The organism is Streptomyces bicolor, assembly GCF_000719285.1.
Classification (GTDB): domain Bacteria; phylum Actinomycetota; class Actinomycetes; order Streptomycetales; family Streptomycetaceae; genus Streptomyces; species Streptomyces bicolor.
In genome coordinates this window covers 1-46478 of sequence record NZ_JOFS01000050.1, presented here as the reverse complement: position 1 = coordinate 46478, position 46478 = coordinate 1, and the positions used below count along the sequence as shown (strand labels likewise).

Sequence of the window (46478 nt, the reverse complement as noted above, 5' to 3'; positions counted from 1 at the left end):
TGTGGTGGTTCACTGGTGTTCCCGGGGGCGGGGCCAGATGGTGATGGTGTCGCCGTCGAGGGTGATGTGGCGGTGGGGGAGCTGGCGGCGTACGAGGTTGAGGTCGTCGGGGTCGTAGTCGCTGCCGGCGTTGAGGACGAGGGCGTCGTCGAGGTGTGTCACGGACAGTGTGGCGGCGGGCCAGGCAACGGCTAAGGCGGTTTCGTCTTTGCGAATGATGTGGGTTGTGGGTGTCACCTTGCATCCTCATGTTTGTTGATGACGTCGTGTTTTGATGTGCGAGTCTGCTGGTGTGAGGGAAACCTACTGCTTCGCGTAAGCAAATCTCAAGGGGGGTTTGGTCAGTGTTGCAGGGCTGCGACATTCGGCCGTGACCTTCTGATGCCGTGTCACAGTTCGGTCCATGGGCGGGGTGGGCCGCCGGTCAGTGGTGTCCACACGTCCGTGGTGGGGCCGTGCTGTTCGAGGTCGTCCAACAAGGCCGCTGCGAGCGGCACGTTGCGGGCGAGGGCGGTCACGAGTGGGTGGTGGGCGGTCATGGCTTTGAGGTCGCTGATGCGGTTGTTCATCGCCTGATGCCTGGCGCCGGTCAGCACGAAGAGGATCCGGGGGAACACCGGGTACCAGCGCAGCCATCCGGGCTGGGTCGTTTGCCGGTGTCGGCCGGCGGTCTGTGGCTGGTACGCCCACAATCTCGCGTATTCGATCAGCTTGGCGGCCAGGCGTTCGCTGCTCATGGTGGCGCGGTCGACCTCGATGAACGCCCGCAGCTTCCGCCGGTGTTGGCCGTCTGTGAGGGTGTAGTGCATGACCGCGTCGGCCACGACCTTCTCTCCGTCGCCGATCGAGTGGACCACCTCAGGCGTCCAGTCCAGGTGACCGTGTTCGTCGCCGCGCCGGCGGGCATCGGCGACGAACACGAGGTGGGTGCGCAGGACGGTGAGGGTGTGCGGGGTTTTCAGCGAGGCGGCCGTGGCCGAGGTGATCGGATACGGCGGGCGGCCGCGCAGGGCGGGCCAGTCCCGTGTGAGGCGGGCGCCCTTCGGCGTGAGGTACCAGACCCGGGTGCGATGGGACTGGGGCAGGACGACGAAGTCGGCGAGGCGCTGGCCGCGCAGTTCGTTCAGCCGCTGTGAGACGGACTGGCGGGAGCGGTCGGGCCGCAGCAGGACGTGCAGTTGGTGGGTGGAGGCCATGCGGTGCTGGGCGAGGGTGGCCAGGAGCTGATGCTTGAGGGGCTCGGCAGGGCTGGGTGTGAAGCCTGCTGCAGCACGGTCCTTGGGCTGGGTAGCGGTCAGTTCCATTCGTTGTCCTTCGACAGACGGACGGCAGCACCGCCGGCAGGGGCGTGTGCGGCGAGGAATGCGGTGACGCGGCCCAGTTGTTTCGCGGCGCGGTCGGTGAGCTGGTCCAGCGGGCGTGCCTGGGCGTTCGCGCGCGCGGCCCGCTCCAGGGCGGGGACGTCCTTGGGGCGGGCCAGGTGGGCGAAGACGTCGTCGAGATGAGGTCCGCGCAGCTGGACGGGCCCGATACGGCGGCCGTACACGTTCATGGAGACGTAGTGCTCGAACCGGTTCATGGTGGCGACCCGGTCGGGGCTGGGGTTGTCCCCCCATTCGGCGGTAATCGGCGCGATCGCAGACTTGGAACCGGCGGTGGTGGCCAGCGTGGAGGCGTTCTGCACCAAGGACAGCCGTACCGGGGTGGGGAGGCGGGACAGCAGCTGGGTCATGCCGTGGACGTGGCACTTGTACTTGCGTAAGTCCTCGAACATCGCGGCGATGGTCTCCGGGGCCGCGCCGGTCAGCGTGATCAGCTCGTCAAAGTACGGGCGGAACGGCACCCGCTTGGCTTCGGGTGTGTCACGCCGCGAGCGAGCGGCCCGCAGCAGATCGCGGGCGAGCAGCGCGCTAAGGAGGCGGTCGGTGGGTCCGTTGCCGCCCGGGCACACCCACACGATCATCCCCGTGTCCATGGCTGCGCGGATGTGGTAGACGCCGGCCGGCTGGCCGAGGAAGGCGCGGGTTACCGGGTTGGCGGCCAGGCGGGCGATCGGGTTGAGGACGACGGCGAACGCGTCGGGCGGCAGGGTCGGGAACACCGTCTGCCACCAGGAGCGGGTCTCTGCATCCAGCCGGTCCGCTACGGCGGCGAGCGCAGCGGTGCGGAAGGCAGCATCGGTGAGCAGGGACCGAACGTGGAAGATGGTGGCCTGGTCGCCTGGCCGACCGGCCTGGCAGGTGGCCTCGTTGACTGCGACCAGGACGGCGAGTGCGGCGGTGAGGATGGTCAGCGCGCGGGGGGCTGTCGCGTCGTCCCAGGCCAGTGCAGCAGCGTAGGCGTCGGCGATCGCCTCGACGACCTCGTGGGCGGCCTGCCCGTGGTGCATGCCGAGCGGATTCCACGAACTCACGCGCGGGTTGGGGCCGAGACCTGCGAGGTCGATCAGTGCGATCCGCGGCATCAGGTGATCGTGTGCGAGGAACGGCAGGGCGCGCGGCCAGGAGTCGCGGTGCGGGTCGACGAAGACCAGTCCGCCGCCCGCGTGCGCCCAGCCGATCGCCTGTGCCAGGGCGCGTTCCGTCTTGCCGCCGCCCGCCTTGCCGACTCCGACCTCGAACAGGGTCTCCTCGGCGTAGGTGGCCACCAGCCGCTCGCGGCCGTCGGGTCCCTGGTAGATGCCCTGCAGCAGCAGCTCAGGATCCCCGAACTCGAACGTCGGCAGATCACCGGCCAGCAGCGGAAGCCGGCAGTGGACGGTGGGCGGCTTGAGCAGCCCGATCAGCTCATCCAGCCGCGCCCAGTTCGGGCGGGGCGGCTGGCAGTGCCCCAGATTCCAGCGGCGTTCGAAGCCGCGTCGGGTGGGCCAGTGGTCGGCGCCGATCCGCCACGGTCCGATCCGCCAGCCGCGCATGGCCCACCGGGAGCGGCCGCCGAACACATCGAGTGCGGCCTGGAGTTGGGCGAGCCTCGCCTGGGCGCGGCCCTCGGTGTTCGAGGCGCACATCACCAGCAGCTGTACCCGCACCAGGTGGTCGTCCTCGGCGAGTTTGCCCAACGCCTCGGTCGGCTCCACCCGGCGGGGCACCGGCGGCATCACCAGCCGCCGCCCGGATCCCAGGCCGGGTTTGTCACTGAGCAGCTGCTGCAGCTGCCAGGTAAGGGAGTCCTCGATGCCGCTGGCGTCCTGCCGCAGCCAGCGTCCGGCCCGCTGGGCCTCCCGGCGTTCGGTCTGGCGCGCGGCGCTCATCAGCTGCAGGCGCCGGGCCCTGAGCGCCCACTTGGGGGCGCGTTGGATGTCGAGGCGGATCTCGGCGAGGTCGCCGAGTTCGGGGCGCAGGTCGGCCACGGCGTCGACGAGCGGCTGGAGCGGGTCGGGGGTGAGCGGCACCTCCCGCAGCGGAGAAGTGGGCTTGCCTCGCAGGATGAACTCGGCGCGCACGGTGTGTGTGCGCGGCTTGTCGATCATCGGCCGGGCCCGGTTGACGGTGACGTCCGGCCCGAACGGGGTGATGGACAACAGCCGCTCACCACCGGCCGGTCCTTCGATGCGGTAGCGCAGCGGCGCACTGCCGTCCGCGCGCAGCCGGATCTGCACGGCCTTCGCCCGGCGGGGCGCCCACCAGGGCATGGCTGTGGAGGCGCGGGCGAGCTGGACACCTCGGCGGAAGATCTCCTCCAGGCTCGGGTCGAAGTGCCGGGTGGAGACGAGCTCCAGGGCCATCCGCTCGGCCGACGCCGTGGCCGCGAGCCGGCGCACCACCAGCCCGCCCGCGCCCCAGCACGCGGCGATGGCCAGGGCGAGCAGATACCAGTGGTCGTAGAGCCAGGCGGCGGCGCCAGCCAGGCCGGTGAACAGGCCGAGTACCTGACCATACGCCGTGCTGTCGGCTCGCTCCGTCAGGTACGGGGCTGCGGCGTCCACGTCGCTGCTCCCTTCTTCGAAGTGGTGCGGGTGAAGAACCAGTCGGTGATGCGCAGGTCGGTGAAGGTGCCGCCGCGGTCCATGCCGGCCCACACCAGATGGACCACCGCCTTGTTCGGGCCGTGATCGCTCTGGCGGGCGATCGCGGCCTGGATGCGGAAGCGGGCGGTGGCGAATGCCGGGGCCACCACCGGACCCGAGTCGCCGAAGACATCCGGCCACCTCGCGCGGCCGATCCCGGTGGCGTCCGCGCGCAGCACCGCGCGGCCGGCGGTGAGCAGCTCCCGCTTGTCGGCGGCGGGGAGGTCGGCGGGCCACGCCGCCTCCAGCGACCGCTGGATGGCTAGGTCGCCCGCCATGCCATCGCCGGGCGGTGGCAGAGCGGAGGCGAGGGCCGAGGGGGCCGTTGCGGCAGGCGTAGTGGAGGGAGCCATCGCGCCCGCGGGCTTGCCGTCGGGCGCCAGGGCCGCAGTTGACGGATCCGTGGTCGGGTGCGCGGTCGCCGACGTCGCCGGGGCCGGTGGCTTCTGGGCGGGCGGCTCGCCCAGCAGGGCGGCGCCGGCGACGGCGAGGATGAGGGTGCTCAGCATCAGCAGACGCGGTGAGCGTGGGGTGGTGGTCACAGCAGCCGTGCTCCTCCCGCATAGCCGGACATCGCGTTGACCGCGTCCAGGCGCACCACGGTGCCCGGGCGGGGAGCGTTGACCATCTGGCCATGGCCGACGTAGATACCGACGTGATAGATCGTGGAGTCGCGGCCGGGGATGCCGGCGTAGAAGACGAGGTCCCCGGGCTTGAGCGCGCTGGTGCCGAGGCTGGCGGGGATCCGCTGGCCGACACCGGCCTGGGTGGACGCGACGCGCGGCAGGGTGACGCCGGCCTGCGCGAAGGCGTACACCGTCAGCCCCGAGCAGTCGAAGCCCTTGATGCTCGTGCCGCTCTTCCCGCCGGGCGAGCAACAGATGCCGTACGACTTGCCGCTGGCGTTGCCGCCGCCCCACGAGTACGGGACACCTCGCTGGGAGAGCGCGGCCTCGATGACGGTGCGGACCTTCCCCGTGACGTCCTTCAGGTCCGGGCCCTTGGCGACGGCCGTGTACTGGTCGATCCAGCCGAGCACGTTGGCGACGTACTCGTTCGAGTGGTTGTACTGCAAGAGCGCGGCCTTGAGCTGGTCCCTCTTGGTCAGGTCCCGCCCGTTGCCGCACAGGTAGATTGCGGCGCCGAGCGCGGCGTCATCGGCGTTGTGCGGATCGGCGATCTTGTCACCGCCTGCGTCCTCGCCGACTCCCTCCCACGTGGAGGGCAGGAACTGGAAGGGGCCGACGGCACGCTCTGCGTTCGCGGTGCCGTCCCACTTGCCGCCGTCGGTGTCCGGGAAGACGGTGGTGTTGCCGCCGGCACCGGAGCCGTTGAGGAGCACCCCGTAGATCTTGGGGCGGATGTCGCCGTTGTCGGTGATGTTGCGGCCGGTGGCGTGGTGGGATTCGACCTTGGCAATCCCGGCGAGGATCGGCCAGCGCATGCCCCGGCACTTCGGCACATGCTTGCCGACCTGCTGGATGGCCTTCTTGTACGCGGTCAGCATCCGCGGCGGGATGCCGGCAGCCGTCCCGCCTTCGGCGATCCCCCCGCCGTTCTGCGCACCTGTTTTTAACGCGACGTACGCGGTGATCGCGATGCCTGCCGGCGCGGCACAGCACACGGCGGCGAACAGCAACGCCGCCACCACACACCCCCACCACGCCCAACGGCGCCGGGCGGGCCTCACTGGTCCTCACCGTCCTCGGCCTGCCGCCGGGCACGCTCCTGACGCAGCCGCTCGGCCTCGGGCTCGGTCCTGCGCATCAACTCCTGGAACCGGGCCCGCGCCTGGGCACGTGTACCCTCACCGGTCGATTCGGGCTGAACGGACGGCTGGCGCGAAGACGACCGGGCACGGCCCTGCATGGCGCGCGCCAGATCCGGGTCCACGCGGCGGACGTTCGCGATGGTCTGGCGGCGCAGTTCCGCCGGGTCGTCCAGCAGCCGCTGCAGCGCGCCGGGGCCCGGCGCAGACGAGCTCCGGGGCCGCGCACCGCTGGCAGAGGGCACCGCTCCGGAGACGCGGGCGGAGGCTGCCTGCCCCGAACCGGCCCCGGTGCCGACGGGCAGGCGACGCGATGCCAAGGGCCCCGGGCCGCCGCGGTCGCCGGCCCTCTCCCGCATGACGCGGGAGACATGCCGTCCCGTGTCTGCCCAGGCACGGCCGTCCTCACGCCACGTGTTGCCCCACACCTGTACCTGCTGGCGGGCGTCGTGGGTGTACCGCGAGCCACCCTGCCGGGCCCGGCGGACGTTCGCCGGCAGTCCGACCGTCGCCCCGTACGCGGTCCGGCCCCCGCGGTTGAGGATGCGGTACCCACGGAAGCGGACCAGCCGGTTGTGGGCGCGAGTGCAGAGCAAGGTGCGGTCGGTGTTCTGGTCGTGCAGCACCTGGCCGGAGTTGCGGTCGACGACCTGGCCCTGTTCGTTGCGGTAACGGTCGGGCGGGCCTGAGGGCCGACGCGGACCCGTGCCGCCTGAAACGTCGCCCCCGTCCGACGGGCTACCGCCCGTGTTCGGGTCGCCGTCGGCCGTGGGCTTGCGCCACTTGGCCAACTGCTCCTTGTCCGGCCGCTTGCCGATCAGCAGCCAGTGCGCGCCCTTCGCACCGAGCCGTGCGCCCAGCCCGCCCACGGCGGCGGCCGCGGTGAGCGGGGCCAGACCCCGCCCGGCTTCAGCAGTGGCGTCAGCGAGGATGCCGCCGGTGTCCACCGGCATGCCCGCGCCGTCAACCAGCGAGGAGAGCGCGCCCATCAACCTTTGGCGGGTGCCGAGCATCCCGTACCGGCCGCCACCACCGCCGGTGAAGGCGCGCAGCCCGCCGCCGTAACCGCCCATCGCGGCCGGGGAGTTCATCGCGAGCGCGGCGCCGAGTTCGGAGGTGTCGCCGGGCAGGTGGGTGCCGCCGACCTTGGCGTAGCGCATCCGCATCGCCAGGCGACGGCCGAAGGACGTGATGCCCACCAGCAGACGGCGGTGCCCGGCCGCGCCGGTGATGGCGAGGACGTCGATCAGCAGGATCCGCTCCACCATCAGGTCGGGCCCATCTGTGATGGTGGCGTCCACGGCGATGCCAAAGAACGGCACGAAGGCGCTGATCCCGACGACGGCCAGGACTCCGATGCCCCACAGGGACAGCCACTTCCACACCGACTGACGCGCAGGCCCGGGCAGCATGCCGGCCACGAACGTGACCCCGCCCGCAGCCGCGGCCGCCGCGCAGATGCCCTGGGTGCCGAGCAGCACGATCGCGCTCGACAGGAGCATGCCGCAGATGAAGAACGCCGCGATCAGCAGGAGGAGGGCGCCGCCGACCCGCCACCAGGTGGGCTTCTCGGCGTACGCGGCACACGCCTTGCCGACGTCGCCGGCCTTCTTCATATCGGCGAGGAACGCGGCGAACTCCTGATCTTCCTCGCTGACCAGCGGGGAGGCGGTGTCCAGCAGCTCGCCGCCCGGGGTGAGGGAGGGCAGGTCGTCACTGTCCCGAGGCGTGTCGTCGTTGTCACGCAAGCAGTACTTCTTGGCCGGCCCGTAGATCAGACTGCAGGCATCCTTGCGCTCTTCCGACGGCTCGGCATCGGCCTTGTAGCCGCCGATGACCCACTTCAGGTGGACCGCGTACGCCTTGCGGTCGGATGCCTTGGCCGGGTCGAGGATGCGCCCGTACTGCAGCATCATGTACGGCTTCACGACCAACGCGTTGCTGACCGAGTCCTGGATCGGGCGGGCCACGTCGGTCGAGGAGACGGGCGCTTCTTCTTCCCGCTCCAGGCACTTGATCTCGGCGTTGCCAGCCATGCCGTCACACGGGCCCTTGCTGGCGAGTTTGCCGCCCCAGTTATAGGAGTTGACGCTCTGCTGGGCGACCTCGGCGGCCACTTGCTGGGACTGTCCCAGCGGGCCGTCCTGTGCGAGCAGGGTGTCCGGGTGGATGAGAGCCGAGGCGGCGATTGCCCCGATCAGCAGGGTGAGGAAGATTTCGCCCAGACCGCGACCCACGCGGCCACGCACAATCATGAATCCGGCGAACACGAACGCCCAGGCCAGCAAGAGACCCTTCAACCCCAAGGAGTTGACGACCACCTCGTTGTAGGTGTCGGAGACCTTCTGCGCCGGCCGGGTGAGGATCTTCAGCAGCGGGAACCGGAAGGCCACCTCGACCCCCCACCCCGACAAGCCGACCAGCATCCGGATCAGGGTGAACAGGCCCGACAGGGCAAAGGCGAGGGACTGGGTCTTGAAGCTGACGATGGAGCCGCCCTCGGCGTTCAGTTCGTACCCGTTGATCGGCACGCCCTCGGAGGAGGTGATGTTCAGCGGGGCGAGCAGGTCCCCGGTCTCACTGTTGCCGCTTGCCGCGTACACCACCTGGCTGTTCACCATGAGGAACACGCCGGTGAGCAGCACGACGAAGCCGGCCGAGCGGAGGGTCGCGCGGTCTGGACGGAACACTTCAGTGCCGCCTTCGCCCAGCAGCGCTCCGCAGCCGCCACACCACGAGGGCGGCCACACCGGCACCGGCCGGCACCAGCCGCCACACAGCACCGGCAACACCCGGCTGCTCGGCGGAGGCGGTCGTCGTAGCGCCGCGCTCGCAGTAGTCCTTGGCCGGCCCCACGATCAGCGTGCACGGATCCTCATCCGCGGGGCGGGCGTCGGCTGCGAAGGCCTGCCCCGTGCGCGGCCACCACGCCTCCGGCACGCTCACCCCGCCGGCCAGCACGAGCACGCCGACCACGACAGTGATCACGGTGAGGACACTCGCGGCCGCGGCAAGACGCCGGGAGCGATCCCAGGTAGAAGAGGTCATCAGAGGTGTTCCTTCGGACGGGACCCTGCGGCCTCACCGGCGAGCGGCTCACCCGCGGACGGCGAAGCAGCGCTCGCGCGGCGTCCCGGTGTGGTCGTGATGGACGTGGTGATGCGCTCGATACGGGGGATGGAGACCTTGACCCGGCCGGTGTTCTGCCGCGGGCAGGTCAGCAGGAACTCGCCCTCCCGGCCCTTGCGGCCGACGGGGGACAAGCCGGTGGTCACCAGCCGCAGCAGCTCGCCGTCGTTCGGGTCGAGGCCCACGAACTCCAGACCGCGGCGGGCCCGCTCGCGGTCGGCGGTGCGGGCGAGCGCGCGGTAGGCCATCAGGCCGCGGTCCGGGCCGAGTTCCTCAGCGTCGTGGGAGGCGGCGAGGAGACCGGCACCGTGCTTGCGGCCATCGTGGAGGATCTCGTGGACCAGCGCGGTGCCCTCAGCCGACGAGGTGAGCCAGTACAGCTCGTCGGCGACCACGGCGGTGAACCGTTCGGGGTCCTCGAATGCGGTCTGCCGGGCGATCGCTGCGATCAGGTAGAGCACCGCGCGGCCGATCAGGGCCTCGAGCGGCTGCTGGTGCAGGACTTCGGGATTGTCGAAGGCCGCCTTGGGCGGCAGCTTCAGCCCCGCCGTCGTGATCACGATCATGTCGGAGGTGCTGGACGCGTCCAGGTGCACCGGCGGCAGCGTGGGGTCGAACACCATCCGTGCCAGGGAGTTGGTGGCGACCACGCGGACGAGACCGGCGAGGGTGGCGGCCGCGTCCTGCCGCTTGCCCACCTTGTTTGTGGCCATGTCCTCGAGGACTTCCAGCACGCGGTGCATAGACGGGGCGTCGTGAGCGGCGGCCTGCTCGACTGCGTGGTGCAGGACCTCGCCGCCTGTGCTCATCGGGCCGATGCCGAGCTGCAGAGTGAGGTAGGACAGGGCGTAATGGCGGCCCTCGGGACCGTCGAACATCCGCAGCGGGTCGATGGACACCTCGGCGCGTGCGGCGTCGATGATCTGGACGCGCCCCTTGGCCGCGGTGCGGGCGAAGGTCGCCCACTCGCGTACGGGGGTGCGGTCGATGCAGATGGCGCAGCCGCCGCGCGCCCACACCGCTTCCGCGATCAGTTTCTGCAGCACGCTCTTACCCGCGCCGAGGTCCCCGACGATGCCCATGGACGCGGACGCGTCCACCTTCGGCGCATCGGCCACGTTGATCATGACCGGGCGGGTGGTGCCGCTGTCCAGGTCGATGCCGAGGAACATGCCGTTCGGGTCGCCGACCTCGGAGGCAGTGAAGGCCCCGCCCAACGCCCAGTCTTCGGAGATCTGGTGCTGAGTGAACTCCCGCAGCACACCCGGACGTACGGTGCCGGGCATGCCCAGCGTGAACAGGGCCTCTTGCAGACCAGCCGGACGGACCGCACGGTAGTCGGCGCCGCCCAGGAGCGCCGCCAGGGCGCGGGCCCGGGCGTCGCAGACGGCGGCGGTCGGCCCCCACACCGTCAGCACGGTGACGGACTGCACCTCGACCTCCACGCTGGTGCGGGAGAGGCGGGCGTCCAGCTCGCCCAGGTCACGGGCGGCCTCGGTCAGTGAGGCCGGCATGCCGGTGGGGCGGGCGTCGTACTGGTCGGCCTGGTCGATGAGTTCGTTGCGCTTGCGCCGCACCTGGTCGCGGGCCTTCTCTGCCGGGACGAGGGTGAGGTCGACGGTGTAGTCGACGGGGAAGTCGAGGGTTTCCAGCTGGGCGAACAGGTCGGCGGCGTCCTGGCTGACCGCGGGTGGGCACTCGGCCAAAGCGAGCTGTGCCTGGTAGCCGGTGCCGGCGTCGGACTCGATCTGCAGCCACCGCCTGCGCAGCGGCGAGGTTGTCTTCACCCGCCACCACGTCTTGCGTCCCGACCGGGTGAGCTGGTCGGCGCTCCCCAGCTCGTCGACGTCGTCGAGGTCCGGGTCGATGCCGCCCTCTTGGAGGCGGACCTGTCCGAGATTGGCGTAGCTGGGGGAGTGCAGCACTCCCTCGCGCACCCGCCCGCTGTACATTCCGCTGTTCTCGGCTTCGGCCAGCAGTGGCTCGTCCAGGCCGCGGTGCAGGGCGTGCTGGACCGTCCATACGATCTCCGCCGGGCGGGCGGGGCGGAATGCGATGCCGCCGGCGAGCGCGGCCTCCACCCGCGCTGCCTGCTCCTGGTATGCGCTCACCTCTCGCCGTGTCACGGGCGTCGGCCGCATGCCGAGCGTCGGGGCGATCTCCGCCCACATCGCGCCGAAGTGAGCGGTCATCTGCAGGCCGGCGCCCTCGGTCTGGAGCGGGACGGCCAGCCACAGGGTGCGGCGGTGCATCTCCTGCCCGTCCAGCAGGTCCAGTGTGGCCTCGACGTTCTCCACCCACGGGTGCGTCTGGTCCGGCGGGGGGTCGGAGGGTTCGATGCCCTCGATCATGCGCAGCGCGATTTCCCCCGGATCGACTCGGGCGCACAGGCCGAACAGCCGAGGTGCCCCGGTCAGGGATCGCACCAGGTGAGTGGTCTTGGCGAGCTGTTCTTCCTGTACGGCGGCCGGCACATAGGTGCCCTGCACGGTTTCCTCGTGGCGGCCTTGCTCGTCCGGACCTGGGTGGAGCCGGTAGACGGCCCACGCGCTGCCGTGCGTCGACCACACCAGGTGCCCGGCGATGTGACGGATCGGCACCCTCACCGCGCACCTCCCTGTTCGGCGAGCGCGAGCAGCTGCTGCACACCCGATACCGGCCGTACCGGCTGAGCGGCGACGGCCGCCGGGCGACCGCCCGACCGCGACCGTGCCGCCTCCCGGCGCGGCGTACGCTCGACGGCGCTTCGCGGACGCAGGGCCTCAGTGATCGGCGCGGCCGGGGTGGTGCCTTCGATGACGAAGCCACCGATCAGGGGGTGGGCGGCTTGGTCGCGGGCCGCGCGGCCGCCGATCCGGCCTCCGCGTGGCTGCCACAACAGCAGCAGCCAGCCCAGGGCAGCCGGGAGCGGAGCGCGTCCCTTGATCTTCGGACGGCGCACCGCCCATATGCCCAGCAGCCAGGCGGCCGGCGGGACGGGTCCCATCCACGACCACAACGGAATCGTCTTGACCAGAAGGAAGCCGCCGACGACGGCGAGGAGGATCTGCGCGGGCGTGAACGGGCCAAGCGGGATACGCCAGTCGGCGACCTTGCCCAGCACCCAGGGGTGGCGGCGGGCCGCAGTGTAGAAGCGGCCCATCCGCACGGAGGCGGTGGCGGCGCTCACAGCCAGCCTCCGACCCCTGCGGAGTGTTCACGGGCGGCCGGACGATCACCCTGCACGATGCCGGGAACGGCGGGCGCCGACGTCGACGGGTTCTTGACCTCGTCCTCGAACATGTCCGAGAGGTCGTTGCGCGAGTTGTACAGCCCGAGCGCGATCACCATCAGGATCAGTGCGCCGATCCCGGCCTTCAACGAGAACTTCTGGATCATGATGACGACGACGAGGACGGTGAGACCGGCCTGCAGGCCCTTGGTCGCCCAGTCCTCGAGCATCGTGATCCACGAGTCGCCAAGGTCGTCGAGCTTCCCGGCGAGCACCACACCGGTCATGACCGGGCACCTCCCGCCTGGGCGGTGCCGGACTCCAGCCCGGCCACTTCCCAGCGGCCCGAGCGTGATTTGAGCGTCAGCTCGTACGCCAGCGGCCACCGCCCAGCACTGTCACGGGCCTCCACCTGGGCCATCACCCGCACCCGGGTCCCGTCCGCCGGGACGGACTCGGCGGCCGCCTCCTGATCGGCGGCAAGCATCTGCTGGACCGTGACCGTCTGGTACGGGGGAGGGGAGACGGGCGACAGGCTGATCCCGGGAGCGAGGTAGCGGTCGACCTCACCGGCCCCCGCCAGATACGCGGCGAGGAACTCCCCAGCTGCGGACGACACATCACTGTCCGTCGGGACCGTCACCGTGTACGGCGACCGAGCCCCCTTCGCGCGGCCCGGCCCGGCCACCACGCCGGGGACCCCGGACACGGTGAACGAGGCGCCACCTGAGTCGGCGACGACCGGCACCGCGAAGTAGCGCACCGAGCCGTCGGCGTACTGCGCAGCCAGCGTCACCGACCACGCCGTGCTGGTCTGCTGCGCACTGCGCACCGCCACGACCGACTCCGGCGCGGGCTGCCCATCCGACGCCTGGGGCAGATCAACATCCGGGCCCATCGACTGCGCAAGCCGGGCCTGCGCAGTGCTCTCGGCGCCTGAGCGGCTGCGCAACCACGCGTCGAGGAACACCGTGGCGTACCCGGCCGGGTCGGCCGGCACGGTCGTCTTCACCGTGGTCGGCTTCGCCGCGGGAGCGGCACGGACCACGGTCGCGGGCGTGGCCACGGCGACGGCCAGCGCGATAGGGCCGGCCGCCACCGCGGCCCACGCGCCCAGGCGGCCCAGGCGGACCCGGCGCCGCATCTGCTGCAGCCGAGCCCCCGCAGCGGTCGGAGGAGCGGTGTGCTCCTCCGCTGCCTGCTTGGCAGGAGACATTCCGAACTCCCAGGTCAGAGCGAGTTGTTGCTTCTGACCCGAGGCAACCCGTCCACCCCGACCCGACCACCGACCACGAAGGCACGACCACGATCACGAAGGGGACACAAACCCGTGGTCGGGCCCATGGTCGCCCCGACCACAGGCCCGACCACGACATTTCGCACCCCACGCAGCCCCGCTCCGAGGCGGCGGATCACACGACGATCGGGGCGGTCGGCGCCCAGTGCGCACGCGGGATGAAGCCCGCGGGCGCGCAGTCCCCTGACTCCCGCGCCGCGGGAGTGCGCAGTGGCAGACGGATGTGCAACCGGATCCCGAGGCCCCTGGGCGGGGCTGCGCACACACACGCGCAAGTCGATTGCGCACGATCCACGACCCGGTGCGCAACGGCCCGCGCGCGGCTGCGCAGGCGGCCGTGCACACCGATTGCGCAACCGCGCGCGGGCCGTCGTTCAACACGGGCCCCGGGGCACAGTCACTGACTTTCAGGGCGTGATGTTGTGTTGGGCTGACAGGTGACGGTCTTCGCGGTACGTCCGAACCATGGGGTATCCGCAAGGTGGTGGGTTGACGGCCGCGCGGCGGGCGTTGCGGGAGAGCATCCGGATTGCAGACTGCGCGGGAGCGGCCACGATGTGAGTTGCCGGTCGATGGCATCGGGCCTGCGGCGCATGACCTGTTGGTCCGACGGCGGAGCAGCAAGTAGGGTGCGGGCTTTGCCGTTCGAAGACCAAAGGGATTCATGGGGTACCCGTTCGACCCGAAGGAACCGCTGCCCGTTCCGTTGTCCACGGGTGCGGCGGCGGCCGTGCTTGAAGGGCGCCGGGCGCTGCTGCCCGAATGGATTGACGCCAGTCGGGCCTTGGTCGTCCGGCTGGGCGAGCTGTCCCGATGGGAGCCGCCCGAGATGCTGCTGGAGTCGCCGAGCCATGGGCTCATACACATGAGCACGATCAGTTCCTGTGGAGACCTGACTCCGTTCGAGATGATCGGCTACAAGCCCTTCGACCTGTTTCTGACCGTGTACTGCGCCGAGTACATGTTCAGCGACGTCGGCGGCACCTGGGTGCTCGACGAGGACGCCGGGTCGCCGACCTTGGGCCGTTTTCTCATCGGCGGGTACGACGGCGATGCGACGGTGGACGTGTACGCCGCCGTGACCGCGTTCCTGAACGAGCCCGAGGGCCGTGACCTGAGCTCGCTCCTGGAATCCCTGCAAGAGGCCATGGGCGCACCAGTGGGCGTCCACGACACCTCGTACCCGTGAGTTGATCTCGCGGACGGTACCGGGGGAGCGGCTCCTGTCTGGCGACTCCCCCGGGCCCCACCGCGGTGCTTCCACCTGGGGCCACGTGTCCTTCACCCAGCCGGGCACCTTGTACTCGTCCCGCTTCAGCGCCTGCCGGGCCGGGACCTGGTGGCTGAACTCGTGGCGGTGCAGCATCTCGGCGATGGTCGAAAGTGAGAGCGTCTTGTGGAACCGGCGCCCGATCAGCGTCTTGATCCTGGTCAGGGTCCCAGGTCTGATCCGGCCCCCCGCGGGCGACCGGCCCTCAGACCAACTCCCGCTCCCAAGACCATGAACAGGGCCTCGCTCAGCTTCGGCCGAGCAGCCGACCCCCTGGAGCGCAGTGCCTGGGAGCGGTCGGCATGCCGGGCAGTTCACCACCGCTGCACCGGAGCTGCTTGGCCACCACCGCGTCAGTAATGGTTGGCCCGCCGAAGCGGGCAGCCTCATTCCGCTCCGGAACCCCCGAGGATGGCGTCGCGGATCGAGGCAGCCACGACGCGGAACGTTCCGGAGAACGCTCCCCCGATCGCGGCCAGGCCGGCCTTCTTCGCGAAGTCGTTCCGCTCCGAAGCCTTGACCCCGGCCTTCTGCACGGGCTGCGCCGGACCCCCATCGACCGCATCGCCGGTCGGATCCGGACCTGGGGGTTCCCTGCTCGTTGCTCACTGCTCCTCCAAGAGCTGTATCGGAAGGGTCTGGCCGTCCGGACGGGGACGGCGGTCAGGACGATGGAGAACTCAGGGGTTAGCCCCGCAACTCGACCTCGAGGAGCGCGTTCAGCAGATCCACGTCACGACGAGCGCGACGCTGGAACGCGAGCCCTCGAGCCCCACTCCTCCGTGCCGGCTTCCGTCGGCTCCGAGATCTCATCTGGTGGTCGACGGGCCGGGCACGGAAAAACCCCTGCCGAAGTGGCAGGGGTTGCGTCGACGCCAAAAGATCAGACCGGGACTGCCATTCAAGGGTGGCCGCACCACCTCCTACCGAGACGATGCAGAGGTGCACGCGCTCGAGGCGACGCCTACAACTTGGGGCGCGTGGCTCTGCACGCGAGAACGGACAGCACTTGTCCACCAGTTTGGGAGACAGCCAGCCTCCGTCAGCGAGTCGAAGATCCGCTGCGGTCAGCGGGTGCGGCGGGATCGGGTAAGAGCCGGCCCACTGATGCTCACGCCAGCCAGCGCCAGCAGCGCGGCCATGATGGCCAAGTCGCCCGGCGCTCATGGTGTAGACACTGACGGCGGTCGTCTGGTCCGGGGCGCGCGCTGTTGATCAGGACGGCCGGGTCTCGCCAACGACCTCGCGCCAGAAGTCCTCAACCCGTGCGTTGAACACGTCCGGGGACTCCTGGAACGGCTGGTGGGCCTCCTCCGCCATGACCTCGAAGCGGGCGCCCGGGATGGCGTCGGCCACGACCCGCCCGAGCTGCGGTGGCGCGGCGATGTCCCGTTCGCCGGCCAGGACGAGAGTTGGCGCGGTGATTCCGGACAGCCGGTCGAGCGTGTCGTGCCGCATGAACGGCTCCAGCTGACGCTGGAAAGCCTCGGCGGACTGCGGGTACGGGAAGGCGAGCGTTTCGTCGATGAACCGCTGCACCGTGCCGTCAGCGTGGGCGCGCGGCGTGTAGATCCACAGGTAGAACGCCTCCAGCATGGCGCGCTCGTCGGGCGCCCCCGTCGCTAGCCAGTGCCAAAAGCGGGCCATGGCGGTGAAGTAGGCGTCCGCCCGGGCCCAGGTACTCGTGAGAACGAGGCTGCGGACGGCCTCAGGGTGACGGAGGGCCAGCTCCTGAGCGATCACACTGCCACCCGAATAGCCGACGACATGCGCCCTGTCGACCCGGAGTACCCGGAGCAGTTCTGCGGCGTCGTCGGCCATCATGGCCACGGACATGAGCCCGTCGGGCAACGGCGTCCGCCCAGACCCCCGGTTGTCGAACGTGATGACCCGGTACCGGTCCGACAGCCCGTCGAGTTGCGCCTGCCACGCCTCGGCGGGGTCGCTCAGCCCCGCGATCAGCAGGATGTCGGGCCCTTGGCCACGGCTCTCGGTCCAGATCGTGGTTCCGTTGGCCTCGACGTACTCGCCCATGGAATACACCTCCCGCCCCATCATCGCCACTGCCGGCCGCTTGATCGACTAACGCCGCGCCGCACACACTCTGAACCCTCCAGACCTCCGCCCCAACACGATGGGCTGCCTGGCCTGCGCGGTGCCCGTGGAACTGCTGCCAGCCATCGAGGAATGGGATGGCGGCAGCGGCCGCCGCTGATAGCCGCTTGAGGAACGAAACCTCCTCCCCGCTGGAGCCTCCGGTAAGCCGTCGGACGCCTTGGGCGGGGTGCTGTCGTTTCTCGTGAACATCGAACACGGAGGAGTTCGGGTGCCTCCCAGAATGCTGAACAACCGCTGTCGTGACTCATGAAGAATGCCAGGGCGCGCGTACGTCACCTGCGATGAGGTACGCCCGGGAGAAGCGGAGCACGACGCCGGACATGGCCGATCTGAACCGCGCACAGCCCTGCCCGTCATGAGCACCACGAGCTGCCCGCCTGGCACTGCCGCGACGGCTGGTCGGGGCCGACCACGCCCCGACCATGGCAGCCCAGCGCGCATGTTGCTGGAGCGTGATCGATGGTCGGGGGTTGTGGCCGCCGTCCTGGTCGGCGTCGGCAGATGAGCTGCCTGGCATGGATCTCACGCCCGTTACCTCGCCTCTCGGCACCAACCGTCTCGCGTCCGCGAGCGGTTTGGGATGCCCCGGCTGCGGCACGCACAGCGCGCTTGCGGACGCGCGATGACCGGAGCACGGATCCGCCGCGGGGCCATGGCCGGCGACCAGTTCACCCAGATCGCCAACGGTCTGTTCCGCGACAACCGCCTCTCCTACAGGGCGAAAGGAATCTTCGGATACATCAGCACCCACCAGGACGGCTGGCAGGTGACCGTCGCCGGCCTCGTCCGCTCCGGTCCCGACGGACGGGATGCGGTACGCACCGGGCTGCAGGAACTGGAGACCCACGGCTACCTGATCCGGGAACGCCTGCGCCGTACGAAGGGCACCCTCGGCGAGATCGTCTACTCCATCACCGACCACCCCACCTTCGTTGACGCCCTCATGGCGGACGCCGCCACGAGGCTCCACGCGCCGATGGCATCCACGGACGATCGGGGCGACTGCGGCAGGGGCATCCGCCGCGGTGTGATGGCCGGTGACCAGTTCACCCAGATCGCCAACGGCCTGTTCCGAGACCACCGCATGTCCTTCAAGGCGAAGGGGCTGTTCGGACTGATCAGCACCCATCGCGAGGGCTGGCACATGACGGTCGCGGACTTGGCCCGGCGTGGTCGTGAGGGCGTGGATGCGGTGACGACCGGGCTGGAGGAGCTTGAGCGCTACGGCTTCCTGCAGCGGGACCGCGACCGCAACTCCGACGGCACGCTCGGCTCGGCAACGTACTTCATAACCGACCTGCCTGCCCTGCAAAACACCAGGTCACAACCAGAGTCGGGAAATCCAGGACTGGATAACCCTACGTTGGCTGACCGCCCCACAAAGAACACCATCAGTAAGAAGACCAACAAGCAGAACACCAGCTCCGTCCCTCCGTGCGCCCGCGGCGAGCGCACGAGCGGCCGCCCGGCTGCGCCTCCGAAGGGGACGGTCACGCCGGCGCCGCAGGATCTGGATCCGGGCACCCGGTTGCTGCTGTCGATCGGGTCGGCCCATCCCGAACTGCTGTTACAGGAGAAGGCCCTGTGCGACCAGGGCCGGGTCATGACCGCGATGCTGGACGCCGGCTGGAGCTCCGAGCAGCTGCGCCACGTCATCACCAGCCGCCCCCTGCCAAGCCGGATCCGCACCTCTGTCGACGCGATCGTTGCCGCCCGACTGCGCTCCGCCCAGCTCTACCCGCCGCCCGTTGCCAGTGTCGACGACACCGACCCGGACGAGGCCGCGCGGACTGCGCAGCCCTCCACGACCTCCGCCGCCGACCGCACGGTCGACCAGGCGCTCACCTACCGGGCGCTCGTCGAATGCGCGGGCTGCGGCCGGCCCGGCACCGCCCCCGGTGAAGACCTCTGCCCTGCCTGCCTCGACTGGCCGCTGTGCCGCACCTGTCCAGGTCTGACTCCCCGCCGCGCACACCCCGACGGCGACGGCCGCTGCGCCACCTGCACCTCTGCCCTGACCGACCCTCTGGAAGCGAGCACTTCATGACGGACACGCTCCGCACACCACCGCGGAGGGCACCCCAGCAGCCTCTCCGTCCCTTCGCCCGCGATCCGCGACGGTGGGAGGAAGAACGATCCCGCGCGCTGCTGACCGGACACGTCTGCCGCGACACCGCGTGCACCGGCACGCGCGAGCCCGTGCTCGTGTACGAGCGCACCGGGTCGGGCTGGCTGACCTGGACCGTGCCCGGCGACGGCACCCTGCCCAACCTCCCTCGACAGATCGGGGTGCTCACCCCGGGCGCGACGACGACACAGCGGCTGGCGGTGCGCTGGCTGACCAGGCGTCCCGCCCACCGCATCGCCCTGACCCATACAAGCCCCGCATCCCTGCGACTCTCCGCGGTTCTCGTGGCCGTCATCAGCCTCTTCGCTGCCCTGTTCGCCCTCAACCGTGGCATCCCTGCCGACCTCGTGCTGCCGGTGATGCTGCTCGCCCCGCTGCTCACCGAGCACCTGCCCGACCGGCTCGACGACCGGGCCCGCGAACACGTCCGCAGCGTCGAATCAGACGCCGCCTGCCAGAACCTGCAGCGCCTCGCCGCCCTGCACACCTGCATCGTCCAGGCCGCCGCTGGCAGCGACCGCTACGAACTGCGCCGCTCGGCCGAGATCGGCCAGAACCTTCTGTGGGTCGCCGCCGGCCTGCTCCACAACCAGGACACCCGCTCGGCCTCGACGCGCCTCATCGACCGGGAATGGCTGATGGTCCAGCTCGCCGATCAAGTCGCCCAGAGCCTGGAGCGCATCGCGCCGAGCCGGCCTCCGGCGAGGCCGACCAGCCCCGCGGTGGCGAAGGCCCGTTGGGCCTCCTCCCGCCCGGCTTCGAACCAGCGGCACGGCCAACACCTTCGTCCACAACCGGCACTTCACCGCTGAAGGGATACCGACCCATGGCTCAGCCCCAGGCCGACGACGCAGTCCGCACCACGAACGTGTATCTGCTCTTCGCACACGAGCCGTACTACCCCGGCGATGGCGCACAGGAGATCAACACCACCGTGGTCGCCGCCGCATCCCTGCTCCACCCCCAGGTGCAACAGCCCGACGGCGCCCGGATTCACGACCGCCTCACCCACGGACGCACGCCGGGCGAGATCATCCCGCTCTCCACCCTCACCCACGAACTGGACGGCGGTGCAGGCTGGCCGTGGGTCGGAGACTGGGAGAAGGTCACCACCGACCTCGTGCACCTCGTCCGCACCGGGGAGTGCGACGCCCTCAGCCTCGGATTGCCCGAGATCGGGCGCGCACTCATCTGCGCCGGCCCGAACAACCAGGTGCGCGCCTTCGACGCCGCCGCCAACGAGTTCATCACCTACGGGCCGAAGGAGCGTGCCGCCGTCCTGGCCGAGGTCGACATGTTCCTCGCCTGCCTCGTCGCCGAGCAGGATCTCTGGCCGGGCGATGGCCTGCTTCCCCCGCTCTTCCACCAGGCCTAAGGCCACCACCCCTTGGCGCGGTGACGGCCGGCGACCGCGAGGTCTGTTGTCAGAGCCGGTTCATAAGCTGGTCGCCGCCGTCCCACGCCATCGGCGTCCTCAAGGAGACGCTGTCCATGTTCCCCACCACCGGACCCGAGGCTTCCTTCACGGTCGTTCTCGTCGCCATTCCCGTGTTCAGCGCTTCACAGTTGCTGATCCCGATGTGCTTCGGTATGCGACTCGCACAGGAGGAACGGGACCGCCACATACGTGGGCTCGCCATCGTCTGGCCGGTCCTGCTGCTCGGCGCCTTGACGCTGCCCGCTCTGGCCCGGAAGGTGCGGGCCGAACTGGGTATGAGCGGCAGTTCCTCACCCTGGTTCTTGTGGATCGGTGCTGCCGTCGCGGGACTCTTCATCAGAGCAACAGCAGTGGAAGCGGCCCGGGCAGCACGCTCGGAGGTACGGCTTCGGGCCGTTGCCGCCGAACTTCTCCAGGACGCCCAGCCGCTGCGCACATCCAAGGCCGCCGATGCGCAAAGCGCTCAGAACTGGCTCGACGAGGTCCAAGAGGCCCTCGACGCTGGCCGCGGTCGGACGGCCGTGCGCTGGCTGCGCCACGCCCTTCGCCGCGCCGAGGACACTGCAGACCTTGATGCTGGACAGGGCGCAGACGCGATCGTCGTTCCACTCCACAGGCTCCGCCAACGCGTCGACGAGATCGACGAGACAACCGGGCCGTTCAGTGGAGATAGAGGGCCCCGGAGCTTGGTCCGGGGCCTTCGCCGTTTCTGCCTGGCTGCCACTTTTATCGGCACTGGGGCGTCAGCCTTCGGCGCCGTCCTGCAGGTGATGCAGCTGGGCGAATAGCCCGTCCTGTGCGAGCAGTTCCTTGTAGGTGCCGGATTCGGTGATGCGGCCGTCGGCCATGACGATGATGCGGTCTGCGATGCGTGCGTTGGCGAGCCGGTGTGTGATGACCAGGGCCGTGCGTCCGTTTGCGAGTTCGCGGAATTTGTCGAAGACCTGGCGTTCGGCGCGGGCGTCGAGAGCGGCGGTCGGTTCGTCGAGGATGTGTACGGCGGCGTCGGCGTGGAAGGAGCGTGCGAGCGCGATCCGCTGCCATTGCCCGCCTGAGAGGTCGTGTCCGCCCCACCAGGAGCGTGCGAGTGAGGTGTCTAGTCCGGCCGGGAGGCTGTTAAGGACGCGGTCTGCTCCGCTGGCGCGGGCGGCTTCCAGCACCGCGGCGTCACGCTGCTCGCTCGGGGTGCCGAGGGTGATGTTCTCGCGGGCGGTCAGGGGCCAGCGGGTGTACTCCTGTGGTGTCATCGCCACGTGTCGCCATACGTCGGCGGGTTGGGCCTCGGCGAGGTTCACCCCGTCCCAGGTGACTTCGCCGGCGTCGGGCAGGTACAGGCCGGTGAGCAGGTGGATGAGCGTGGTCTTGCCCGAGCCGTTCTCCCCGACGACGGCGACGATCTCACCGCGTTTGAGGTCGAGGTCGGCCTGGTCGACGGCGGGGCGGTCGCTGCCCGGGTAGGAGAAGGTGACGGCGCGTGCGCTGATGACGTTGGGGCCGTCGGCGGGCAGGGGGCGGGTGCCGCGGTGGGTGCGGTGGCGGTCAGCCTCGTCGAGGAACGCTGCCCAGTCGTCCAGGTAGAGGCCGGTGCGGAAGACCCGCGCCGCTGCCCGGGTCAGCGTCGTCAGAGCGGCGGTGGCGGTGCGCAGGGCGAACAGCGCGGTCCCGGCCGCTGCCGCCTCCAGGCGCCCGGAGACGACGAGTCCAGCCAGCGCCGCGAACGTTCCGCACAGCGTGATCGCCGATACCGCGTCGCCGGCAAGCTGGACGCGCAGGCCCCGCACCGCGGCCGCCAGTGCCTCGGCCTCGAGCCGGTCGGAGACTTGCCGGTACCGGGCGGAGAGGAAGGGGCCCATCAGGGCGGCGCGGATTTCCGCTGCGGTGTTGCGGTCGGTGCTGTAGCCGCGCAGGGTCGCGCGCAGGCGGGTGTCGGAGCGGGCTGCGGTCGCCGCCGCGTGCTCGAGGCGGGCGGCCCGCAGTGAGGCGTAGGCGCGGGGCGCGGCGGTCAGCAGGAGCAGGCCCATGAGGATGGAGTCGAGGGTGGCGACCACGGCGGTGACGGCGGCCAGCTGCGCGAGGACGGAGAGGGCGCTTTGGACGTCGAGGACGAGGTCGCGGGCCGACTCTGCGCCCTTGCCCGCTGCTTCGAGACGGTCCTCGAAGCCGGGATGTTCGTAGGCGACCAGTTCGACAGAGGCGGCTGCGTCCAGGACGCGCAGGTCGGCCTCCCGGAACACGGCGGGGCTGAGGCGAGCGGCGGCCGCGCGGGCTGCGGTGTCACACAGTGCGGCCCCGACGAGCGCGGCGGCCACCCACACGGCCGGCACAACGGCGCCGCGCAGGACGGGACCGACAGGCTCGTTACGGCCGTAGGCGGCGGTCGCGTCCAGGACCACAGCGATCAGCGTTGTGGTCGCGGTGAGGGCGAGCGCGGCCAGGACGGCGGCCGCCGCCTGCGCGGCGAGCATCGAGATCAGGGCACGGCGGTCGGCGTGCCAGGCCAGCCGCACGGTGCGGGCAAGGACGGCGGGCAGACGGCGGGCGGTTGCGGCCAGGCCCAGGGTGCCTTCGCGTTGGTCGTCGACGTACCGCATGACCGGCGCAGGGCCGATCGCGGGGGCGGGTTCTGCAGTCACCTGTCTGGTGTAGAGGTCCCGCCCGCCGCCGGGCACGCCGGTTTACGCGACCCCCTGCCGCAAAAAGGCAGGTGGGCCACCGGCGGCGTCAGTTCCGCAACTTCCCATTCACTCGAACGAGTGAATGGGGGGTGCGGCGGCGACGCCGACCCAGGGGCGTCGCGGGTCGTCGACGTCGCGTCCGGACAGGCCGAGGGCGCCGGCCGGTGTCCACACCCAGGCGTGCGCCTCGTTGGGTAGGCGTCGCGCCCCGAGCACCCAGTGCGCTCGCCGCCCCTGCAGCCCGATGGTGAGGACGGTGGCGAGCGAGACTTCCATACAGGCGATGCGGCCCGGCCAGCAGGCAGGCCGGACCAGCAGCACGGCGGCCGCCGCCGACGCGGCCACGGAAGGCGGCGCGGACGGCAGGAACCGCAGGCCGTTCAGCAGCCGCATCCGGGCGCTCATCGGCAGCCGCATCACAGCGAGGGCCAGGGCCAGCCCCACCCTGGCCATCATCCGCACCGTCCAACCGGGTCGGGAGCAGGGCGTGGCCACAGCGGTCACCGCGGGCATGGGCGGCGGCAGCACCGGCGAGCCAAGACCTGCGTCGGTGAGCAGCCCGCCCTGCTGCAGTTGCTCGATGGTGCCGGTGACGATCGCCTCGACGTCACCGGGAACCCCCTGCGCCCGCATCTGGTTCACCAGTTCGGGCACGGTGCCGGACAGCGCCGCCGACCAGATGCGCTCCGTGGCGGTATTCATCCACTGCCACTTGCCGGTGTCCACGCTCAGTACGGCCACGGCGTCGTCGCCGAGGTGGGCCCGGTGCACGCCGGGCGGCACGAGCATCACTGCGCACCTGCCACCGCGGTCCGGGCGGTGGCGCGGGCCAGCCACCACGACGTGATCAGGAAGGCCTCCAGCGCGGGCAGCGGTGGCCGACCGATGCCCGCCGTCGCCGCCTCCAGCGCCGTGTGCACGGCGGCAGGGTCGATCAGCCCGCAACTCACCAGCTCGCTGGCGTCGATCACCTGGTGCAGTTCCTGGCGGCGGGCGCGCAGCCCCTCGTACAGCAGCACGGTGAAGTGGCCCTTTGACTGGCGGCCGGTCAGCCAGCGCGGCAGATCGGGGCGGGCCAGGCCCAGCAGGGGCTTATACACGCCGGGGCGGCGCCGCTCGCCCGCACTGATCCGCAGGCACGCCCGTACAACGTCGTTGTCCAAGAACGGGCTGACCTGGAGCACGCCATGCTCAAGGAACAGGGGCCAGCTGTCGCGCATGCCGGCGCCGTTGTAACGCAGCGCGCTCCAGTCGTCCCACTCGCCGGCGTCGACGTCGCCCACCGCCCGGCCGGAGGCGTCGAGCATCCCGGCGACCGCCTGCCGCCCGTACGGGGTGAGCCAATGGGCGGCCTCACCGATCGGGCACCACGTCCACACCCCGAGCCCGTCACCAAGCAACTGCCCCTGCGCGACCGCCTCCGCTGCCCGGCAGAGCGCGTACGGCCGTCCCCGCGCCGCGTCCTTCACGGCCCGCCACAGCGGGCCGGGCGCAGTGTTGACCCGGCGGGCCTGCGCGGTCACGGCCGCCCGCGCCCGCCGCATCTGCCCCTGCTGCGCGAGCGCCGTCCAGGCGGCCGTCGATGACTCCAGCACGACGTCCCCGCCGTGCCCGGTCAGGTGAACAGGCGAGACGCCGCGTGCGGGCGGAAGGTAGTCGGCGTCCAGCGGATACGACGACACCGGCAGGACCGGCGAGTGGGGGACTGCTGAAGGCCAGCGGGAGAAGTGCGCGCTTGCCAGCCCTCCGGGGCTGACGTGGTGCTCGGCGCCCACGTACTCGGCGACCTGCCGCGCCAGATGCGTGTCCTCGCCGTCGGCGAGCGGACCGCCGTAGGTCACGGCCACGATCTGGCTCACGGCCGCGGCGGCGATGACGACGGTCGAGGAGTCCAGGCCGCCGGACAGGTCCGCGCTGACCCGCGGCCCCACCTCGTTGGCGTACGCCTGCGTTGCCTCCCACAGCGTCGCCCCGACCTCCACGGCGCCCGCCTCCAGGCTCCGCCCGTCCGGGCGGGGCCGGACGTCGACGGTGCGCGCGGTGCCGTCTTCCAGGACCAGGGCGTGCCCTCCGGGCACCCGCTCGATGCCCGACCACACCGACCGTCCGGGCCAGTGCTCCGCCGATCCCACCGTGATCCGGGCCGTCAGCAGCTCCAGGTCCGGTCCCCGGCCGAGCTGAGCCGCGAGCAGTGCGGCGTCCGTCGCCCACACCGGCCCCCGGTCGGTGGCCGCCGTGAACACGCCCCGGTTCTCGGCGAGATCACCCGCCACGACCGTGAGCCGCCGTTCGGTGTCGCGCACGACCATCCAGTACGAGCCGCCCATGGCGGTGATCTCCTCGATCCGCCCCTGAGCGACCGCTTCGGCCCCGTGTAAGACCTCAGCGTCGTCGCCCCGGCACATTCCGGCCACCACGGCGTGGACCGCTCCTGCCGTCACCACCCGCACGCTGGCATCTGGGGTGTGCCACACCCGAGCCGTGCGGACGGCGCCCGCCGGGGCGTCGAAGGCGCCACCGGCCAGCCATATCCCTTCCATCGCGTCCCGCTCCTCTCGCTGCTGCCGAAAAGGTGTTGGGGCGGCGCGGCTTCACGCCGCCCCGCCCCAGGTTTCGAAGGCGCTGGTCGGTCAGCCCTCGAAGTAGTTCGACTTGTCGGAGTCGTTGAAGGCCTGGCGGCCGAGGGTGACCTCGTCGACGTCGGCCGACGCCAGGACGGGCAGCTGCGCGGTGGCCACGGTGGCCGCGGTGTCCGGGGCGGTCTGGGTGATGGTGGCGTTCACGATGCGAGTTCCTTCCTGTCTGCTGTGACGGCCTGCGCCGGGCGGCGCGGCCGGTGGTGCAGTCGTGCTCAGGGGAGGGCGCTGGACGGAGCGGTCAGATGCGGACCCACTCCAGCGCGCCTTCGCGGTATCCCTCCATGTCGCGGCCGAGGGTCACCGCGTCGACGTCCTCCGTGTGCAGCACGGGGAGGCTGCTGGAGTGCTGTTCCTGCTGCATGGGTTCCTCCACCCCTCTCTCGCCGGGCTTTCCGGCGCACTCACAGCACACCGGTTCGAATGCCCGCGTGGGAGTCGGTGCCGGGCGGTGAAGGGCGGTGCTGCCAGATCGCCGCGCACCCGGTGCACCTCGGTGCGCGGCGGGCCACCAACCGGTGCTTTGCGGCGAATTACGCTGCTCTGTAGGCGAGTTACGGCCTGGCCCATACCCTGGAAGGCCCGCCATTTCCGATGGCAGCAGGAGGCGTACCGATGGGCCGGCCCCCGCTCGACAGGCAGCCGAACAGCTTATTGGCTCACTGGATGAACCGGTGCGGCCTGTCCCGCAACCGGCTGGCCCGCCTGGTCACCGAGCGAGGCGCGATACAGGGCATCACCGGGCTGGCGACCGATGAGAGCCGGGTACGGGCGTGGCTGAAGGGCTCCGTCCCACGCGACCCCGTGCCGCGCCTGATCGTTGAGGTCTTGAGCGCTGAGACCGGCATGGACCTCAGTTACGCCGACATCGGCCTGCCGGGAGAGGCGGGCCCGACCGGCATCCGCAGCCCGTGGAACCGCACAGGGGCGATAGCCGCACTCAGCCAGATCATCCGGAGCGAACTCATGCTGCCCGAGCTGCCCAACACACGAACTGGCCCCGACGCTGCCGACGTTCACACCGGCCGCGAGCTGCTGGACCCGTTGCAGAAGTGGGCCCTGTCCCGCCCGGACGAGACCGAGAAGTCGGAGTCGGGCGGCAGGCGGCGAGTGGGCATGTCCGACGTGGAGGGCATCCGGCAGCTGACCAGCACGTTCCGGGACCTGGACAACCGGCACGGCGGGGTCCTGTCGCGCGCAGCGGTCCTCGCCCAGACCGCCGCTGTCTTGTCGTGGCTGAAGACCTGCACCTACACCGAGGCCGTGGGCCGCGAGCTGTTCTCGGCGGCCGCCGACCTTGGCAGCGTTGCGGGCTGGATGACGTTCGACGCCGGACGGCACACTGCCGCGCAGCGCACGTTCGTGTCGGCCCTGCGCGCCGCCGCCGAGGGCGACGATCGGCGGATCGGCGCGCACATCCTGCAGTGCATGGCCCGCCAGATGTCGCACCTCGGGCACGTGGACGACGCCCTCGACCTGGTCGCGCTCGCCCAGTACGGGGCACGCCGGCACCTCACCCCGGCCGCGACGTCCATGCTCGCTGCGCTGGAGGCCCGGTTCCAAGCGATCCTCGGCCACACCGCGGACAGCGAGGCAGCCGCCGGGCGTGCCCTGGATGCGTACGAACGCGTGGAACCAGGCTCTGAGGAGTCGCACACGGCGTTCTTCGACCTGCCCGAGCTGCACGCCACACTGGGCATGGCGCACCAGATCGCCGCCAAGCACGAGGAAGGACAAGCCCGCACCCGCCATGTCCGGCGGTCGACGGACCTGGTGGTGGCGGCTCTGGCCGACCGCCCCGAGCACCGTCAGCGCAGCCGGGCCTTCGATCACCTCGGGCTCGCCCGTACGTACCTGGCCGGCGGCGAGGTTGAGGGTGCTGCCCAGGAGACCGAGCGCTGCCTGGAGATGCTCGGCACCGTCCACTCGCTGCGTGTCGCCGACCGGCTCGGCGAGCTATACCGGGAGGCCGAGCCGTACGCCACAACCGCAGCAGGCCGTGACCTGCGCGAACAGATCCACGCACAGCTGACCGCAGCCGGATGAACACCGGTCATGGGCGGCGGATCGGCGCAGGCCGTGACGGCTGGTCACGGACCGAACGGCGACATTCGGCCATGGAGGCGTCGTCGGGGTGTCAGAGCTCGGTCCACGAGCGGGGCTCGCCGCCAGCCAGCGGCGTCCACACGTCGTTGGTTGGGCCGTGTTCTTCGAGGTCCTCCAGAACGACGGCACCCATGGGCACTTCGCGGGCTAGGGCGGCCACGAGCGGATGCTGAGCGACCATGGCCTGGAGGTCGCTGATCCGGTTGTACAGGACGTAGTGGGAGGCCCCGGTCAGCACGAAGAGAATGCGAGGGAACACCGGATACCAGCGCAACCAGACCATGCCCGTGCCAGTTGGCTGCCGTGCGCGCTGGCGGCCGACGAGCTGCGGCTCGTACGACCACAGCCGCGCGTAATCGATCAACTTTGCCGCCAGCCGCTCGCTGCTCATGGTGGCACGGTCGACCTCCATGAACGTCCGCAGCTTCCTGCGGTGTCCGCCGTCGGTGACGGTGTAGTGCATGACGGCGTCGGCAACGAGCCGCTCACCCTCACCAATGGGGTGAGCCACCTCAGGAGTCCAGTCCCACGGGCCATGCTCGTGCCCGAGCCGGCGGGCGTCCGCCGCAAACGGCAGGTGGGACCGAACGACGGTCAACGTGTGCGCCGTCTTCAGCGACGCTGCGGTCGTCGAGGTGATGGGGTACGGCGGACGCCCCCGAAGGACAGGGAGATCGCGGGTCAGCCGTGATCCCTCAGGAGTGAGGTACCAGGCGTGCGTACGAGACCGGCCCGAGTCCGGCAGCGGGGTGAGATCGACGAAGCCCGTGGAACGCAGCTTGTTCAGCACACGGGAGATCAGTTGGCGGGAGCTGTCCGGACGCAGCATCTGGCGCAACTGGCCTGTCGTGGCCATGCGGTGAAGGGCGAGAGCGGTCAGGACCTGCAAGCGCAGCGGTTCAGCGGGACTGGGCGCCAGCTCGGCGGTCGCAGCACCTGATGTAGGACGGGGCATGGAGACGAGCCAACCCTCAGCCCCCGACCCAACCCCCGACCACGAGACCCCGACCAAGGTCACAGCGCAAGAACACGTTCGTGGTCGGGGCCATGGTCGGGGTTCCAGAGCCCGATCACGCGGATGCGCGAGAGTTCAGGAGTACGGGGGGCGAGCGAAGAAATGCTGGAAGACAAGCGATGGCCGGTCCGCAGCAGCAGGTGCTGCTGCGGGGCGTGGTGGCGAGCCACGCCATGCCGGCCATCGTGCGGCACCCGGCCCGCAAGGGACCAACTCCCAAAAACCGGGGGCCGCGTTCATGGGGCGGTGCGCGGGAGTCCGCTCACTGCCGGGTACTACTTCTTGGACCGTTGGGCGGCCTGATCGAGGATGCGCCGGCGTGTCCACCGGCGGCGGCCGTTCTGGCGCCCGGCATTCTCGGCGACCCCGTCCGTGGTCTTCAGGAGCGGAAGGTTGCCTTGGGACAGGCTACTGGAGAAGGAGCCGACGCTTTTGTACCCCAGCAGGGCGGCCGCCTGGCTTGCCCCCAGGAGTTCGTCGGGATCGCCGTCGACGGGAACGTCGGGCAGGGGCGGTGCCTCCTTGGCTCCGGCTCGTCTTCCGCGGCCGGGCCGGGTGGCCATCCAGTCCCGCAGGGTCTGCACCTTCCACAGCTGCCGGCGGTAGGGGTTCTCGGCCGTGCCCTTCTCTTCGACGACGTCCGGTTCGGGGAAATAGCCCGGGTGGTCGCGCACGAAGGTGGTGACCTGGTTGGTGTTCTTGTAGCCGAGATACCTCGAGGCGTCCGCCGCGTTCAGCAGCGTCTCCGGGGCGAGGGAGGGCGGTGCGTGTTCAGCGAGACGTGCCGGTGCACGGTGGGCGAACCACTTGGTGACCGCAGCGTGGTCCCACAGGCGAGCGCGGCCGCGCTTGTCGACAGGCTCGGGGAATGGCTCGCCTGCCGCGTTCGCCTCGCGCCCGGTGTAGAGGGCGGTGATCCGTGCGGGTGTCAGGCCCTGTTCGGCCGCGATCTCGGCAGCGTCGGCCAGGCGAGGCTCACGGCGCGAGGTCATGGCAGAACCGTCCGTCCTGTCAGCAGTGAGCCAGCCAGCCCGACTCACAAAGCAAATAATGGCAGGAGTTTCGGTTGGAGGTCCAGCCCGCGGCTCAAGGATTTTCCCCGACCGCCACGGACTACTCCTCGGGGATCAAGCAGACGCCGCGGCGCGCGGCGTCCTTGGCCATCTCCGCGTAGGCCATTGCGGCCGGCGTCATCTCCCACTCGGCCAGGGCCAGCAGCCCGATCACCTCGTCGCGGTTCTGCGACACATCGCAGGGCATACCGGCCGTTTCCGCAGCGAGCATCAGGTCTGCGGTGGCGAGTCCGCCGAGACGCGTCGCCACATCTCGGTGCAGGTCCTGAAGACCCTGTTGGTACAGCTGGTTCGCCTCGTGCATGAGCAGCAGCAGGTTCTCGCCGCGGCTGGCCGGTGCCGCCGCAGCGAGGTCGAGGATGCGCTGGGTTGTCGTCATCGTCATTGAGTATCCTCCCTGACGGGGGTGAGTGCCGGGTGGCGGTCAGCTGCAGCCGTCGCACATCGGGCGGCGGCCGCTGTCGCGGGCCAGCTCGGGTTTCTTGCGGGGATTCATCGTCAGTGCCGCGTCGGCGAGCCGCGGCCGGCGTACGGAGGAGAGCAGTAAGTCGGGGAGCGACGCGCAGCTGCACAGGAACAACGCGTGTTGCCCCGCCAGTCACCGGCACCGGGCGCGGAGTCGTACGACCAGCAGTACGGCACCATGGCCACCGCCGTGTTCCAGGAGACCGATGCGACTGAAACCCTAGAGAAGATCCGAACAGGATGATCGGTCTCCGGTGGCTTGGAGCCCCCGTCCGGGGCGGTCAGGCCGTACCCGCCAGCACGAGGCCTCTGGAGATACCGCCCCGGCCGCCGCCAGCAACGACCCGCCAACCTCCCTTCAAACCGCTAGAGTTGGAGCCGTTCCGGGGGCCAGTGCCCCCACCACGGGTGACTTTGCGAGCCTGGGCCCGACGTTCCAGGTGAGTGGTCCGCATTGCGGCTGCGCGTCGCTTCTTGCGCCTGCATAAAAGGGAGAACGGCTACCCTGCGGCTCTGGCCAGGCCAACCCCAATGAGCCCCAGACGTCGGTGGGCCTCAGCAAGACCACACGTGTGTCACGTGGTGGTCGGGCTGAGGTCTGACACCCGGTCCGATCGCCAGAAAGGTACTCGGACCCTTGAAACTGTCTCTCGGCGTCAAGCTGTTGATCTTCGTGATCTGCTTCCTGCTGTCCGTCATCGTCGGCATCGTGGCGGGCCTCATCAGCCACAGGCCAAGCACCCCGAAGGGCCCGGCGTTCCTGTACGGCGGTGGCGTGTTCGGCGGATCGCTGACGCTGTGCCTGGTGGTGCTCACGTCGCTCGGCGTGCTCTGACGCGCGGATGCCCGAGAGCATAGGGCTCCGGGGCGTCGGGGAGCTGATCAAGGATGCTAGGGCACGGCCGGAGGGATCTGATCCGCTCCTGCTGAAGCGCCTCCGAGGGGAGCAGGGGAGCAGGTTCGATGCGTACCCGGGTTTCGGGCCACTCGCTGCCGGTGGCCATGTAGAGGACGGCGGTGCGCTCCAGGTCGATCCCGTGGGCGGCGGGATCGGTGAGTACGCGCGCGATGTATGCGGTGGAGTCAGCCCTCAGGCCTCAGTTGATGACCGTGTCCAGGTCTTCATCGGCGGAGGAGAGGCCGGGCAGCGACGGCGTGTACGTCGTACGGGGCATGGCGGGCCGTTCACTCCTTGAGAGGCCGGTCGGGCCGCCGCTCGGCGGGGACGATGGGCAGGTGGTCGTCGGCGGGCCACGGGTCGCAGGCGTCCCAGGGATCGCCGTTGGAGAGCACCGCCACCTCGCCGGGCTCGGTGACGAGGCAGCACACGCCGCATTGGTATGACGGGTTGAAGGGCTCGGGGTGGGCGGTGTAGGGCGTGGTGAAGTAGTCGGCGCCGTGCTCCCCGATCGCGGCCAGGAGCAGGTCGCCGTCGGCGATGTCGCCGGGGCGGGCCTCGCGCGCGTGCGGCAGGGCGAGCGCGAGGTGGGGGTCCAGGCTGCTCAGGGCGAGCTGCTCGTCGAGCAGGCGGGCGTTGCCGCTGGAGCGGACGTCGCCGGTGGCGGGCGCGGCGAGCAGGGGGCGGTGGAGGTCGATGGCGGTCTCGGCCGTGTGCATCGCCTCGACGTGGTCCAGGGCCTCGATGAGGATCACTGCCTGGACGAGCGCGGCCAGCAGAACGGCGCTGGCTTTCAGCGTCGCGCCGCTGGCTGCGGTGCCGGGCCGGTAGAGGCTGACCGCCGCGCCGCCGCTGGCGAGGATGGCGTGGGCATGGGGGTGGGCGTCGTCCAGGCCTCGCGGCAGAGCGGCGAGTGTCGCTCGGCCCGCCTCGGTGGCGGCCTGGTGGGCGGTGGAGTCGACGCCTTAGGCGAGCGTGGCGGTGACGGTGTGATCGTTCTCGGCGAGGGCGGTGGCGAAGATGTGCGCGCGGGTGACGGCCTGCTCGGTGGGGGCCCGGTTGCCCGTCACGGCGACGGTGCTGTCGGTCAACTGCGGCAGTCGCTCGCGGCCGCGGACCCACAGGCTTAGCGGGCAGGCCGGACCCAGGTCCGCAAGGGCGGTGGGCCACTCTCCGTCCGAGGGGATGACGAACTGGCAGGTCAGCTCTGCTTGGGCGGGTTCCTCGTGCGGCCGGTAGTGGGCCAGGCGCCCGCTTCCGTCGTGGCGGACACGCCGGTCCCACACCTCGGACGGGGTGTACTCGTCGAGTTCGGTGGCGAGTTAGCTGGGGGTGAAGTGGGCGGCGAGCGCGGCGCGTGCGGCTCGTTCGGTCAGGGCGTGTGCGGGCATGACGGCCGGCCTTTCGGGCAGGGCGCGGCACCGGCAGGCGAACCGGTGCCGCGCCGGGGCGGGCGAAGGGGGAAGTGGTCAGCGGCCGACGGGAAGGGGAGTGCCGTCGGCCGCTGGTGTGGAGAGGCCGGGCTAGGACCAGTTGGAGGCCCGCTTCTGCTCCCACCAGGCAGGTGGGCTGCCCGGCCGCCCGGTGGCCGGGCGGGACGCGCTGGCGGGCTGAGGCGCCGGGGGTGCGGTGACCGGGCGGGCGGCGATCGGGCTGGGCAGGCTGGTCTCGGTGTAGGCGATGCGCCTGCGCAGGCTGATGCCGAGGTCGTCGACGCTCAGGTAGATGGAGTCGTCCTGGATCCGGGTGATGCGTCCCTTGACCAGGACGTTGACTCCGTCGACGAGCGATTCGGTGGCGTTCTTGGCCAGGTCCCGCCAGGCGGTGCAGATGTAGGGAATTGGCTCCAGGTCACGCCACTTCTGCGTGGCGGCGTCCCACTGCGTAGGGGTCTCGGTGAGGCGGAACCGGCAGACGGCGATGCCGTCTTGGGTGAAGCGGACTTCCACGTCACCGGCGACGGTGCCGGACACGTGCGTGACGGACGGGGCCATGCCCACACCTCCTATTGCAAATAATGGTGTTTCTCGGGGTTGGCGTCAACCCCCTGTCGGCGCTTGCTGCCGTCGGAGAGTGCGGTACGGCGGGCGAGCTGAAGGATGAAGGCCTTCCATCCGGTCGGCTCCGCGTGGGCCGGCGGCGGGGCGAGGTTGTCGAACACCGTGGTGTCCTCGATCTCCACTTGCATCGGGACTGTGCCGTCGGCCCTGACCAACTGCTCGTAGGTGGTGTCCAGATGAACGGAGACCCGTATGGCCCCGCGGTCGGCGTCGAGGTAGGCGAACACGAGGATGCCCGCGAGCTGGATGCAGGGCAGGCCTTCGTCGTCGGGGTTCTCCTGGGGGTGGAAGACCGCCGAGCTGTTCGCCTCCGCGCAGGCCTCGGCGTCCGAGAGGCTGAGGCTGAGGGGCGCGCGTATGTGACGGGAGATGTCGGCGGCGTACAGCGAGTAGCCCTGTTCCTCGTGGCTTCCCTCCGGGCCGTAGAAGAGGTCCACGGCCGTCTGGTGGTCGGCAGGCGGCCGGTGCGGTACACCGTCCATGCCTGCCACGTTGTCCCAGGACTTGCGCACATCGTGCGCCAGTGCGGCCCGGCCGGAGGCCTCGTCGGACCAGAGCGTGATGTCTTCGCCGTGCCGGTCCCACCGGCGCAGCACCCATGCCCGGCCGGTCGCCTGCTGGGGCAGGTCTCCTGAGATCTCGAAGCTGAAACGGCGCAGCCACCCTTCGAGGATGTCGACGGTGTCCGCACCCGGCCATTCGCCGGTGCGCTTCCGCAGGTCGTCCATCAGGTCGGCCAGGTCGATGATGGCCTCGCCTTCGGGCGTGGCCGGGTCCGGTTTGATGAACACGGCAGTCTCCTTACGTGAGATAGGGGGCGGTCAGACCTCGTCCATGCGGGCGTTGATCAGATCCATCACGTGTTGCTGGTCGGGGGTGAGGGGTGCGGTGCGCAGCACCCGTTTACGCAGGACGGGCACGTCGCGGCTGATGCCCGAGGGCACCTCGGGCAGCGAGACCAGCCGGTAGTTCCGCGTGTGGATCACCCAGGCCTCGTACCGGTCGGCTCGGCTGCCGCTGCGGGCGGCGTGACCCTTATCCGGTGTGCGCGACGGGCAGAGGCAGGACGGATTGGTGCAGGGCCGGCCGGCGGTGTGGCTGGCCAGGACCGGGCTGCGGCGGTAGTGAGTGGCGGTGCCGTTCAGCATCGGGCAGTGCGCGGCGGTGTACGGCAGGCACTCGGGGTGCAGGGCCGGTTCCGGGGAGCAGCCCTTGCGTACGTCGGCCGGGCGGGCGAGCAGGAAGCACCGCGCGTCCAGCGGGTGTTCGCAGATCTGGCACAGGCGCCGGCGGAAGGCAGTGATGGCCTTGTCGGCGTCGAGGACACCGAACGCCGCGTGGCCGTTGTGGATCAGGGTCGCGTACGGCACCACCAGCCCGCCCGCGGCCGGTGGGCACAGCGTTGGGGTATGGCGTGCATGGGGCAGTTCCTTCGGATCGCGGGAGTGCTCGGCGGGGTGCGACGGCGCTCGGGCTGCCGGGCGTCAGTTGCTGGCCGGTGGAGGGTCGGCCGGACCGCCGGCCAGGAGCGCTTCCCAGTGGGCGTAGCGGCAGTCGGTGGCGTCGTGCAGGCGCAGGTGCAGCCAGGCGAGGTTGTCTTGGGCCCGGATGACGGCCTCGGCGCCGATGGCGGCGGCGCGGGGGGAGATGGTGCCGTCGTCGGAGTCGACCAGTATGACGATCAGGCCGGGGTGGTGCGGTAGGTGGCGGAGCGTGAAGCCGGTGTAGCTGCGGTCATCCAGGAGCATGAGCGGGGTGCACTGGTACTCCTCGGCGCTGAACAGAGGTGACGGCAGGTGCAGGCATGGGACCTGGGGCGTCCGCAGGCCGACCGAATCGTCGTCGGTGCTGTCGCTGATGACCAGCACCGGGTCCTGCGGTCCTTTCCGGGGGGCTTGTGCTGGGGCGGACATGGCGGTGACACGTCGCTTTCGTGGGGACCGGGGCCAGACAGAGGCCCGGGCAAGAGGGAGTCGGCGGCCCGCGGGGCGGGGCGGCCGATGGGGCGTCGCCCCGCCCGCAGGTGTTCGCTCAGCCGAGCGGGTAGAGCGCCAGCGCGGCGACGGCCGTATCAGGGATGCTGTCCCCGTACAGCTCGCGCAGCTCTTGGTCCTCCTCCAGCTCTTCCGCCAACGGGAAGACGTCGCCGACGAGGTCGCTGTGCGTCGGCGCGCACCGGGAGAAGCTGTAGGTGGAGAACGGCGAGAAGAGCTCGCCCTCGGCGTCGCGGGCCAGGACGACAAGCGTGTCTGCGGGCAAGTCCTTCCAGTCCTCGCGGACCAGGTGGCGCAGTACGGTGAGGGTCAGGGCGGTCGGGGGCGTCGCCGTCCGGGTCGGGGGACGGGGCCTGCTGCTGGTCGGTCATGACTGCCTTTCACGTGCGGGCCGGGCTGGGGCGGGGGCCGGCCGGTTGATCGGGCGGCGGGCGCCGCCCGCTGCGGGGCGGCGCCGTCAGTCCCGGTTAGTCGTCCTCGATCAGCTCCAGGCAGGCGACGGGGATACCGCTGCCCGGGAGCCGGAAGCGCGGCACGTCCTCGGGGATGCGGTACTTGGGCTTGCCCGGATCGCCGTTGCGCGGGTCGCGGCGCAGGATGCGGGTGGACTCCTCGTCCAGCAGGAAGCCCGCGCGGGTGCCGGTGCGGTTGCGCTCCTGCACGGTGCCGGTGAGGCCGCGCAGCAGGGCCGGGCGCAGCGACTTGTTGATGCGGGCCCGGCGTCCGGCCACGATGCCCGCGAAAGCTTCCTTGTCGATCGCGTGGAGCCGCAGTGCGCAGGCTTCCTGGACCTTCGCGACCTTGATTGCGTCCGGCAGCCGGCTGATGAAGTCGACGACGTCGTCCATGGTGACGGTCATGCTGGGTTGCCTCTCTGCGACGTGGGGATGCGGGCCGGCCGGGCATGTTCGTGCCCGGCCGGGGCTTGGGGGTGCGTGTGGTCAGGCGGAGGCGTCCGGCCGGTGGGGGGCGACCGCTTGGTCCTCGACCTCGGACAGCTGGTAGCTGCCGTTGTCGGCCTGGCCGAGCGACTCCAGAAGCAGCAGGTAGGAGGCCTGATGCCGGTCCGGGGACTCCCAAAGGAAGACCTGGGTCATCCGGGCCGTGTCGAACTTCTTGGGTTCGCGGATGTCGTCCTCGAACGCGGCGGCGACCTGGGCGAACAGCACGTTCGCGAGACGGCTCTTGGGGAAGCTGGCCGCGACGTCGGCGGCCGACTCGCTCTTGGGGTCCTTTGCCCCCAGCAGGAGCGCCAGGGTCTCGGTGCGCTGCTTGTCCGCCCACTTGCCGTAGAAGCGGGGCAGTTCCAGCATGATCCGCTGGGCGAACACCCGGGCCTCATCGGGCAGGTTCTTGCCGCGCACCAGCCGCTTGATGAATTCCTGCCTCGGTCCGGCGGCCGCCTTCCAGGCGCGGTTGTGTGCGACGGTCCGGGCGCGCTCTTCGGCCTTCTGCTCGTCCTCTTCGGTCTTGGGCTTCTTCGGCGTCGGGCGGACCTTGTGGCCGTGCGCGGCCGGGTCGGAGCAGTGCCATACCGGCTTTTGCTCCTCATCGAGCCGGGCGCTGTGACCGGGGCAGCCCTTGTGGTTGTCCTCGGTGAGCGGGTTGCCCAGCCCGGTGGTCAGCTCTGTCAGGGGCCGAGACGGGTCCTTCTTCCCGTACCCCGGCGTGCCTAGCAGCGGGATGTCCGCCGCCTTGAGGTCCTCCACGGCCTTGATCCGGGCTGCGGCGTCGGCCTGTTCGGCCTTCAGCTGGGCCATCGCCTGGTCCCAGTGCCCGCGCCCGCCGTTGCCCTCCTCGTGGTCGCGCTCAAGCGCCCGCAGAAGGCGGCGCTCCGCGCCGGGCACGTTCTCGACCTCGGCGAGCTGGGCGGTCTGCTCCAGGTCCATGCCTCCGGCCGCTGCCCGCCGCAGGGTGGCGTCATCGAGCTTCTGGGCCGCCCTGGCCTGCTTGGCGGCGTTGCGGCCGACACCGAGAGCCTTGGCGGCCTGGCTCCGCTCCACCTCGTCCATGTCGATCAGGGCCAGCTCGGACGACTTCAGGATGTCGCGCTCGCTCATCCCCTCGCGGTGCTTGTTCTCGACCAGAGACAGGAACCGGGTCCAGCCGTCGCGGCCGACCAGATCCTCCCGCACATGCGCCTTGATCTTGCGCACCGGACGGCCGTCCTGCTCGGCGGTGGCGTTGGCGAAGTGCTGCGCCTGCGCGCGCCGCCAGCCCTTGAAGGCCCCGTACGTGCCGTCGGGCCTGGGCCGGACACTGATGGTCTCCTCGACGCCGATCGCCTTGACGGAGTTGATCAGGTCCTCGTCCGGTTCGGTGTCCTCCTCGCGAGCGTTGCACTCGTCACGCACCACGAGCGCCGGGTCGAGGTAGACGATCTGCGGCGCGTCCTCCTCCACGTGGGCGCCGGGCTCGGTGGGCGGGGTCGAGACGGCGATGGCCATAGCGGCTCTCCTTCTCCTTGCCATTTCGGCGAATTGGGGTGGTCGGGGGTGTCACCCCCTCCCGCCAAATAAAATAATAGTGTGTTTTATGGTGGTGGCTAGGTGCCCTCTGACCTGCTGCATTAAGGCCAGTCGTGCTCTCGTCGGGGCGGCAGCGGGAAGGTGCGCTGGCGGTCCATGCGTACGCAGCGCTCGCAATAGGCGGTGACGTGGTTGGCGGTGCACTCGCCCCACTGACACTCGAAGTCCTCGCGCGGCCCGCAGATCAGGCACCGTCACAGCGCGATCCCGTGCAACTCACACGGCTCGTAGCGCTCGCGTGCTGGCAGCAACTCCAGGGCGGGACAAGGGCGTTCGAGGCGGGCGAGGTCGGCGGCCGGGAAGGACTCGTCGCCGTCGCGTATCCAGCGGGGCGCCAGCTGCGCGTACCGCTCGGGCATGGTGTAGAACGGCAGACCGGCTTGGCTGAACACCATGGCCAGATGACCACTGGAGATCAGGTATCCAGGCGGTGATGGCTGAACTCGCTGCGCAGGGAGAGTATTTCGTCCTGGCGGAGGCTGAAGCCGTATCCGTACCGGCGCAGGATGCGGCGCTCGGTGGCGGCCGGTCCCCTCTGGGCGGCGTCGAGCTCCTCGACGGCTTTGATCGCGGCCGTCGGGTGGGCGGTCAGCTCGCGTACCGCGTCCTCGGCGGCCGTGGCGGTGGCGCAGTTGCTGAGCGCGTACCCGTGGAGCTGGTCAATGACATGGTGGCGTCCCTCGCGCTCGATGGCGGTGTACCGGGCGGGCTTGTGCGGCTGGGGACGGCGTCGGGGCGTGACGGAACTCCATCTGCGCAAGGCGTGGGGAGTGGTAGCCGGGGGGCCGGCGGGGCGGCGCTCAGTCGGTGGGTAGCGGCATGTGCGCGGAGAAGACGTAGTGGCCCAGGTCGCGCAGCATCCCCGCGGTGTGGTCCACGGCCGCGGGGCCGTGGTCGGCCAGGCGGGTGTACGCCTCGATCTCGGCGTTCCAGGTGAACCCCTGGGCGGCAAGAATCTCTTCCGTGGCGGGCGTAAGGTCGTCGGAGGACTCGGGCGCCGCGACGAGTCCGTGAGCGGGATCGGGGACGACGAGAAACACCGGGACTCCTTCCGTGTGGGCCGCCGTGGGCGGGGCGGTCCACGGCCAGGGGCGGACGGGTGGTCAGTGGGTGACGGTGACGGTGTAGTCGGCTTCCAGGACGGCGAGCGCGGCGCGGATGGACGCGCGGGTCTCCGGGCTCGGGACCGAGTAGGGGAAGTCGAGGGCGCGCACGGCGTCGTCCAGGTCGCCGTCGGGCATCGGCAGGGTGTATCCGCTGCGGTAGAGGGCGACGGCGGTCGCGGTGGCGACACGGACGCGGTTGTAGGCGATGGCTTCCTGGGCGGTGGCGTCGATCCCGAGCGCATCGCGCGCAGTGGGCGGCTGTACCACGATCCCGGCGGTGAATCGGCGGGCGGGAAGGCGGAGACGTGCCGGTCGCATGGCGCGGCGTAGCTTTCGAAGCATGACAACTCCTGGGGCTGGAGGGGAAGCGGAGGGGGCGTCACCTCCTGAGTGAGGTGGGGGAGGCGACCATCCCAGCTCACCGCTAATAATAGTGTGAGTTGCTGTTATGTGAACCCGGCCCTGACCTGCGCAAACGGGGGGGCTAAACCGTACGCCAGGGTCAGAGATGGGGGGCGTATGCGGCCAGGGACTTGGGCGCCGACCTGGTATGCCTTCCAGGCCGGACGGGGCGGTCAGGCCCCAGGTGAAGGTGGACGTGTCGGCGTAGAACTGCCCGCGCCGGGGGTGCGGTGCGGCGTAGGCGCGCAGAATGGCGACGCTGTACACCTCCAGTGTGCCGTCGATGAAACTGTCCACCTGGGCATCGGGGATACCGGGGTCGTACCTGTTGAACTCCTCGTCGATGACGACCCCGAGGGCGGGGTTGAGATCGTCCTCGACCGGACCGACGCTGCGCCGCCAGGCGAGATCGACCATGGCGTCGGCGCGGCTCGCGCAGGTGTTGACGTAGAGCACGCCGTCACGGTGGTCCTGGTACTCGCCGGTGTCGTACAGCCACGCCTCGAACTGGTGCTGTGCGTACGTCCCGGCGCCGCTGTGGCGGCGGCGCAGGAATCCGAAGGGCTCGCCGTCGACGGTCACCGGGTGGCGTTCGGTGCCCGCGGGGTCACTCATCGTTCGTCCTGGGCGTCGGCGGCGGGGCTCCAGCGCATCCCGTCGGCGGCGAGCGAGGTATCTGGGGGCACGGTCCCCTGAAAATGGGCGTCGTTCGGCTCGTCGTCTTCGGCGTGGGCATCGATCCACTCGTCGGCGGCCTGCTCAGCGCCAAAGGCACGGAGCAGGTCCGCGAGGGTGTCCACTTCGGTGCATCCGAGGCTCGTGGCGACGTCGGACGTGAGGACGGTGTTACACCAGGCGTCGGTGAACGCGCGGGCGACATCGGCCGGGACGGTGTCAGCCATCGTGACCTCCGGTGGGCTGGTCGGTCCAGTGGCGGAGAGCGAGCCGGTGCGCACTGGCGCGGGTCGCGTGTTCGGGCGCCGGGCGATCGGTAGGTGCCGTGCCTGCGAGGGGATTTGAACCCCTGACCACCCGCGAGTGGGGCCGCTCTACCGCTGAGCTACGCAGGCTTGGGGCCACCGGTGGGGCGGCCGGATGATTTGGTCAGCGTCCGGCGATCTCGCGAAGCCGCTTCAGCGCGGTGGGCGCGTCGGCGTACCAGAACGTCTGGCTGCGCGACCGAGGGCCTTGGCGGCAACGTCACAGATCAGGCGGCGCTCCTCGCCGCGCTCCGCCTAGACGCTGGCGACCGTGTCGTACTCGTCGCCGTCGTCGTCCAGGCCGATGACCTCTGTCTGTTCCTTGTCGCGCAGTGACAGAGCGTCCAGCCGGTGACGTGCGCCGCCCATCCGGCTGCACACAGCTGGGACCCGCACGCCGGAGCCTCCTCGGGGGCCAGTCGGATGGTGTCGGCCAGCCACGCCCAGTGGTCCATTCTGAAGACGTCGGGCTGTGCCTCGATGGCGTCCAGGACCCTAGCGGCCGCGTCGGCGGGCGTCTTGGGGTCCGGGGCGACCTCGGTGTCAGTCATCACAACTCCTGTCAGGCGGAACGGTGTTGGAGTAGTGCTGGTGGGACTCGAACCCACGACCTCAGGACTTATAAGATCCGCGCTCTGCCAACTGAGCTACAGCACCTCGGTGTTCGGTTGTGCGGGCCGCGCCCGTCGTCTGGACTGGGGCGGGGCGCGGCCCGCTCTGGGAGCCGGACTGGGGGAGCTGTCTCCCGCCCAGAGCGGTTGGGGAGTGCCTGCGGACTGGAGCAGGGGCCGGTGAGGCGCGGCCGGAGAGGAGCAACCGCCCCCAACCGCTAATAATAGTGTCTTTTAGGGGTGTGGGAACCCGCCCCTGACTTGCTCTTTTCCCTCCCGTGAGGTCTGAGCGAATGCGGCCAGTATGGAGGTCACAGAGTCGGGGCGGCCGGACGCTTCGACACGTACCCAGTCCCCGGAGGGACCGACGAGTACGGTCACGCTGTCGACCTGGACGGGGCCGCGCTCGCCGGGCGGCCTGGTGTCGTGCTCCCAGATGATCCGGGTGAGCCGGTACTTCTCCTCAATCGGGGCGCCGGGGAGTGCGCCGGCCACTGCTTCCGTTGGCGGCGCGGCGACCCTGTTCCTCTGCCTGCTGCCGGGCGGCGAGTTCGGCGGCCTGCTGCGCGGCTTCGACGTGCAGCGGATACAGCCGCCGGGTGATCTCGTGCGCTACATGGCGCGCGGAGATGGCCGTGACCCCGATCGACGGCGCGATCATCTTGGTCTCGTCCGGCAGTGCTGCGGAGATCTTCAGACGGTCGGGGCGGCGATCGTCGGGCTGGCACAGGCGCAGAGCGCGGCCGTCGTCGTCAATGATGAGCCGACCCAAGCCGCGCTCGTAGTCGGTGAGTTCGGCTGTCCGGCAGTGCGTACCCAGCTCCCCGGCCACCTCGTCGGCGAACGCGTCGAACTGCTCCTGCGATATCAACTTGCTTGTCATGGCACTCAGTTCACTCCTTCGAGCGGCTGGTAGCGGTGCTCGGCGCGTGACTGCTCGCCTTCTGGTCGCGGAGCTCGGCGTCATGGCGGGCGTCCTCGGCGGTGTAACCGGTGTGGCACCAAGAGCGGCACAGCTGGCCTGCGGGTGCGCCGCACGTCTCGCATCGGTCGTCGAAGTCCTCCGGGCGCCACGGCCGCGGCTGGCCGCTCATGACGGGAGCTCTCGGATGTGGGCGGCCAGGGTCCGGGCGGGCATGACTGGGGTCTGGTAGTGCCGGGCGGCGTACCCGGCGCGCCACAGGCTCGACGGCTGCCACGGGTCGAAGTCGATGGCGCGTACGGCGGTGAACTGGTCCCAGTGGCGGGGATGGGTGGTGCCGGTGACGTGCACGCTGCCGCGCATCGCCCCGCCCAACTCGAACACGACGGCGTCGGCCTGGCGGGGGCCGGCGGTGGCGCGCACTAGGCCAGCGGGCGTGTCGATGGTCAGGCTCGGGCTGGTCATGGGCTCCTGCTCCTCGTGGGTCGACCGGGTGGGTCTGGGGCCTGCCGCCCCGCGCTCACCGAAGGGAAGGATGCGGGTGGGGGGCGGCAGTCGGCCAGTGGCGCGCTGGCCGGGGCGGCCGTCCACGCCCCCGTACCGGGGAGGGGCGTGGACGGCGTCTGCGGGGGCTACTCCTGCGGTTGCTTGTGGCGGTGCAGATTGCCCCGGTCGGTCAGCGACACGCTGTCGCGGCCGCACGGACATGCGGCGTAGCGGCGGCCGTGAAGGTGGAAGAACTTCGGCCCGTTGCGGTGGCGTTGATCTGACGGATGGTGCCGGAGACGGGCTCCTTGTTGGTGCAGTAGCCGTCCGGGGTGGCGGCGGGCTTCTCGCTCATGAGCGCTCCTCGGCGGTCTTGTCGGGGCGGTGCAGTTCGGGGGCGTGGCAGACCACGAGGGGCGCGGCGTCGTCTAAGGGGAGGGACGTGGCGGCCTTCTGGAGTTCGGCCGGGCCGATGGGGTGCAGCCATCCGGCCCGCACTTCCCACCCGCAGGCTCGTAGGCCAGCGTCGGCGGTCATGGCGACCAGGACGGCGTCACACACGGTGCTCTCCTCCAGGGCGAACGTCAGCAGCACGAAGAACTGCACATACTCCTCAGCGGAGTGATCCACACGGCACGTGCCTGGCTCGACGGTCACGTACAGGTCGGCGTTCACCTCCGTGCCGTCCGCGCGTTCGGCCGTGATGCTGAGCTCGTGGCTTCCCTCGCCGAGGGCGGGGAACAACGCGGCCAGTGCGTGCAGGGCGCGGCCCATGGCGGACGCCGTGGCGGCGTTGTCGGGCCGGGGAAGCTCGGGCTCAGGCATGCGAGTCCTCCTCGTCGGAGTCGGAAAGCTGGGGAAGAACGGGTGCGGGGTAGACCTCGCGCGTGACGGCGGAGACGCCGGGGCACGGAATGACGGCGGCCTGGAGCTCGGCCGTGTCCATGGGGTGAAGCCACCCATCACGTATGGTCCAGCCGCACGCACGGGGGTTGGGAGCGGCGGCCGTGGTGGCGACCATGACGGCGCCGCGCATGGTGCTGCCCTCCAGCGCGAACACCAGCAGGGTGCGCAGGGCGCAGAACTCATCTCGGTCCAGTACGGCCAGGCGGATCGGCTTCGTGCCGATGGAGAGATCGGTTCGGCCCGTGACGAACGCGTCGTCGGTCCGCTGGGCTACGAGGTTGAGCGTGTGTTCGCCGTCGCCCAGTGCCTGGAACACGGCGGTGAGGGCGGTGAGAGTGCGGCTCATGGCTGCCGCGATGGCGGCGTCGCCGGGGTGGATGAGCTCCGGGCGTGCAGGCATCAGGGCTCCTTGCGGGAACGGGGCGGTGGGCGCCGGAGGCCGGCCGCACTGCGCCCGGGCACACAAGGGTCTTGTGGGTGCGCGGTCTGCTCCGCCGACGCGTCGCGCTGCCGCTACGCGGCAGGGGCGCGGCGGGCGCGCTCCGCGCTCTCGGGTTCGGCCCGGCCCGCACGGGGGTCTGTCAGCCGTGCGCGGCGGCGGCCGTGAGGGCGGGCACCGCGAGCGCTTCGAGGGCGGCGGCCTGGTCGGCGTCGGTGAGCGTCTGCGCGGTCGACGTGACGGCCTGCATCACGCCCCCCGCCGTCATCTGCCCGCCCCGGATGAAGTGGGAAAGGATCATGTCCTTGGTCTCGTTGCCGATGCTGAGCGACTTGGTGACGTGCTCGATCGTCTTCGTCGGCTCGTCCAGCGTCTTCCCGGCGGCGGCCTCCATCTCGGACACCTTGGCCTCGACGTACTCCCGTGACAGGAAGGTGCGCACGGCGTCGGTGGTCTTGGAGGTGATCAGCTCCAGCGTCTTGCGCTGGGTCTGGCCGGACCAGGACACAACGCCCTCGTCCTGCTTGCCTCCGAGGTGCACGGCGCGCATCACGTCCTTGGTCTGGGTCAGGCCGTTGCGGCAGACCTGGATGACCGCGCGCGGGGTGATGGTGTACGCCCCGGCTCCGACCTCGCTGTTGGTGATGACGAACCCGGCGGAGATCATCGGGAGTTCGTCACCGCTGCGGCCGTCGAACGGGGAGCGGTAGCCGCGCAGGAGGTTGCGGGCCTGGATCGCGACCGCTTCGGACTCGACGCGCACGTACATGCGGCGGTCGGTGAGGTCGCACCCCGTGATGCGGGTGGGGTGCCCGGACTTCTGCACTCCGTCCAGCGCGGCGAGCAGCATGTCAAGGTTGTCCATCAGCTTGTAGCTGTCGGACAGCAGCGCGCGGGCCACGCCCTCGCCGGGCATGCCGGGGCCGTTCTCGCCCCGGAACGCACGGAGCATGAAACGGCGTCCCGGCTCCTGCCGCATCCACGCGTTGACGTTCTCGTCCAGCAGCGGGACGTTTTCCGCGCGCATGCGGCGCAGGTAGGCCAGCGGGATGCGCAGCTTGTCAGAGATCCCCTCGTCGGCTACGGCGGTGGGCCGGTAGATGCCGTCGACGTTCGTCACGCCGTCTTCCGTGATCTGGGACTCGACGCCTTCGACGTGCACGTTTCCCTCACGCATCCGGAGCGCGGACGCGGGGGCGATGACGTCCAGCTTGCGGCGCTGTCCGTCCTCCAGGATGCGGACCAGGTCGGAGAGGTCGGCGTTGCGGGCACCGGTGGGGGCTACGTTCGTGGCGCGCTCGGCGAACTGCTGAGTCATGCGGTGTTTCCCCTTCGCTGTTGGTTTCTGCGGTTCGGGGGGCGGAGCCACCGCCCCCCGAACAACTCCAATAATAGTGTTTTTCAGGGGTGGGTAAACCCACCCCTGACCTGCGCACTTAGACCCATGTACGGTGATGCGAAAGCGGAGTCAGGCTCACCCGCCGTACGTTCGTGACCTTCGTGACCGGCACGGTGCCGCGTATCTCGCAGAGGTCATAGCGCAGCGTGTGAGCTCCGCCGACCGGTCCAGCGTGCGCGTGGATCGCCTGCACCCAGTAGGTACCGTGACGCTGCGTCAGGCTGCCGTGATACCTGACCTTCTGCCACAGCACCGGCCCCTCGTCCTGCGGGTCAAGGATCTGCGCGACCGCGATCACGAGCTGATTGGTCACCCGCCCGGACAGCAGTCCCAGGAACGCGCGGTCAACCGTAGCCCGGGCGACCGGCACATCCGCCAGGGCCGGGCCGGTGTGCCCGGTGCGCACACCCATGGCCCAACCCAACTCGAAGAACGGCCGGACCATCTCCAGCTGCTCGTGCGACACCCTCAGCGCTTCCGGGTCGCTCTCGCTGCGCACCAACTCCCGCAGCACGTAACGGGCCTGGTCCTCCTCGGCCTCCGTGAGCGGTTCCCCGGCTGTCCGGGCCTGTCCTGCAATCCGCGTGTTCTCCATGGCTTCCCTTCTCCTTCCGGTGATGCCGAGTGGAAGGGGCGCCCCGACCCCGGGGCGCCCCGAGCGGATTACTTCAGGAACCCGCGAGACCGGAGGAACTCACCGGTCATGAACGCGATTCCCTGGGGCTTGTAGATCTGCGGGAATCGACGCATCTCAATTTGAGTGCGGCCGTACTCGTCCGGCTCGATCAATTCGTGCACGATCCGGTAAGGGTCGTCACCCGTCGGCATTTCCAGCACGACGGGACCGACCTTGGTGTCGAAGCGGATTCCGGTGTAGTCCGCGTCGGAGTTATGCACGATCCTGGCTCCCGCCCGGCGGCACGCCAGAGACAGGAAGTTCGCGACCGTCCGAGCCTGGATGGAAAGGCTGTTGAGCGGGGCGTCCTCGCCGCCCCGTACCCGCCGGACGATTCCGCCCTTGATCTGGATTTCCACGTGTTCCCCTTCGTTGGTCCCTTGCGGTTCCCAGGGGTCGCCTCCCCCAGGACTTCAAATAATAGTGTCTGTATCGTTCGGATGGAACCCCTGTTGCGCTGCGAGTTGCGCCAGATGTTGCGCCACGGCGTTGCGATAGGGGTTGCGCTGGGTGTTGCGCGGCCTGTTGGCCGGCTTCCGTGTCACCGCAGGTCACGCCAACAGTCGGTTGTGGTGCGCCTGCTGACATCCCCTCTGCGGCCGCTGCTCCCTGCCCAAGTAGAAGAGAAGGTGGTGGGGGTTGGGTGTGGTCGGTGCGGCGGCCTCGGGGATCGGGCGCGGGTTGGTCGTGTGTTGCGCGTCGGCCGGGGGCCGTCGCGCGGGTGTGGTGGGGGGTG

General features: G+C 70.4%; 50 protein-coding genes, 2 tRNA genes and 2 pseudogenes. 7 read left to right on the top strand and 47 right to left on the bottom strand.

Features of this window, described 5'->3' with window-relative positions; translation table 11 throughout:
• Positions 1–9: 9 nt before the first annotated feature.
• The 11 genes from IF78_RS0139520 to IF78_RS0139470 all read right to left on the bottom strand — a co-directional run bounded on the left by IF78_RS0139520 (position 10) and on the right by IF78_RS0139470 (position 13330).
• Positions 10–162, bottom strand: coding sequence for a hypothetical protein (locus IF78_RS0139520; protein WP_158751644.1), 153 nt, complete (start codon positions 160–162; stop codon positions 10–12).
• Positions 163–389: 227 nt separating this feature from the next.
• A complete protein-coding gene (locus tag IF78_RS0139515; RefSeq protein WP_031487327.1) occupies positions 390–1304 on the bottom strand; it encodes a replication-relaxation family protein in 915 nt (304 codons plus the stop codon).
• The gene (locus IF78_RS0139510; RefSeq protein ID WP_031487326.1) at positions 1295–3925 is read right to left on the bottom strand and encodes a hypothetical protein; all 2631 of its coding nucleotides are present in this window, start codon (positions 3923–3925) and stop codon (positions 1295–1297) included. Before IF78_RS0139510 ends, IF78_RS0139515 begins: the two co-directional genes overlap by 10 nt.
• Positions 3901–4548, bottom strand: coding sequence for a hypothetical protein (locus tag IF78_RS49030; RefSeq protein WP_031487325.1), 648 nt, complete (start codon positions 4546–4548; stop codon positions 3901–3903). Before IF78_RS49030 ends, IF78_RS0139510 begins: the two co-directional genes overlap by 25 nt.
• A complete protein-coding gene (locus IF78_RS0139500) occupies positions 4545–5654 on the bottom strand; it encodes a C40 family peptidase (RefSeq protein ID WP_234439962.1) in 1110 nt (369 codons plus the stop codon). Before IF78_RS0139500 ends, IF78_RS49030 begins: the two co-directional genes overlap by 4 nt.
• Positions 5655–5692: 38 nt before the next feature.
• Entirely contained in the window at positions 5693–8464 is a 2772-nt protein-coding gene (locus tag IF78_RS0139495; protein WP_031487323.1) for a hypothetical protein, read from the bottom strand.
• Position 8465: 1 nt separating this feature from the next.
• Positions 8466–8822: a hypothetical protein gene (locus IF78_RS0139490; protein ID WP_031487322.1), complete on the bottom strand. Its 357-nt coding sequence runs from the start codon at positions 8820–8822 to the stop codon at positions 8466–8468.
• Positions 8822–11509 (bottom strand): ATP-binding protein, encoded by a 2688-nt coding sequence (locus tag IF78_RS0139485; protein ID WP_031487321.1) that lies wholly within the window; start codon positions 11507–11509, stop codon positions 8822–8824. Before IF78_RS0139485 ends, IF78_RS0139490 begins: the two co-directional genes overlap by 1 nt.
• Positions 11506–12045 carry a hypothetical protein gene (locus IF78_RS0139480; protein ID WP_037642393.1) on the bottom strand — a complete coding sequence of 180 codons (540 nt, stop codon included), beginning with the start codon at positions 12043–12045 and terminating at the stop codon, positions 11506–11508. The genes IF78_RS0139485 and IF78_RS0139480 overlap by 4 nt, the downstream gene beginning before the upstream one ends.
• A 23-nt stretch (positions 12046–12068) precedes the next feature.
• Positions 12069–12401: a hypothetical protein gene (locus IF78_RS0139475; protein ID WP_031487319.1), complete on the bottom strand. Its 333-nt coding sequence runs from the start codon at positions 12399–12401 to the stop codon at positions 12069–12071.
• On the bottom strand, positions 12398–13330 hold the full coding sequence (locus IF78_RS0139470) for a conjugal transfer protein (RefSeq protein ID WP_031487318.1): 933 nt from the start codon (positions 13328–13330) through the stop codon (positions 12398–12400). The genes IF78_RS0139475 and IF78_RS0139470 overlap by 4 nt, the downstream gene beginning before the upstream one ends.
• A 745-nt stretch (positions 13331–14075) precedes the next feature.
• Here IF78_RS0139470 and IF78_RS50090 point away from each other — a divergent pair.
• On the top strand, positions 14076–14600 hold the full coding sequence (locus tag IF78_RS50090; RefSeq protein ID WP_031487317.1) for a hypothetical protein: 525 nt from the start codon (positions 14076–14078) through the stop codon (positions 14598–14600).
• A gap of 60 nt (positions 14601–14660) precedes the next feature.
• Here IF78_RS50090 and IF78_RS50085 read toward each other — a convergent pair.
• From IF78_RS50085 to IF78_RS0139455, 3 genes and pseudogenes are all read right to left on the bottom strand, one after another.
• Positions 14661–14971, bottom strand: a pseudogene (locus tag IF78_RS50085) (helix-turn-helix domain-containing protein); the annotation flags it as partial.
• A 96-nt stretch (positions 14972–15067) separates the two neighbouring features.
• On the bottom strand, positions 15068–15217 hold the full coding sequence (locus tag IF78_RS48730; protein WP_158751642.1) for a hypothetical protein: 150 nt from the start codon (positions 15215–15217) through the stop codon (positions 15068–15070).
• A gap of 679 nt (positions 15218–15896) precedes the next feature.
• Positions 15897–16715: an alpha/beta fold hydrolase gene (locus IF78_RS0139455; protein WP_031487316.1), complete on the bottom strand. Its 819-nt coding sequence runs from the start codon at positions 16713–16715 to the stop codon at positions 15897–15899.
• 706 nt (positions 16716–17421) lie between these two features.
• Here IF78_RS0139455 and IF78_RS45255 point away from each other — a divergent pair.
• From IF78_RS45255 to IF78_RS0139430, 4 genes are all read left to right on the top strand, one after another.
• Positions 17422–18846 (top strand): hypothetical protein, encoded by a 1425-nt coding sequence (locus tag IF78_RS45255; protein WP_031487315.1) that lies wholly within the window; start codon positions 17422–17424, stop codon positions 18844–18846.
• On the top strand, positions 18843–19739 hold the full coding sequence (locus IF78_RS48080) for a hypothetical protein (protein WP_031487314.1): 897 nt from the start codon (positions 18843–18845) through the stop codon (positions 19737–19739). Before IF78_RS45255 ends, IF78_RS48080 begins: the two co-directional genes overlap by 4 nt.
• A gap of 14 nt (positions 19740–19753) precedes the next feature.
• Positions 19754–20302 carry a hypothetical protein gene (locus IF78_RS0139440; RefSeq protein ID WP_031487313.1) on the top strand — a complete coding sequence of 183 codons (549 nt, stop codon included), beginning with the start codon at positions 19754–19756 and terminating at the stop codon, positions 20300–20302.
• 116 nt (positions 20303–20418) lie between these two features.
• Complete coding sequence (locus IF78_RS0139430; protein WP_031487312.1) at positions 20419–21153, top strand: hypothetical protein; 735 nt, start codon at positions 20419–20421, stop codon at positions 21151–21153.
• On the opposite strand, the gene IF78_RS0139425 is transcribed toward IF78_RS0139430, so the two are convergent.
• From IF78_RS0139425 to IF78_RS50550, 5 genes are all read right to left on the bottom strand, one after another.
• Complete coding sequence (locus IF78_RS0139425; RefSeq protein WP_234439961.1) at positions 21109–22998, bottom strand: ABC transporter ATP-binding protein; 1890 nt, start codon at positions 22996–22998, stop codon at positions 21109–21111. The genes IF78_RS0139430 and IF78_RS0139425 overlap by 45 nt on opposite strands.
• Positions 22999–23106: 108 nt before the next feature.
• Positions 23107–23829: a lasso peptide biosynthesis B2 protein gene (locus tag IF78_RS48075; RefSeq protein ID WP_051828576.1), complete on the bottom strand. Its 723-nt coding sequence runs from the start codon at positions 23827–23829 to the stop codon at positions 23107–23109.
• Positions 23829–25580 (bottom strand): asparagine synthase-related protein, encoded by a 1752-nt coding sequence (locus IF78_RS0139415; protein ID WP_051828574.1) that lies wholly within the window; start codon positions 25578–25580, stop codon positions 23829–23831. The genes IF78_RS48075 and IF78_RS0139415 overlap by 1 nt, the downstream gene beginning before the upstream one ends.
• Positions 25581–25670: 90 nt before the next feature.
• Positions 25671–25823: a hypothetical protein gene (locus IF78_RS48725; RefSeq protein WP_158751640.1), complete on the bottom strand. Its 153-nt coding sequence runs from the start codon at positions 25821–25823 to the stop codon at positions 25671–25673.
• A 94-nt stretch (positions 25824–25917) separates the two neighbouring features.
• A complete protein-coding gene (locus IF78_RS50550) occupies positions 25918–26040 on the bottom strand; it encodes a hypothetical protein (RefSeq protein WP_267882994.1) in 123 nt (40 codons plus the stop codon).
• A gap of 230 nt (positions 26041–26270) precedes the next feature.
• Here IF78_RS50550 and IF78_RS0139400 point away from each other — a divergent pair, with 230 nt between their 5' ends.
• Positions 26271–27722 (top strand): NsdA family TPR-like regulatory protein, encoded by a 1452-nt coding sequence (locus tag IF78_RS0139400; protein ID WP_483316152.1) that lies wholly within the window; start codon positions 26271–26273, stop codon positions 27720–27722.
• A 91-nt stretch (positions 27723–27813) separates the two neighbouring features.
• Here the strand turns inward: IF78_RS0139400 and IF78_RS0139395 are convergent, their stop codons facing one another.
• The 3 genes from IF78_RS0139395 to IF78_RS0139385 form a co-directional block, all read right to left on the bottom strand.
• Positions 27814–28737 carry a replication-relaxation family protein gene (locus tag IF78_RS0139395; protein ID WP_031487307.1) on the bottom strand — a complete coding sequence of 308 codons (924 nt, stop codon included), beginning with the start codon at positions 28735–28737 and terminating at the stop codon, positions 27814–27816.
• 335 nt (positions 28738–29072) lie between these two features.
• The gene (locus tag IF78_RS0139390) at positions 29073–29789 is read right to left on the bottom strand and encodes a hypothetical protein (RefSeq protein ID WP_031487306.1); all 717 of its coding nucleotides are present in this window, start codon (positions 29787–29789) and stop codon (positions 29073–29075) included.
• A gap of 121 nt (positions 29790–29910) precedes the next feature.
• On the bottom strand, positions 29911–30255 hold the full coding sequence (locus IF78_RS0139385; protein WP_031487305.1) for a hypothetical protein: 345 nt from the start codon (positions 30253–30255) through the stop codon (positions 29911–29913).
• Between the two features lie 717 nt (positions 30256–30972).
• Here IF78_RS0139385 and IF78_RS0139375 point away from each other — a divergent pair.
• The gene (locus IF78_RS0139375) at positions 30973–31170 is read left to right on the top strand and encodes a hypothetical protein (protein ID WP_031487304.1); all 198 of its coding nucleotides are present in this window, start codon (positions 30973–30975) and stop codon (positions 31168–31170) included.
• Positions 31171–31520: 350 nt separating this feature from the next.
• Here the strand turns inward: IF78_RS0139375 and IF78_RS50080 are convergent.
• From IF78_RS50080 to IF78_RS0139250, 25 genes and pseudogenes are all read right to left on the bottom strand, one after another.
• Positions 31521–32519, bottom strand: a pseudogene (locus IF78_RS50080) (DNA-processing protein DprA).
• 237 nt (positions 32520–32756) lie between these two features.
• A complete protein-coding gene (locus IF78_RS0139360; protein WP_031487301.1) occupies positions 32757–33227 on the bottom strand; it encodes a single-stranded DNA-binding protein in 471 nt (156 codons plus the stop codon).
• Between the two features lie 11 nt (positions 33228–33238).
• The gene (locus IF78_RS45240) at positions 33239–34084 is read right to left on the bottom strand and encodes a hypothetical protein (RefSeq protein WP_051828570.1); all 846 of its coding nucleotides are present in this window, start codon (positions 34082–34084) and stop codon (positions 33239–33241) included.
• Positions 34085–34114: 30 nt separating this feature from the next.
• Positions 34115–34663, bottom strand: a complete 549-nt coding sequence (locus tag IF78_RS0139350) for a hypothetical protein (RefSeq protein ID WP_031487299.1) — start codon at positions 34661–34663, stop codon at positions 34115–34117.
• Between the two features lie 114 nt (positions 34664–34777).
• Positions 34778–35161 carry a CpaE-like family protein gene (locus IF78_RS0139345; protein WP_031487298.1) on the bottom strand — a complete coding sequence of 128 codons (384 nt, stop codon included), beginning with the start codon at positions 35159–35161 and terminating at the stop codon, positions 34778–34780.
• A gap of 163 nt (positions 35162–35324) precedes the next feature.
• The gene (locus tag IF78_RS44400) at positions 35325–35552 is read right to left on the bottom strand and encodes a hypothetical protein (RefSeq protein WP_234439958.1); all 228 of its coding nucleotides are present in this window, start codon (positions 35550–35552) and stop codon (positions 35325–35327) included.
• Between the two features lie 202 nt (positions 35553–35754).
• Positions 35755–36147, bottom strand: coding sequence for a hypothetical protein (locus IF78_RS0139335; protein WP_031487297.1), 393 nt, complete (start codon positions 36145–36147; stop codon positions 35755–35757).
• An 81-nt stretch (positions 36148–36228) separates the two neighbouring features.
• Entirely contained in the window at positions 36229–37734 is a 1506-nt protein-coding gene (locus IF78_RS0139330) for a ParB/RepB/Spo0J family partition protein (RefSeq protein WP_031487296.1), read from the bottom strand.
• A gap of 275 nt (positions 37735–38009) precedes the next feature.
• On the bottom strand, positions 38010–38210 hold the full coding sequence (locus IF78_RS50075) for a hypothetical protein (RefSeq protein ID WP_234439957.1): 201 nt from the start codon (positions 38208–38210) through the stop codon (positions 38010–38012).
• 20 nt (positions 38211–38230) lie between these two features.
• Complete coding sequence (locus IF78_RS50070) at positions 38231–38575, bottom strand: hypothetical protein (protein ID WP_234439956.1); 345 nt, start codon at positions 38573–38575, stop codon at positions 38231–38233.
• Positions 38576–38615: 40 nt separating this feature from the next.
• On the bottom strand, positions 38616–38855 hold the full coding sequence (locus tag IF78_RS0139320; RefSeq protein ID WP_031487295.1) for a hypothetical protein: 240 nt from the start codon (positions 38853–38855) through the stop codon (positions 38616–38618).
• Positions 38856–38918: 63 nt separating this feature from the next.
• Complete coding sequence (locus IF78_RS50065; RefSeq protein ID WP_234439955.1) at positions 38919–39938, bottom strand: hypothetical protein; 1020 nt, start codon at positions 39936–39938, stop codon at positions 38919–38921.
• Entirely contained in the window at positions 39935–40225 is a 291-nt protein-coding gene (locus IF78_RS0139310; protein ID WP_051828564.1) for a hypothetical protein, read from the bottom strand. Before IF78_RS0139310 ends, IF78_RS50065 begins: the two co-directional genes overlap by 4 nt.
• 99 nt (positions 40226–40324) lie before the next feature.
• A tRNA-OTHER gene (locus tag IF78_RS0139305) sits at positions 40325–40393 on the bottom strand.
• 165 nt (positions 40394–40558) lie between these two features.
• Positions 40559–40699 (bottom strand): hypothetical protein, encoded by a 141-nt coding sequence (locus IF78_RS48720; protein WP_158751638.1) that lies wholly within the window; start codon positions 40697–40699, stop codon positions 40559–40561.
• A gap of 187 nt (positions 40700–40886) precedes the next feature.
• Positions 40887–40960: transfer RNA gene (locus IF78_RS0139295), tRNA-Ile, on the bottom strand.
• Between the two features lie 417 nt (positions 40961–41377).
• On the bottom strand, positions 41378–41797 hold the full coding sequence (locus IF78_RS50060) for a hypothetical protein (protein ID WP_234439954.1): 420 nt from the start codon (positions 41795–41797) through the stop codon (positions 41378–41380).
• A 10-nt stretch (positions 41798–41807) separates the two neighbouring features.
• The gene (locus tag IF78_RS0139285) at positions 41808–42008 is read right to left on the bottom strand and encodes a hypothetical protein (protein WP_031487292.1); all 201 of its coding nucleotides are present in this window, start codon (positions 42006–42008) and stop codon (positions 41808–41810) included.
• Positions 42005–42301: a hypothetical protein gene (locus tag IF78_RS0139280; RefSeq protein WP_031487291.1), complete on the bottom strand. Its 297-nt coding sequence runs from the start codon at positions 42299–42301 to the stop codon at positions 42005–42007. Before IF78_RS0139280 ends, IF78_RS0139285 begins: the two co-directional genes overlap by 4 nt.
• 211 nt (positions 42302–42512) lie before the next feature.
• On the bottom strand, positions 42513–42677 hold the full coding sequence (locus IF78_RS47025) for a hypothetical protein (RefSeq protein ID WP_234439953.1): 165 nt from the start codon (positions 42675–42677) through the stop codon (positions 42513–42515).
• A complete protein-coding gene (locus IF78_RS0139270) occupies positions 42674–43147 on the bottom strand; it encodes a hypothetical protein (protein WP_031487290.1) in 474 nt (157 codons plus the stop codon). The genes IF78_RS47025 and IF78_RS0139270 overlap by 4 nt, the downstream gene beginning before the upstream one ends.
• Positions 43140–43628: a hypothetical protein gene (locus IF78_RS0139265; RefSeq protein WP_031487289.1), complete on the bottom strand. Its 489-nt coding sequence runs from the start codon at positions 43626–43628 to the stop codon at positions 43140–43142. Before IF78_RS0139265 ends, IF78_RS0139270 begins: the two co-directional genes overlap by 8 nt.
• Positions 43629–43809: 181 nt before the next feature.
• Complete coding sequence (locus tag IF78_RS0139260) at positions 43810–44985, bottom strand: hypothetical protein (protein ID WP_031487288.1); 1176 nt, start codon at positions 44983–44985, stop codon at positions 43810–43812.
• Positions 44986–45103: 118 nt separating this feature from the next.
• Entirely contained in the window at positions 45104–45661 is a 558-nt protein-coding gene (locus IF78_RS50055) for a hypothetical protein (protein ID WP_031487287.1), read from the bottom strand.
• Positions 45662–45729: 68 nt separating this feature from the next.
• Positions 45730–46101 (bottom strand): dTDP-4-dehydrorhamnose reductase family protein, encoded by a 372-nt coding sequence (locus IF78_RS0139250; RefSeq protein WP_031487286.1) that lies wholly within the window; start codon positions 46099–46101, stop codon positions 45730–45732.
• Between the last annotated feature and the right edge of the window lie 377 nt (positions 46102–46478).

What these genes read in the sequence shown, in the direction of transcription:
- IF78_RS0139515 (WP_031487327.1), bottom strand. Translation starts at nt 1,304, where the DNA reads ATGGAACTGACCGCTACCCAGCCCAAGGACCGTGCTGCAGCAGGCTTC.
- IF78_RS0139490 (WP_031487322.1), bottom strand. Translation starts at nt 8,822, where the DNA reads ATGACCTCTTCTACCTGGGATCGCTCCCGGCGTCTTGCCGCGGCCGCG.
- IF78_RS0139480 (WP_037642393.1), bottom strand. Translation starts at nt 12,045, where the DNA reads ATGGGCCGCTTCTACACTGCGGCCCGCCGCCACCCCTGGGTGCTGGGC.
- IF78_RS0139475 (WP_031487319.1), bottom strand. Translation starts at nt 12,401, where the DNA reads ATGACCGGTGTGGTGCTCGCCGGGAAGCTCGACGACCTTGGCGACTCG.
- IF78_RS0139470 (WP_031487318.1), bottom strand. Translation starts at nt 13,330, where the DNA reads ATGTCTCCTGCCAAGCAGGCAGCGGAGGAGCACACCGCTCCTCCGACC.
- IF78_RS50090 (WP_031487317.1), top strand. Translation starts at nt 14,076, where the DNA reads ATGGGGTACCCGTTCGACCCGAAGGAACCGCTGCCCGTTCCGTTGTCC.
- IF78_RS0139455 (WP_031487316.1), bottom strand. Translation starts at nt 16,715, where the DNA reads ATGGGCGAGTACGTCGAGGCCAACGGAACCACGATCTGGACCGAGAGC.
- IF78_RS45255 (WP_031487315.1), top strand. Translation starts at nt 17,422, where the DNA reads ATGACCGGAGCACGGATCCGCCGCGGGGCCATGGCCGGCGACCAGTTC.
- IF78_RS48080 (WP_031487314.1), top strand. Translation starts at nt 18,843, where the DNA reads ATGACGGACACGCTCCGCACACCACCGCGGAGGGCACCCCAGCAGCCT.
- IF78_RS0139440 (WP_031487313.1), top strand. Translation starts at nt 19,754, where the DNA reads ATGGCTCAGCCCCAGGCCGACGACGCAGTCCGCACCACGAACGTGTAT.
- IF78_RS0139430 (WP_031487312.1), top strand. Translation starts at nt 20,419, where the DNA reads ATGTTCCCCACCACCGGACCCGAGGCTTCCTTCACGGTCGTTCTCGTC.
- IF78_RS48075 (WP_051828576.1), bottom strand. Translation starts at nt 23,829, where the DNA reads ATGCTCGTGCCGCCCGGCGTGCACCGGGCCCACCTCGGCGACGACGCC.
- IF78_RS0139415 (WP_051828574.1), bottom strand. Translation starts at nt 25,580, where the DNA reads ATGGAAGGGATATGGCTGGCCGGTGGCGCCTTCGACGCCCCGGCGGGC.
- IF78_RS50550 (WP_267882994.1), bottom strand. Translation starts at nt 26,040, where the DNA reads ATGCAGCAGGAACAGCACTCCAGCAGCCTCCCCGTGCTGCACACGGAG.
- IF78_RS0139400 (WP_483316152.1), top strand. Translation starts at nt 26,271, where the DNA reads ATGGCAGCAGGAGGCGTACCGATGGGCCGGCCCCCGCTCGACAGGCAG.
- IF78_RS0139395 (WP_031487307.1), bottom strand. Translation starts at nt 28,737, where the DNA reads ATGCCCCGTCCTACATCAGGTGCTGCGACCGCCGAGCTGGCGCCCAGT.
- IF78_RS0139390 (WP_031487306.1), bottom strand. Translation starts at nt 29,789, where the DNA reads ATGACCTCGCGCCGTGAGCCTCGCCTGGCCGACGCTGCCGAGATCGCG.
- IF78_RS0139385 (WP_031487305.1), bottom strand. Translation starts at nt 30,255, where the DNA reads ATGACGATGACGACAACCCAGCGCATCCTCGACCTCGCTGCGGCGGCA.
- IF78_RS0139360 (WP_031487301.1), bottom strand. Translation starts at nt 33,227, where the DNA reads ATGGCCCCGTCCGTCACGCACGTGTCCGGCACCGTCGCCGGTGACGTG.
- IF78_RS0139335 (WP_031487297.1), bottom strand. Translation starts at nt 36,147, where the DNA reads ATGACCGTCACCATGGACGACGTCGTCGACTTCATCAGCCGGCTGCCG.
- IF78_RS0139330 (WP_031487296.1), bottom strand. Translation starts at nt 37,734, where the DNA reads ATGGCCATCGCCGTCTCGACCCCGCCCACCGAGCCCGGCGCCCACGTG.
- IF78_RS50075 (WP_234439957.1), bottom strand. Translation starts at nt 38,210, where the DNA reads ATGGTGTTCAGCCAAGCCGGTCTGCCGTTCTACACCATGCCCGAGCGG.
- IF78_RS50065 (WP_234439955.1), bottom strand. Translation starts at nt 39,938, where the DNA reads ATGAGTGACCCCGCGGGCACCGAACGCCACCCGGTGACCGTCGACGGC.
- IF78_RS0139310 (WP_051828564.1), bottom strand. Translation starts at nt 40,225, where the DNA reads ATGGCTGACACCGTCCCGGCCGATGTCGCCCGCGCGTTCACCGACGCC.
- IF78_RS50060 (WP_234439954.1), bottom strand. Translation starts at nt 41,797, where the DNA reads ATGACAAGCAAGTTGATATCGCAGGAGCAGTTCGACGCGTTCGCCGAC.
- IF78_RS0139285 (WP_031487292.1), bottom strand. Translation starts at nt 42,008, where the DNA reads ATGAGCGGCCAGCCGCGGCCGTGGCGCCCGGAGGACTTCGACGACCGA.
- IF78_RS0139280 (WP_031487291.1), bottom strand. Translation starts at nt 42,301, where the DNA reads ATGACCAGCCCGAGCCTGACCATCGACACGCCCGCTGGCCTAGTGCGC.
- IF78_RS47025 (WP_234439953.1), bottom strand. Translation starts at nt 42,677, where the DNA reads ATGAGCGAGAAGCCCGCCGCCACCCCGGACGGCTACTGCACCAACAAG.
- IF78_RS0139270 (WP_031487290.1), bottom strand. Translation starts at nt 43,147, where the DNA reads ATGCCTGAGCCCGAGCTTCCCCGGCCCGACAACGCCGCCACGGCGTCC.
- IF78_RS0139265 (WP_031487289.1), bottom strand. Translation starts at nt 43,628, where the DNA reads ATGCCTGCACGCCCGGAGCTCATCCACCCCGGCGACGCCGCCATCGCG.
- IF78_RS0139260 (WP_031487288.1), bottom strand. Translation starts at nt 44,985, where the DNA reads ATGACTCAGCAGTTCGCCGAGCGCGCCACGAACGTAGCCCCCACCGGT.
- IF78_RS50055 (WP_031487287.1), bottom strand. Translation starts at nt 45,661, where the DNA reads ATGGAGAACACGCGGATTGCAGGACAGGCCCGGACAGCCGGGGAACCG.